55 protein-coding genes and 2 pseudogenes (1 of these 57 running past the window's edge) are annotated in these 56297 nt (G+C 69.0%); 43 read left to right on the forward strand and 14 right to left on the reverse strand.

What is annotated here, in order from left to right; translation table 11 throughout:
* Positions 1 to 279: 279 nt before the first annotated feature.
* From ABD209_RS03965 to ABD209_RS04055, 19 genes and pseudogenes are all read left to right on the forward strand, one after another.
* Positions 280 to 1200: an HNH endonuclease gene (locus ABD209_RS03965; protein ID WP_344062451.1), complete on the forward strand. Its 921-nt coding sequence runs from the start codon at positions 280 to 282 to the stop codon at positions 1198 to 1200.
* A 226-nt stretch (positions 1201 to 1426) separates the two neighbouring features.
* The gene (gene urtA, locus ABD209_RS03970) at positions 1427 to 2710 is read left to right on the forward strand and encodes an urea ABC transporter substrate-binding protein (RefSeq protein WP_344062456.1); all 1284 of its coding nucleotides are present in this window, start codon (positions 1427 to 1429) and stop codon (positions 2708 to 2710) included.
* A 179-nt stretch (positions 2711 to 2889) separates the two neighbouring features.
* Positions 2890 to 3774 carry an urea ABC transporter permease subunit UrtB gene (gene urtB / locus ABD209_RS03975; protein ID WP_344062459.1) on the forward strand — a complete coding sequence of 295 codons (885 nt, stop codon included), beginning with the start codon at positions 2890 to 2892 and terminating at the stop codon, positions 3772 to 3774.
* Positions 3771 to 4874, forward strand: a complete 1104-nt coding sequence (gene urtC / locus ABD209_RS03980; protein WP_344062462.1) for an urea ABC transporter permease subunit UrtC — start codon at positions 3771 to 3773, stop codon at positions 4872 to 4874. The genes urtB and urtC overlap by 4 nt, the downstream gene beginning before the upstream one ends.
* Positions 4871 to 5692: an urea ABC transporter ATP-binding protein UrtD gene (gene urtD / locus ABD209_RS03985; protein WP_344062465.1), complete on the forward strand. Its 822-nt coding sequence runs from the start codon at positions 4871 to 4873 to the stop codon at positions 5690 to 5692. Before urtC ends, urtD begins: the two co-directional genes overlap by 4 nt.
* Positions 5692 to 6381 carry an ATP-binding cassette domain-containing protein gene (locus ABD209_RS03990; protein ID WP_344062467.1) on the forward strand — a complete coding sequence of 230 codons (690 nt, stop codon included), beginning with the start codon at positions 5692 to 5694 and terminating at the stop codon, positions 6379 to 6381. Before urtD ends, ABD209_RS03990 begins: the two co-directional genes overlap by 1 nt.
* Positions 6382 to 6391: 10 nt before the next feature.
* A pseudogene (locus tag ABD209_RS03995) lies at positions 6392 to 6688 on the forward strand (urease subunit gamma); the annotation flags it as partial.
* Positions 6689 to 6730: 42 nt separating this feature from the next.
* The gene (gene ureB, locus ABD209_RS04000; protein WP_344062632.1) at positions 6731 to 7021 is read left to right on the forward strand and encodes an urease subunit beta; all 291 of its coding nucleotides are present in this window, start codon (positions 6731 to 6733) and stop codon (positions 7019 to 7021) included.
* Positions 7014 to 8717, forward strand: a complete 1704-nt coding sequence (locus ABD209_RS04005) for an urease subunit alpha (protein WP_344062469.1) — start codon at positions 7014 to 7016, stop codon at positions 8715 to 8717. The genes ureB and ABD209_RS04005 overlap by 8 nt, the downstream gene beginning before the upstream one ends.
* Positions 8718 to 8752: 35 nt before the next feature.
* Positions 8753 to 9430: an urease accessory protein UreF gene (locus ABD209_RS04010; protein ID WP_344062471.1), complete on the forward strand. Its 678-nt coding sequence runs from the start codon at positions 8753 to 8755 to the stop codon at positions 9428 to 9430.
* Positions 9423 to 10196, forward strand: coding sequence for an urease accessory protein UreG (gene ureG / locus ABD209_RS04015; RefSeq protein ID WP_344062473.1), 774 nt, complete (start codon positions 9423 to 9425; stop codon positions 10194 to 10196). The genes ABD209_RS04010 and ureG overlap by 8 nt, the downstream gene beginning before the upstream one ends.
* Positions 10180 to 10914 carry an urease accessory protein UreD gene (locus tag ABD209_RS04020; RefSeq protein WP_344062476.1) on the forward strand — a complete coding sequence of 245 codons (735 nt, stop codon included), beginning with the start codon at positions 10180 to 10182 and terminating at the stop codon, positions 10912 to 10914. Before ureG ends, ABD209_RS04020 begins: the two co-directional genes overlap by 17 nt.
* A 43-nt stretch (positions 10915 to 10957) precedes the next feature.
* Entirely contained in the window at positions 10958 to 11671 is a 714-nt protein-coding gene (locus ABD209_RS04025) for a helix-turn-helix transcriptional regulator (RefSeq protein WP_344062479.1), read from the forward strand.
* A 9-nt stretch (positions 11672 to 11680) separates the two neighbouring features.
* On the forward strand, positions 11681 to 11983 hold the full coding sequence (locus ABD209_RS04030; protein WP_344062482.1) for a DUF2249 domain-containing protein: 303 nt from the start codon (positions 11681 to 11683) through the stop codon (positions 11981 to 11983).
* 56 nt (positions 11984 to 12039) lie between these two features.
* Positions 12040 to 12642 carry a hypothetical protein gene (locus tag ABD209_RS04035; protein WP_344062485.1) on the forward strand — a complete coding sequence of 201 codons (603 nt, stop codon included), beginning with the start codon at positions 12040 to 12042 and terminating at the stop codon, positions 12640 to 12642.
* Positions 12643 to 12894: 252 nt separating this feature from the next.
* The gene (locus ABD209_RS04040) at positions 12895 to 13149 is read left to right on the forward strand and encodes a hypothetical protein (RefSeq protein ID WP_344062488.1); all 255 of its coding nucleotides are present in this window, start codon (positions 12895 to 12897) and stop codon (positions 13147 to 13149) included.
* 21 nt (positions 13150 to 13170) lie between these two features.
* Entirely contained in the window at positions 13171 to 14079 is a 909-nt protein-coding gene (locus ABD209_RS04045) for a hypothetical protein (protein ID WP_344062491.1), read from the forward strand.
* 82 nt (positions 14080 to 14161) lie between these two features.
* Positions 14162 to 14506 carry a hypothetical protein gene (locus ABD209_RS04050; protein ID WP_344062494.1) on the forward strand — a complete coding sequence of 115 codons (345 nt, stop codon included), beginning with the start codon at positions 14162 to 14164 and terminating at the stop codon, positions 14504 to 14506.
* Positions 14507 to 14520: 14 nt separating this feature from the next.
* A complete protein-coding gene (locus tag ABD209_RS04055) occupies positions 14521 to 15825 on the forward strand; it encodes a multicopper oxidase domain-containing protein (protein ID WP_344062497.1) in 1305 nt (434 codons plus the stop codon).
* Here the strand turns inward: ABD209_RS04055 and ABD209_RS04060 are convergent.
* A complete protein-coding gene (locus ABD209_RS04060) occupies positions 15815 to 16009 on the reverse strand; it encodes a hypothetical protein (RefSeq protein ID WP_344062500.1) in 195 nt (64 codons plus the stop codon). The genes ABD209_RS04055 and ABD209_RS04060 overlap by 11 nt on opposite strands.
* A gap of 26 nt (positions 16010 to 16035) precedes the next feature.
* On the opposite strand from ABD209_RS04060, the gene ABD209_RS04065 reads away from it, so the two are divergent.
* Positions 16036 to 17262: a glycosyltransferase family 2 protein gene (locus tag ABD209_RS04065; RefSeq protein WP_344062503.1), complete on the forward strand. Its 1227-nt coding sequence runs from the start codon at positions 16036 to 16038 to the stop codon at positions 17260 to 17262.
* Between the two features lie 97 nt (positions 17263 to 17359).
* On the opposite strand, the gene ABD209_RS04070 is transcribed toward ABD209_RS04065, so the two are convergent.
* Positions 17360 to 20782 carry a PPi-type phosphoenolpyruvate carboxykinase family protein gene (locus ABD209_RS04070; protein ID WP_344062506.1) on the reverse strand — a complete coding sequence of 1141 codons (3423 nt, stop codon included), beginning with the start codon at positions 20780 to 20782 and terminating at the stop codon, positions 17360 to 17362.
* Positions 20783 to 20910: 128 nt separating this feature from the next.
* On the opposite strand from ABD209_RS04070, the gene ABD209_RS04075 reads away from it, so the two are divergent.
* The 6 genes from ABD209_RS04075 to ABD209_RS04100 all read left to right on the forward strand — a co-directional run bounded on the left by ABD209_RS04075 (position 20911) and on the right by ABD209_RS04100 (position 28819).
* The gene (locus ABD209_RS04075) at positions 20911 to 22206 is read left to right on the forward strand and encodes a lipase family alpha/beta hydrolase (RefSeq protein WP_344062509.1); all 1296 of its coding nucleotides are present in this window, start codon (positions 20911 to 20913) and stop codon (positions 22204 to 22206) included.
* On the forward strand, positions 22176 to 24038 hold the full coding sequence (locus ABD209_RS04080) for an NHL repeat-containing protein (RefSeq protein ID WP_344062511.1): 1863 nt from the start codon (positions 22176 to 22178) through the stop codon (positions 24036 to 24038). Before ABD209_RS04075 ends, ABD209_RS04080 begins: the two co-directional genes overlap by 31 nt.
* A 75-nt stretch (positions 24039 to 24113) precedes the next feature.
* Positions 24114 to 24977 (forward strand): SMP-30/gluconolactonase/LRE family protein, encoded by an 864-nt coding sequence (locus tag ABD209_RS04085; RefSeq protein ID WP_344062514.1) that lies wholly within the window; start codon positions 24114 to 24116, stop codon positions 24975 to 24977.
* Between the two features lie 8 nt (positions 24978 to 24985).
* On the forward strand, positions 24986 to 25438 hold the full coding sequence (locus ABD209_RS04090; RefSeq protein WP_344062517.1) for a rhodanese-like domain-containing protein: 453 nt from the start codon (positions 24986 to 24988) through the stop codon (positions 25436 to 25438).
* Between the two features lie 45 nt (positions 25439 to 25483).
* Positions 25484 to 27799 (forward strand): cell wall-binding repeat-containing protein, encoded by a 2316-nt coding sequence (locus ABD209_RS04095; RefSeq protein ID WP_344062520.1) that lies wholly within the window; start codon positions 25484 to 25486, stop codon positions 27797 to 27799.
* Between the two features lie 177 nt (positions 27800 to 27976).
* Entirely contained in the window at positions 27977 to 28819 is an 843-nt protein-coding gene (locus tag ABD209_RS04100) for a hypothetical protein (protein ID WP_344062523.1), read from the forward strand.
* Between the two features lie 23 nt (positions 28820 to 28842).
* Here the strand turns inward: ABD209_RS04100 and ABD209_RS04105 are convergent, their stop codons facing one another.
* Complete coding sequence (locus tag ABD209_RS04105) at positions 28843 to 29730, reverse strand: ERCC4 domain-containing protein (RefSeq protein WP_344062526.1); 888 nt, start codon at positions 29728 to 29730, stop codon at positions 28843 to 28845.
* A gap of 5 nt (positions 29731 to 29735) precedes the next feature.
* Complete coding sequence (locus tag ABD209_RS04110; RefSeq protein ID WP_344062528.1) at positions 29736 to 30629, reverse strand: hypothetical protein; 894 nt, start codon at positions 30627 to 30629, stop codon at positions 29736 to 29738.
* A 137-nt stretch (positions 30630 to 30766) separates the two neighbouring features.
* On the opposite strand from ABD209_RS04110, the gene ABD209_RS04115 reads away from it, so the two are divergent.
* The 5 genes from ABD209_RS04115 to ABD209_RS04135 all read left to right on the forward strand — a co-directional run bounded on the left by ABD209_RS04115 (position 30767) and on the right by ABD209_RS04135 (position 36696).
* On the forward strand, positions 30767 to 31972 hold the full coding sequence (locus ABD209_RS04115) for a M48 family metalloprotease (RefSeq protein ID WP_344062530.1): 1206 nt from the start codon (positions 30767 to 30769) through the stop codon (positions 31970 to 31972).
* 90 nt (positions 31973 to 32062) lie between these two features.
* Entirely contained in the window at positions 32063 to 33304 is a 1242-nt protein-coding gene (locus tag ABD209_RS04120; RefSeq protein ID WP_344062532.1) for an NYN domain-containing protein, read from the forward strand.
* Positions 33305 to 33352: 48 nt separating this feature from the next.
* Positions 33353 to 34714 carry a serine hydrolase domain-containing protein gene (locus ABD209_RS04125; RefSeq protein WP_344062534.1) on the forward strand — a complete coding sequence of 454 codons (1362 nt, stop codon included), beginning with the start codon at positions 33353 to 33355 and terminating at the stop codon, positions 34712 to 34714.
* Between the two features lie 87 nt (positions 34715 to 34801).
* The gene (locus ABD209_RS04130; protein WP_344062536.1) at positions 34802 to 35395 is read left to right on the forward strand and encodes a CBS domain-containing protein; all 594 of its coding nucleotides are present in this window, start codon (positions 34802 to 34804) and stop codon (positions 35393 to 35395) included.
* Entirely contained in the window at positions 35395 to 36696 is a 1302-nt protein-coding gene (locus ABD209_RS04135; RefSeq protein WP_344062539.1) for an ArsB/NhaD family transporter, read from the forward strand. The genes ABD209_RS04130 and ABD209_RS04135 overlap by 1 nt, the downstream gene beginning before the upstream one ends.
* A gap of 18 nt (positions 36697 to 36714) precedes the next feature.
* Here ABD209_RS04135 and ABD209_RS04140 read toward each other — a convergent pair whose 3' ends face one another.
* On the reverse strand, positions 36715 to 37887 hold the full coding sequence (locus ABD209_RS04140) for a hypothetical protein (protein WP_324387812.1): 1173 nt from the start codon (positions 37885 to 37887) through the stop codon (positions 36715 to 36717).
* 105 nt (positions 37888 to 37992) lie between these two features.
* On the opposite strand from ABD209_RS04140, the gene ABD209_RS04145 reads away from it, so the two are divergent.
* Positions 37993 to 38340 carry a UBP-type zinc finger domain-containing protein gene (locus tag ABD209_RS04145; RefSeq protein ID WP_324387811.1) on the forward strand — a complete coding sequence of 116 codons (348 nt, stop codon included), beginning with the start codon at positions 37993 to 37995 and terminating at the stop codon, positions 38338 to 38340.
* 85 nt (positions 38341 to 38425) lie between these two features.
* Here the strand turns inward: ABD209_RS04145 and ABD209_RS04150 are convergent, their stop codons facing one another.
* The 3 genes from ABD209_RS04150 to ABD209_RS04160 all read right to left on the reverse strand — a co-directional run bounded on the left by ABD209_RS04150 (position 38426) and on the right by ABD209_RS04160 (position 40101).
* Positions 38426 to 38590 carry a hypothetical protein gene (locus ABD209_RS04150; RefSeq protein WP_324387810.1) on the reverse strand — a complete coding sequence of 55 codons (165 nt, stop codon included), beginning with the start codon at positions 38588 to 38590 and terminating at the stop codon, positions 38426 to 38428.
* 246 nt (positions 38591 to 38836) lie between these two features.
* Entirely contained in the window at positions 38837 to 39721 is an 885-nt protein-coding gene (gene ppk2 / locus ABD209_RS04155; RefSeq protein ID WP_344062635.1) for a polyphosphate kinase 2, read from the reverse strand.
* Between the two features lie 80 nt (positions 39722 to 39801).
* The gene (locus tag ABD209_RS04160; protein WP_344062546.1) at positions 39802 to 40101 is read right to left on the reverse strand and encodes a hypothetical protein; all 300 of its coding nucleotides are present in this window, start codon (positions 40099 to 40101) and stop codon (positions 39802 to 39804) included.
* Between the two features lie 178 nt (positions 40102 to 40279).
* On the opposite strand from ABD209_RS04160, the gene ABD209_RS04165 reads away from it, so the two are divergent.
* A complete protein-coding gene (locus ABD209_RS04165) occupies positions 40280 to 40972 on the forward strand; it encodes an alpha/beta-hydrolase N-terminal domain-containing protein (protein ID WP_344062549.1) in 693 nt (230 codons plus the stop codon).
* 154 nt (positions 40973 to 41126) lie between these two features.
* Positions 41127 to 41974: pseudogene (locus ABD209_RS04170) on the forward strand (alpha/beta-hydrolase family protein).
* A gap of 155 nt (positions 41975 to 42129) precedes the next feature.
* On the opposite strand, the gene ABD209_RS04175 reads toward ABD209_RS04170, so the two are convergent.
* The gene (locus tag ABD209_RS04175) at positions 42130 to 43962 is read right to left on the reverse strand and encodes an alpha-amylase family glycosyl hydrolase (RefSeq protein ID WP_344062552.1); all 1833 of its coding nucleotides are present in this window, start codon (positions 43960 to 43962) and stop codon (positions 42130 to 42132) included.
* 230 nt (positions 43963 to 44192) lie between these two features.
* Between ABD209_RS04175 and ABD209_RS04180 the strand changes: the two genes are divergently transcribed.
* On the forward strand, positions 44193 to 44555 hold the full coding sequence (locus ABD209_RS04180; RefSeq protein ID WP_344062555.1) for a nucleotide pyrophosphohydrolase: 363 nt from the start codon (positions 44193 to 44195) through the stop codon (positions 44553 to 44555).
* Positions 44552 to 45481, forward strand: coding sequence for an alpha/beta hydrolase (locus ABD209_RS04185; RefSeq protein ID WP_344062558.1), 930 nt, complete (start codon positions 44552 to 44554; stop codon positions 45479 to 45481). The genes ABD209_RS04180 and ABD209_RS04185 overlap by 4 nt, the downstream gene beginning before the upstream one ends.
* Before the next feature lie 85 nt (positions 45482 to 45566).
* On the opposite strand, the gene ABD209_RS04190 is transcribed toward ABD209_RS04185, so the two are convergent.
* Together ABD209_RS04190 and ABD209_RS04195 are read right to left on the reverse strand one after the other, a co-directional pair.
* On the reverse strand, positions 45567 to 45962 hold the full coding sequence (locus ABD209_RS04190; protein WP_425564563.1) for a DUF1304 domain-containing protein: 396 nt from the start codon (positions 45960 to 45962) through the stop codon (positions 45567 to 45569).
* A 138-nt stretch (positions 45963 to 46100) separates the two neighbouring features.
* Positions 46101 to 47834, reverse strand: coding sequence for a cell wall-binding repeat-containing protein (locus ABD209_RS04195; RefSeq protein ID WP_344062564.1), 1734 nt, complete (start codon positions 47832 to 47834; stop codon positions 46101 to 46103).
* A 438-nt stretch (positions 47835 to 48272) separates the two neighbouring features.
* On the opposite strand from ABD209_RS04195, the gene ABD209_RS04200 reads away from it, so the two are divergent.
* Genes ABD209_RS04200 through ABD209_RS04220 form a run of 5 tightly spaced genes read left to right on the forward strand, consistent with a single transcriptional unit; the run spans position 48273 to position 52584 of the window.
* Complete coding sequence (locus ABD209_RS04200) at positions 48273 to 49373, forward strand: ferredoxin reductase (RefSeq protein WP_344062567.1); 1101 nt, start codon at positions 48273 to 48275, stop codon at positions 49371 to 49373.
* 25 nt (positions 49374 to 49398) lie between these two features.
* A complete protein-coding gene (locus ABD209_RS04205) occupies positions 49399 to 50757 on the forward strand; it encodes a fatty acid desaturase family protein (protein WP_344062570.1) in 1359 nt (452 codons plus the stop codon).
* Between the two features lie 19 nt (positions 50758 to 50776).
* Positions 50777 to 51064, forward strand: coding sequence for a hypothetical protein (locus ABD209_RS04210; protein WP_344062573.1), 288 nt, complete (start codon positions 50777 to 50779; stop codon positions 51062 to 51064).
* The gene (locus ABD209_RS04215) at positions 50974 to 51423 is read left to right on the forward strand and encodes an LON peptidase substrate-binding domain-containing protein (RefSeq protein ID WP_344062576.1); all 450 of its coding nucleotides are present in this window, start codon (positions 50974 to 50976) and stop codon (positions 51421 to 51423) included. The genes ABD209_RS04210 and ABD209_RS04215 overlap by 91 nt, the downstream gene beginning before the upstream one ends.
* 45 nt (positions 51424 to 51468) lie before the next feature.
* Positions 51469 to 52584, forward strand: coding sequence for a flavin-containing monooxygenase (locus ABD209_RS04220; protein WP_344062580.1), 1116 nt, complete (start codon positions 51469 to 51471; stop codon positions 52582 to 52584).
* 168 nt (positions 52585 to 52752) lie between these two features.
* Here the strand turns inward: ABD209_RS04220 and ABD209_RS04225 are convergent, their stop codons facing one another.
* Positions 52753 to 53331, reverse strand: coding sequence for a MarR family winged helix-turn-helix transcriptional regulator (locus tag ABD209_RS04225; RefSeq protein ID WP_344062583.1), 579 nt, complete (start codon positions 53329 to 53331; stop codon positions 52753 to 52755).
* A gap of 63 nt (positions 53332 to 53394) precedes the next feature.
* On the opposite strand from ABD209_RS04225, the gene ABD209_RS04230 reads away from it, so the two are divergent.
* Together ABD209_RS04230 and ABD209_RS04235 are read left to right on the forward strand one after the other, a co-directional pair.
* Complete coding sequence (locus ABD209_RS04230; RefSeq protein ID WP_344062586.1) at positions 53395 to 53901, forward strand: hypothetical protein; 507 nt, start codon at positions 53395 to 53397, stop codon at positions 53899 to 53901.
* Positions 53902 to 54115: 214 nt separating this feature from the next.
* A complete protein-coding gene (locus tag ABD209_RS04235) occupies positions 54116 to 54952 on the forward strand; it encodes an NHL repeat-containing protein (RefSeq protein ID WP_344062589.1) in 837 nt (278 codons plus the stop codon).
* Between the two features lie 186 nt (positions 54953 to 55138).
* Here the strand turns inward: ABD209_RS04235 and ABD209_RS04240 are convergent, their stop codons facing one another.
* Positions 55139 to 56095: an SIS domain-containing protein gene (locus ABD209_RS04240; RefSeq protein ID WP_344062592.1), complete on the reverse strand. Its 957-nt coding sequence runs from the start codon at positions 56093 to 56095 to the stop codon at positions 55139 to 55141.
* Positions 56092 to 56297 carry the 3' portion of a PfkB family carbohydrate kinase gene (locus tag ABD209_RS04245; RefSeq protein ID WP_344062638.1) on the reverse strand. The gene runs 112 nt beyond the window's last position, so the window shows 206 of its 318 coding nt (coding positions 113-318); the start codon falls outside the window, past its right edge — the gene reads right to left on this strand; its stop codon occupies positions 56092 to 56094. The genes ABD209_RS04240 and ABD209_RS04245 overlap by 4 nt, the downstream gene beginning before the upstream one ends.

Below are 56297 nucleotides of genomic sequence, written 5' to 3' on the forward strand. Positions count from 1 at the left end.
ATCTGGAACCTCACCCCCGGCAGCTACGACACCCACCTCACCCAATGGCGACGAACATCCGCCTGACGGGGAAATCCCGTGTGCCCCGCGCTGCAAGGGCCTGCCGCATACCGTCTGCGCAACGAGTTCGACCTCCCCGCGGGACGAGCCGGACTCGCCCTGACTTCTCGGATGGCCGGTCGTGGCTACTTCGCGGGCGGCAGCCGTGCCGAGCCAGATCCTTCTGCGTTGCGCGGAGCGTATCGGACCACCGACCCCGAGGTCTGCCAAGCTGGCCAGGTGCTATCTGTCGATGAGGAGTGGGAGTTGCGGCGTGCCGCCGGCGCCTGGCTTGCGCTCCGCACCAATGACGGCACCGACGCGATCAGCCGAGAGATACTGACGGAGTTCACCTTCCATGGCGAGCGCCTTCCTCTGGTCGATCGGGGCCGCGGCATCCGCAAACCCGCGATTTGCCAGGCGGCACTCTCCCTCATGACCGTGCACACGCCCGATGGCCACAGCCGACCCTATGAGGACGTTCAAGGCCGCGACGGGCTGCCACGCTACAAGCTGCGAGCAGACGCACCCGGGACGGCCGAGAACCTGGCTGTCGCACGGGCGCAGGAGTTGAAGCTCCCGGTGATCTGGCTGATCGGAGTCGCCCCTGGCTGGTTCCAGGCGATCTTCCCGGTCTACGTCATTGGCTCAGAGCCGACACTCGACCAGTTCGTCCTTGCCTACGACCGCGCGCAAGCGATGCCCTTGCCTCAATCGGCTGCACCCTCGCCCCTTGAAGAGACGCTGCGCCGGTATGCCGTCCGCGAGACTCGGCAGCGCTTCCACCAACCGGTTTTCCGGTCAATGGTGATGCGCGCCTACGAGACCACGTGTGCTGTCTGTTCGCTGCGGCATACCCAACTTCTCGACGCCGCGCACATTGTCGATGACGCCGAGGAGGCGGGGGTCGCATCGGTACGAAATGGACTGGCGCTGTGCAAAATTCACCATGCCCCCTATGACGTCGGCATCCTCGGCATCTCTGCGGACTACCGCGTCGGGATCCGCGACGACATCCTGCGCGAAGTGGACGGGCCGCTCTTCGAGCACGGGATCAAGGGACTGCACGTGACGCGCCTGATGAAGTTGCCCGCTCGACGTTCGGATCGTCCAGACCCCGACTTGCTGGCCTGGCGCTTCGATCGCTTCGAGTCCGCCTGACCGCTCAGAAAGCGGTCGGCGGGCGGGTTAGCCCCCGAGCCGGCGCCCGACTCACGACGGTCGCCGGTCGTTGTGAGTTCCTCGACATACCCCCGAAATGTGACGGCGACGGACGCGTTACGCGCGGCTCCTAGGGTCCCCGGTCAGGCCATCGAATGGCCTCGGCAGCGTCGCCGGTCTCCCTAACTGCCAGCGGCGCTACTGCCGAGAAGGGTGGCACCCCAACGTGTCCAAGTCCTCCGTTTCCCGCCCCGCCGTCCGCCCGGCGGCGGCCGCTGCGGGCCTCGCCATTGTCGCGCTGACTCTCGCCGGCTGCGGCGCCAAAACAAGCACCACCACCTCGTCCGTCAATGGCTCCGCCGCGGCCGCCAGCGCCACGTCGTGCGTCAACACCTCGGGCAGCAGCATCAAGATCGGCTTCCTCAACTCCCTCTCCGGCACCATGGCGATCTCCGAGAAGACCGTCAACGACGCGCTCAACATGGCGGCCAAAGAGATCAACGCCGCCGGCGGCGTCCTCGGAAAGCAGCTCGATGTCGTGACCGAGGACGGCGCATCCGAGCCGACGACCTTCGCCGAGAAGGCCAAGAAGCTCATCTCATCCGACTGTGTCGCAGCGGTTTTCGGCGGGTGGACATCGGCCAGCCGCAAGGCGATGCTGCCGGTCTTCGAGGGCCAGAACAGCCTCCTCTACTACCCCGTCCAATACGAGGGTCTCGAGGCGAGCAAGAACATCTTCTACACCGGGGCCACCACCAACCAGCAGATCATCCCCGCCTTGGACTACCTGAAGGAGAAGGGCAAGACCAAGCTCTTCCTCGTCGGCTCCGACTACGTCTTCCCGCGCACCGCCAACAAGATCATCAACGCCTACGCCAAAGCCAATGGCATGACAGTCGTCGGTGAGGAATACACCCCACTCGGCAGCACCGACTTCGCCACCATCGTCGGCAAGGTCAAGAGCTCCGGTGCGGACGCGGTCTTCAACACCCTGAACGGCGATAGCAATGTCGCCTTCTTCAAGGAGTACACCAACGTCGGCCTCAAGGCCGCGACCCTACCCGTCCTCTCGGTGTCCATCGCCGAGGAGGAGGTCCAGGGGATCGGCGCCGCCAATATCGTCGGCCAGCTCACCGCATGGAACTACTACGCGACCATCGACACCCCAGTCAACACGAAGTTCGTCGCCGACTTCAAGGCGATGTATGGCGACAAGCGCGTCACCAGTGACCCCATGGAAGCGGCCTACACCTCGCTCTACCTGTGGAAGAACACCGTCGAGAAGGCGAAGTCCTTCGCCGTCGCCGACGTGCAAAAGGCCGCCGGCGGCGTGAGTGTCGACGCCCCGGAAGGCAAGGTCACGATCAACGGCGAGAACCACCACATCGCCAAGACCGCGCTCATCGGCGAGATCCACGACGACGGCCTGATCTACACCGTGTGGAGCAGCGGCAAGCCGATCGAGCCCGACCCCTTCCTCAAGGGCTACGCCTGGGCCAAGGGACTCTAGTAACCCCCACGAAGTTCTCCGCTCGCAAGCTCACTCCGATACTTCGCGGGGCCCCCGATACGCCACCCCCACGAAGTTCTCCGCTCGCCACACAACCACGACGGATGCCGCGGCCTCGCCAGCGGTGAGGCCGCGGGCATACGTCGACATCACCTCTCCCACAACCGGAACGGACCACGATGGACGTCTTTGCGAGCCAGGTGTTCGCCGGGCTCTCGCTCGGCTCCGTGCTTCTCCTCGCCGCGCTCGGACTCGCTCTGACCTTCGGTCAGCTCGGAGTCATCAATATGGCGCACGGCGAGTTCCTCATGATCGGTGCCTACACGGCATACGTCGTCCAACGCGTCGTGACGGATGCGGGCATCTCGTTCCTGATCGCCCTGCCACTGGCGGCGGTCATCGCCGGCATCCTCGGCGTCGCTCTCGAGTGGGCCGTCATCTCGCGCATGCGCGGCCGCCCACTCGACACTCTCCTGGTCACATACGGCGTGGCGCTCCTCCTCCAGCAACTCGCCCGCGACATCTTCGGCGCCCCGAATATCGATGTGCGAGCGCCCGATTGGCTCTCGGGTCCGATCGTCATCGGTGGGCTGTCGATGCCCAAGACGCGCCTGATGATTCTTGCGCTGAGCATCGGCTGTGTCGCTGCCGTAGCGCTCCTGCTCACCCGCACCCCGATGGGTCGCCGCATCCGAGCGGTGGTGGGCAACCGCGATCTCGCGGAATGCAGCGGCATCGCGACCGCACGCGTCGATCGGCTGACCTTCTTCCTCGGCTCCGCGCTCGCCGGCATCGCGGGCGTCGCGCTGACCCTGCTCGGATCGGTCGGACCGACCGTCGGCCAGAACTACATCGTCGACGCCTTCCTCGTAGTGGTCGTCGGCGGCATCGGCCGCGTGTGGGGAGCCGTGCTCGCGGCGATGGCGCTAGGTCTGCTTCAGTCCTTTCTCCAACTGTGGAGCGACGCCTCGCTGGCCAAAGTGCTCGTCCTGCTCGCCGTCGTCGCCTTCCTCCAGATCCGGCCGCAAGGCTTGTTCACCGTCCGCACGAGGAGTCTGGCATGATCGCTCTCACCCAAAGCTCCCGAGCCCGTCTGGTCGCGGGACTCGTCGCCTCCATCGCCCTGCTCGCGGCGGCACCCGCCGTCCTCTCCGACTTCCGGCTGCTCCTGCTCGCCAAATTCCTCTGCCTGGCCATGGTCGCCGTCGGCATCGGCCTCGCCTGGGGCCGCGGCGGCATGCTCACGATGGGCCAGGGTGTCTTCTTCGGCCTCGGCGGCTACCTGATGGCCATGCACCTCAAGCTTGCCGACGCCGGCCCAGGGGGCGTGCCCGACTTCATGCAGCTCTACGGCACCGGCGTCGTGCCCGCGTGGTGGGAGCCGCTGCGCTCCGGACTTGTCACGCTCCTGCTCATCGTGGTGCTACCAGCGGCCCTGGCGTGGTTGCTCGGTACCGGCGTCTTCCGGCGACGCGTGCGGGGTGCCTACTTCGCCATCCTGAGTCAAGCGCTTGTGGCGGCCTTCGCGATCCTGCTCATCGGGCAGCAGCAGAGCACCGGAGGGACCAACGGGCTCAACGGATTTCGCTCTTTCCTCGGCTATGACCTGACCGATCCGGTCAACCATCAGACCCTGTATGCCCTGTGCGCGGCCGTCCTGATCGTCATGGTGCTCATCGTCCGGCAGCTCTACCGCTCCCGCTGGGGGGAACTGCTCCTTGCCGTCCGCGACCAGGAGAATCGCGTCCGTTTCCTCGGCTACGACCCGGCCTCGGTCAAGATCACTGCCTTCGTCATTGCCGCCGTCTTCGCCTCGATCGGCGGAGCGCTCTTCGTCCCGGTTGTCGGCATCATCTCGCCGGCCGATGTCGGCGTCACCGCCTCCATCGGTTTCATCGTCGGCGTAGCGATCGGGGGCCGTGCCTCGGTGCTCGGACCGCCGCTCGGCGCGATCGCCGTCGCGTGGGCGCAGACCAGCTTGTCGGAAAACTTCCCATCGGCGTGGACGTATGCCGAAGCCGCCCTCTTCATCGTCGTCATCGCCGTGCTCCCGGCGGGCTTGGCCAGCCTGCCAGCACTCGCACGGCGGGTGACGCACCGGCGTGCGGGTGAGGCCACGGCATACGCGCACGGCACCCCAGCCCCTGTGGAAGGATCGCTATGACCAGCCCCGGCCGACACGGCGGCGTCGACGCCGAGCGACTCGGCAAGCTCATCACGCCGGACCCCGAAACCATCCACGACTACCTCGAAATCCGCGGTTTGCGTGTGGCTTTCGACGGCTTCGTCGCCGTGAAGGATATCGACCTGACGGTGACCCGTGGTGACCTGCGCTTCCTCATCGGTCCCAACGGCGCCGGCAAAACCACGGTCATCGACGCCATCACCGGGCTCGTCCCAGCGACCGGAAGCGCCGCCTTCGGCCGCAAGGAATTGCTCGGGAAGCCGGTTCACCGCATCGCCCGGCTCGGCGTCGGCCGGACATTCCAGACCGCCAGCGTCATCGAAGAACTCGACGTGCTGAGCAACCTCGACCTGGCGGCCGGTGCGAGCAGACCAGCGGTCAGCCGGCTACGTGCGCGACGCGGCGTGCCCGCCAGCGTCGAGGAGGCGCTGGAGGCCATCGGGCTGGCCGATGAACGCTTCCGGAGCGCCGGAGCGCTCGCCCACGGCCAGAAGCAGTGGCTCGAGATCGGCATGCTGCTCGTCCAGGGGGCGCGCCTGCTGCTGCTCGACGAGCCGGTCGCTGGAATGAGTCACTCCGAACGCGAGCAGACCGCGGACCTGCTCCGCGCCATCTCGCCGCACCGCGTTGTTGTGGTGGTCGAGCACGACATGGAATTCCTTCGCGCCGTGGCTGATTCGGTGACCGTGCTCGCAGCCGGTGAGGTCCTCGCGCAGGGCACCGTGGCCGAGATCCAGAACGATCCGCGCGTCCAGGAGATCTATTTGGGTACGCCCGTCCACGAAGGGGGACGCTGATGCTGACGCTGGAGAAGGTCCGGCTCGGATACGACCGGACGACAGTCGTCCACGACGTGTCGATCGAAGTCCCGGACAGCGGGATCGTCGCCGTCCTCGGCCACAACGGCGCCGGAAAGACCACCTTGCTGCGCGGCGCAATCGGGTTGCTGCGCCCAATGGCGGGCCGCGTCGTCTTCGACGGCGAGGACGTCGGCCGGCTGGGGCCGTCCGCGCGCGTGGCGCGCGGGCTGGCCTACGTCCCGCAGGGGCAGCAGGCCTTCGGTGATCTCTCGACGAGGGAGAACCTGCGGCTCGTCGCCGAGCAACACCGCGCTCCGGCGTCCCGAATGGACGAGGTGCTCGATCTCTTCCCCGCCCTCGCCGAGCTGATGGATCGGCGCGCGGGCCTACTCTCCGGGGGGCAGCGACAGCAACTGGCCATCGCCCGCGCACTGCTGACCGGGCCGCGACTGCTGATGCTCGACGAGCCGACCGAGGGCATCCAGCCCAATGTCGTCCAGCTCATCGAACGGACCATTGTCGAACTCGCCGCGGCCGGACTGGCGGTGCTGCTTGTGGAGCAGCACGTCGGCTTCGCCCTCCAGGCGGCCAGCACGTATGCCGTGCTCACCAGCGGCCGCATCACCGACCGTGGCGAGGGTGGCGCCACGTCGACGGACACCGTGCGCACGGCCATGCGGATCTGAGGCCACGGTCATGCATCTGATGCCTTCGGATTCGGAGAAGCTGCTGCTCGCCGTCGCCGGCATGCTGGCGCGGGACCGCCTGTCCCGTGGCCTACGCCTGAACTATCCCGAGACCGTCGCCCTGCTCTCGATGTGGGTCGTCGAGCGCGCCCGGGAGGGTGCCTCGGTGGCCGAGTTGATGGCCCAGGGGAGTTCGGTTCTCAGCCCGAGCCAGGTGCTCGCCGAGGTCCCGGGCATGCTGCACGACGTGCAGGTCGAGGCGACCTTCCCCGACGGTCGCAAGCTGGTTACGTTGCACCATCCGCTCGGGCACGGGCGGGCGGGGGTGGCACCGGGCGGCATACGGACGATGGACGGGACGATCACGATCAATGTGCGCCCGGATGGTGAGCGAATCGCCCTGCGCATCGAAAACACCGGCGACCGGCCGGTCCAGATCGGCTCGCATCTGCACCTGCCCGACGCCAATGCCGCGCTCGCCTTCGATCGCGCTGCGGCGCAGGGCTTCCGGCTCGACATTGCCGCTGGGACGTCGGTGCGTTTTGAACCAGGTGTTGCCCGGGACGTGACGGCGGTCAGCCTGGGGGGCGCGCGTCTTGTGCCCGGCCTGCAGATCCGGACGGCGGCGCACGATGGCTGAGCTGACGCGCGCTCAGTATGCCGCCCTGACCGGTCCGACGGTCGGTGATCAGATCCGGCTCGGCAACACCGACCTGTGGATCGAGGTCGAGCGTGACCTGACGGTCGGCGGCGACGAGGCGATCTTCGGCGGGGGCAAGTCGATCCGGGAGTCCATGCTGCAGGGGACAACGACCCGCGCCGAGGGCGCCTTGGACACGGTCATCACCAATGTCGTCCTCCTTGACCACTGGGGGATCGTGCGCGCCGATGTCGGCATCCGCGACGGCCGGGTCGTCGCGCTCGGCCATGCCGGCAACGCCGACATCGCCGACGGTATCGATTCGTTGTTGCCCATCGGCCCGGCCACGGATGTCATTGCCGGAGAGGGAAAGATCCTGACCGCGGGCGGCATCGACATGCACGTCCACTTCCTCTCCACGAGCCAGGTCCACGAAGCCCTCGCCGCCGGCCTGACCACCCTCGGTGGTGGCGGGACCGGGCCGTCGGAGGGGTCCAAGGCGACCACGGTGACACCCGGGTCGTGGCATCTCGCCTCGGTGCTGCGGGGACTGGACCATCTGCCCGTCAACCTGCTGCTGATGGGCAAGGGCAACACCGTCAGCGCAGAAGGGCTGGCCGAGCAGGCGCGCGGCGGGGCCGCGGCCTACAAGGTGCACGAGGACTGGGGATCGACGCCTGCCGCGATCGACGCAGCCCTGCGCGCCGCGGACGAGTGGGGGCTGCAAGTGGCGCTGCACAGCGACTCGCTCAACGAGGCCGGATTCGTCGAGTCGACGCTGCGGGCCATCGGCGGACGATCCATCCACGCCTTCCACACCGAAGGCGCGGGCGGCGGGCACGCTCCGGACATCATGACGATTGCCTCCCATCCCAATGTGCTGCCCGGGTCGACGAATCCGACGCTGCCGCACACGGTCAACACGGTCGCCGAGCACCTGGACATGCTCTTGGTGTGTCACCACCTCAACCCGCGGATTCCGGAGGACCTCGCCTTCGCCGAGTCGCGGATCCGGGCGACGACGATCGCGGCCGAGGACATCCTCCATGACGCCGGGGCGCTGTCGATCACCAGCTCGGATGCGCAGGCGATGGGCCGCATCGGCGAGGTCATCACGCGGACCTGGCAAGTCGCCCATGTGATGAAACATCGGCGCGGGCCGCTCTCGGCATCCGAACGCGCGGACAATGATCGGGCGCGGCGCTATATCGCGAAGTACACGATCAATCCCGCAGTGGCCCATGGCATTTCCCACCTCGTGGGCTCGGTCGAGGCAGGCAAGATGGCGGATCTGGTGTTGTGGGAGCCGGCCTTCTTCGGGGTTCGTCCGAGCGTGGTGATCAAAGCCGGCTCGATCGTCTGGGCAGCCCTGGGCGACCCGAATGCGTCGATCCCGACGCCGCAACCGGTGCTGATGCGGCCCGCCTTGGTTTCGCGGTCGGCAGCGGCGGAGTCGGTGGCCTTCGTCGCGCCGGTGGCGATCGAGGAGGATCTCGCGGGCTGGCTCGGGCTAGGTCGCACGCTGGTGCCGGTCCGCCCGACCCGCGGGGTGACCAAAAGCGACATGGTCAACAACGCGGCCCTGCCAGCCATCGCGATCGACCCTGAGACCTTCGCTATTCGCATCGACGGCGAACTGGTCATTCCAGAGCCGGCAACCGAACTCCCTCTGGCCCAACTGTATTCGTTGTTCTGACGGAGTCGGCAATGGATGGCGATGGAGTGTGGGCGATGATCGTGGACCCTGACATGGCGGGGCTGCTGATATTGGCCGACCCCCGATTGCCGGTCGGTGGGCACACCCAGTCGGGCGGGTTCGAGCCGGCGGTGCTCGGTGGCTGTGGGCTCGCGGACCTGCCGGACTATGTGGAGGTGCGATTGCGGACGGTCAGCGCCGTCGACCTCGGCACCGCCGTGGCCGCGTATGCCGCGCTCGGCGCGCCGTCGGATGGGCTGGCCGATGTGCATGCGCACTGGGCGGCACGGACACCAAGCCACGTGCAACGTCAGGCGTCGGAATCCGCCGGCTCAGGCATGCTGCGGCTGTTGCGCCGGCTCTTCCCGCACCACGTGGCCACCGCGCTCGTCAGCGAACTGCCCACGGCCCCACGACCGATCACGTATGCCGCTCTGGGCCGCGCGTTGGGTGCCTCGCCTCGCGAGGTGGGCGCAGCCTTGCTCCACGACGATGTGCAGGCCGTGACCTCAGCGGCCCTCAAACTGCTCCCGGCCGACCCCGTCGATGCGGTCGGCTGGGCATTGGCGACGCGGGGAACGCGGGCCGAGTTGCTGTCCGCCGCTCTTGCCTGCCCGGGGCGACCGGACGGCATACCGGCCCGCTCGGCACCGCAGCTAGAAATGTGGGCGCATAACCACGACCGAACGAACCGGAGGCTCTTCCGTGCCTGAATCCCCTTCTCCGACAACACAACGCGCTCTCCGCATCGGCGTTGCCGGCCCGGTGGGGACGGGCAAGACGTCGATCATCGGCGCCTTATGCCGAACGCTTGCAGAGCGCATTTCGCTCGCCGTGGTCACCAATGACATCTATACCGACGAGGATGCCCGCATGTTGCGCGCGGCGGGGGTCCTGGATCCGGACCGAATCCGTGCGGTCGAGACCGGAGCGTGCCCGCATACGGCGATCCGCGACGACGTCACGGCGGATCTGACGGCGATCGAGGAGTTGGACGCGACTTATGTCCTTGACGTCGTTCTTGTGGAGTCCGGTGGTGACAACCTGACGGCGACCTTCTCGCCGGCTCTCGTGGACGCGCAGCTCTTCGTTCTCGATGTCGCGGGGGGCGGTGACGTCGCGCGCAAAGGTGGGCCGGGGATCACCCGCGCCGACCTGCTGGTGATCAACAAGACCGACCTGGCACCGCACGTGGGGGTCGATGCAGACCTGATGGTCGCCGAGGCATCGGCTGCGCGGGACGGCAGGCCCGTGCTGGCCCTGTCGCAGCGGCAACCGGACAGCCTTGCGGCACTAGGCGATTGGCTGCTCGATGTGCTTTCGACTCATCGCGCTGGCGTGCTCGTGCCGAGTGACCCTGGGCCGATGGCGCCGCACACGCACGGCCCTGGTGAGCCTGCGCATACGCACGGCCCGGGGGAGCCGGCGCATACGCAGGGGCACGGTGGTGAACGGCACGCGCATGACCACGCGCGCTGAGCCGCGCACGACCCGTGTCGCCGTCCAGTGCCACGACGGTGACGCCCGGCTGACCTGTCACGCGGGGACCTTCTCGGCCCGGGCCACATCGGCGTCGGGAAGGCTGGTGTCGGCCGTGCTTGTGGCGACCGAAGCGTCGCTGCTGGGCGGCGATGACCTGGCGCTCGAGATCACTGTCGGGGCCGGGTGCACGGTGGCGCTGACCGATGTCGCGGCGATGGTCGCCTATGACGGGCGTGGTCTCGGCGCGTCCTGGCGGGTGTCGATCGACCTGGCCGCGGGTGCGTGCCTCGACTGGCGGTGCGAGCCGCTCGTCGTGACCGACGGCGCTCACGTGGTCCGTTCGCTCGAAGCTCGACTTGCGGGCGACGCTCGCCTCGTTGTCGACGAGACGGTGGTCCTTGGACGGACCGGCCAGGCCGGTGGGCAACTGGAGTGCTCGACCGAGGTATGGCGTGATGGCCGGCCGGTGCTGATCGAGCAGGTGACCTACGCCGGCCACGCCGAGGTGGCCGCGTCGCAGCGGTTCGTGCGCGGGCCCAGCCGCTGCGTCCGGACCCGTCTCGACACCGGAACGGGCGGGACCGCGGTGGTGGAGGCATCGCGGGCGGCCGCGGAGGCCGGGAGTGCCGGGAGCGGCCTAGATGCCGGCGATGCGGTCGTCCTCCGACTGGCCGCAGGTGGCACCGTGACCCGGTGGCTGACTCAGCCTGCCTGAGCCCGTCCTCCCGTCTCGCCGCATTTTTAGTACGATCAGAACCGTGGAAAATACACCGGCCACCGAGGGGGCGGACGCGCCGACCCTGGGGCCGCGCAGTATCGCGGTGGATCCCGTGGTCGCGACGCCGGCACAGGCCGAGGTGCTCGACCATCTCAGAACGATGCGCGCGCCCGTCACGGCCGCACAGCTCTCAGCCGAGCGCAATCTTCACCCCAACACGGTCAGAGAGCACCTCACGGCATTGGTCGACCTTGGTCTTGTCGAGCGCACCCGGCTTGCCCCCGCGGGCCGCGGCCGCCCGACCTACGGCTATCAGGTGGCCCGCGCCACCAGGGCGGACGCGACCACTGCGCTCGTCTCGGCTCTGGTCGCCCATCTGGCCGAGACCGAAGTGGAGCCCGCGCAGATTGCGGCGACCCTCGGGCGCTCGTATGCCGCCCACGCGCCTGCCGGCGATCACCTCACTGCCCGTGCTTCCCGGCTGCGCCGAACGCAGGTCGTCGTCGAGGCGATGCGAGAACTCGGCTTCGCCGCCGAGAGCGACCCGGCGGGGCGCATCGTGCGACTGCGCAATTGCCCACTGCTCGACGCGGCCCGCTCTGCCCCTGACATCGTCTGCGGCTTCCATCGCGGCCTCGCGCAAGGCCTCGCCGACGCGGCCGGCCTCGATCCCGCAGCCGTGCATCTGACGCCCTTCGCCGAAGCCGGCGCCTGCCGGCTCGATCTGACCCCGATAAAGCAGAAAGCCCCCTGAGGAGAACTCATGTCCGAGACCGCCCATCCCGACCTCGGTCTCACCGAGGCGACCCACGCCTGCGCCTGCGGCGAGCACGACGAGGACCTGCCCGAGCTCGACGCACGTGCAATCCCGCACGCCATCCGCCACGCCGCAATCTTCGGCGCCCTCGACGGCCTCGCCCCGGGCAAGGGCCTGGTCCTCATCGCGCCGCACGACCCGCTCCCACTGCTCGCCCAGATCAGCAAGCGCGACGGTGACGCGATCGATGTCACCTACCTCCAGCGTGGCCCGGACGCGTGGCGCCTGCGGATGCACCGCGTGCGCTGACCCCAGCGCGGCGCGCATGGTCGTGACCAGCACGCGCATTTAGTACGCCTAAAGCCGTGAATAAAGATCGGGCCCAGCCGGTGATCGCTCGCAGCGATCTCCGGATGGGCCTGATGCTTCCCGGCGGCATCTGCCTTCTCGCCGGCCTGTCTGCCGGCCTCCTCCTGATCGCCGACCCCGCTCCGGCGGACCCGGCGCGCCTGCCCGACGTGCACGGCGTCGTCATGGTGCTGGGTTTCCTCGGCACCCTGATCAGCCTCGAACGCGCCGTTGCGCTGCGCCAACCCCGGGCGTATGTCGAACCCGCCGCCCTCGGACTTGGCGGCATTGCGCTTGCCGCCCCACCCGTCCCCCTCGTCGTCGGCCGGAGCCTGCTGATGGTGGGCTGCGCCGTGGTGGTGGCAACCCTGGTCGCCCTCTCCGGCCGCCAGCACGACGACCCGACCGCGACCCAGATCCTCGGTGCCGCAATGGCATTCGGTGCCGCTGCCCTCTGGACCAAGCTCGATGTCGCCGACCTCCTGCCCTGGCTGGTCAGCTATATCGTCGTGACCATCGCGGCCGAACGCGTCGAGCTCGCCCGCCTCACCATGCCGCTGTGGTCGGGGCGCGTCCTCCTGCTCACGTCAGCGGCTCTCCTGCGACGACCGCCCTGCTGAAGCCAGACGCCGGCGCGCACGTGTTTGGTGCACTCCTGGTGGTGCTGGTCACCGGCCTGGCTCGCATCGAGGTAGCTCGGCAGACGATCCGGTCCACCGGGTTGCCGCGCTACTCCGCCGCGGCGCTCCTGCTCGGCTACGTCTGGCTCGCCGTCGCCGGCGTGACGTTGCTCGTCGGTGGATCACCTAGCTCGCCGGAGCGCTACGACACGGTCGTCCAGGCGACCGCTAGGCGTCGCGATCTCGATGGTCATGGCGCACGCACCCGTCATCTTTCCCGCCGTCCTGCGGCGGCCGTTGCCTTATCGCACGGCGATGTGGGCACCACTGGTTCTGCTCCAGGTCGGCCTCGCCTTTCGCATCCCGCTGGGCAACGGCTTTGGCCGGCAACGCCTTTGGGAGCTCGGCGGCATCCTGAACGTCGCCGCACTCCTGCTCTTCGTCGCGACGACCGTATGGAAGTCTGGTCACCGCCCGACGTACACGGTCCGCCGCGGCCGCACCTGACCGCGTGGCGTCGACGGCCCTATGACCGTTCTTGAGACCAAACCCGTCGAGCCCGCGACGCCGACGCGAAGCGTGTGGCCGTGGCGCGATCATCCCTCCTTCCTCTGGCTGCTCGTCGCCGGCATCGTGGTCGCTATCCGGCCACTAGTGCCGCACGCGGATTGGCTGCTCATCCACCTCGTGCTGCTCGGTGCCCTCACGCATGCGGCCATCGTCTGGAGCACCCACTTCACGCAAGCCCTCCTCAAGACCGGCCCCACGATTGATGTCCGGAGAACGCAAAGCCGCCGACTGGAACTGCTTTTCGCCGGAGTCGCCCTGGTGCTCACGGGCGTCGTCGCCGAGCGCTGGGTGCTCACCGTCACCGGCGCCATCCTGGTATCGGGCGCCGTCGTCTGGCACGCCGTCATGCTGTGGCGACGCCTGCGCGCCTCCATTGCCGTGCGCTTCCGCACGACCGTCCACTACTACCTGGCCGCAGCGACCTGCGTGCCCCTCGGCGCGACCTTCGGCGCCCTCCTGGCCCGCGGGCCCGATGACGACCTGCGCGGCCGCCTGCTCGTCGCCCACACCATGGTGATGGTCCTCGGCTGGCTCGGCCTCACCGTCACCGGCACCCTGGTGACGCTCTGGCCGACGATGCTTCGCACCCGCATGGATCCTCGGGACGAACGCCTTGCCCGACAAGGGCTGCCGATTCTCATCGGCGCCGTCATGGTCATCGTCGCCGGCGCGCTCACCGGTGTTCAACTCCTCGCAGCCGCCGGCCTACTCCTCTATCTCGCCGGCGGGGCCTGGTGGGGTCGCGCCCTCTGGCTGCCGCTGCGCCAAGCCACCGACCGAGTTCGCCCCGCTCTCCGTGGCGGCCGCCCTGATCTGGGCGCTCAGCGCGATTGGGTGGATCGCGGGAAACCTTGTCCTGCAGGATAACTGGGCCGATATCGGCGATGCTTATGGTCATCCCGCCGCCGTCCTCGCTGCTGGCTTCGCGCCGCAGGTCCTGCTCGGGGCGATGTCCTATCTCGTCCCCAGTGTCATCGGTGGCGGCCCGGCCGCGGTCCGCGCCGCCGGCCCGTGGGTCGACAAATGGGCCGTATGCCGTTTGGTCACCATCAACGGCGGCCTCGCCCTCACGCTGCTCCCGACACCACCCGCGGTCCGGGCGTTGCCTGCGGGAGTGGTGGTGGCGGCATACGGGCTGGCGCTGCCGTTGCTGGGACTCGGGATCCGCGCGAGCCTGCGGGCGCGGCGCGAGCGGCCCGACCGCCTCGCCGCCCACCGTTGCGGCACCAGGCGGATCGTCGGTCGATCTGGTCGTCTCGTCAGTTCGTCGCCGGCTGCTGCACGCTCGCCCTAGCAGTGTGCGGCGGTGTGCTCGTCGACCCTGGGGCGGCCGGCTTCCCGGTGACCAGCACCGCGCCAACTGGCCCGCAGATCGCGGCGAGCGGGCATACGACGACGGTGCGGGTGACGACCAAGGACATGCGCTTCCACCCAGACACGGTCGCTGTGCCCGCCGGCGATCGGCTCGTCATCGAGGTGGCCAATACCGACCCGGAGACCAGCCACGACCTCGTCCTCGCCAATGGCGCCAAGACACGCCGCCTGCGCCCGGGCACCTCCCAAACGCTCGACGCCGGCGTGCTGGCCGGGTCCCTCGACGGCTGGTGCTCGGTCGTCGGCCATCGCCAGATGGGCATGCGCTTCACGGTTCGCGTCATCGGCGGGTCGGCGAGCGCGCACCCGGCCAGCCCGTCTCCGACCGCCACCACCACACCGGTCGATCTCCACGGCACCCCGGGACCGGACGTCCGCGCCACCGACGCCCGCCTCGCTCCCGCCACCAAGACGACAACGCACCGGGTCACGCTGACCGTCACCGAGGCGGAACTCCAAGTCGCACCAGGCGTTTGGCAACGCCGCTGGCCCTACAACGGGACCGCTCCCGGTCCGACGCTGCGCGGCCATCTCGGCGACATTTTCGACATCACCATCGTCAACGACGCCTCGATGGGGCACTCGATCGACTTCCATGCCGGCTCGCTTGCACCGGATGAGCCGATGCGCACCATCCCGCCGGGCGCCACCCACCGCTACACCTTCACGGCCACGCACGCCGGGATCTGGATGTATCACTGCTCGACGAGGCCGATGTCGGCGCACATCGCGGCGGGCATGCACGGGGTGGTGATCATCGATCCGCCGGAACTTACGCCCGTGGACAGGGAGTACGTCCTCGTCCAGTCCGAGGTCTACCTCGGCCCCAACCATGCCCGTGGGTCGGCGTCGGAGGTGGACGCCGCCAAAGTCACCGCCGAGACGCCGGATGCAGTGGTGTTCAACGCCGTCACCGGCCAGTACGACCATCACCCCCTGACCGCCCGCATCGGCGAGCGAGTCCGCTTCTGGGTCCTCGACGCCGGCCCCAATCGGCCGACGTCCTTCCACATCGTCGGCGGGCAGTTCGACACCGTCTATGCCGAGGGGGCGTGGCTGCTGCGCGGCGCCCCGGGTCAGCCCGATGCCCCCGGAGGCGCCCAGGTCCTTGCCCTTGCCCCGGCTCAGGGCGGCTTCGTCGAACTGACCTTCCCCGAGGCCGGGCACTACCCGATCGTCAGCCACCTCATGGTCGATGCCGAGCGCGGTGCCCACGCGATCATGGCGCTCACGCCCTGACCAGGCGTGCCCGCCGCTCCAGGTCCGCGGCATAAAGCTCGGCAATCACTGCGGGCGCCGGGCGTCCTCGGAGCCGGCCGACCACCACGCGATGCGGGGCGGCGACTCCAAACCCGCGCAAGACGTCGGGCAGATCGGCGATGTCGACCAGAATGTCGACTTTCGCCTCGGCGAACTCATCCACCTGACGTCGCCGGTGCCGCCCAGGTGATGGCCGGCTACCGGGGGTTCGCGGAGTGGGTGGCCGACGACTTCGTCTTCTGGCGCGATCTCGGCTTGAGCATGGCCCGGGTCGACCCGCCCGTCGCGTGGCACGTCCCGCAGGTGCTGCCCAGCGACATCGGGCGTCCGCACACGGCACCGGTGATCATCAGCCTGACCCGCTCCTCGCATTTTCGTCGCCGCGGGCGATTCGGCAACCGGCGCCTGATCCGCCGGCGATTGTGGTTCGCCGGCGAGGCGTTTGCGGGTGCGCTTGCCCTTGTCGGTGCGCGTCCGGCGAGGCGCTCGAGCCCTGACCCGAGCCGGCGACAACCTCACCAACGGCGTCCGCGTGGGCGCCGGACTCCAGTCGATCATCGACCAGCAGCCCCGGTCGCCTCCGGCCGTCCGGTCGACCCCGCCACGGCAGCCACGGCAGCCGAGGCAGACGAGCTGCTTCGCTCGGTGTCAGCGGTGATCCCGGTCCGGGGGCCGGCTCGGTTGCTCACCGAGCAGCTCGCCGCGCTCGGAAATCACGTTGCGGAGATCGACGGCGAGATCGTGATCGCCGACAACGGGTCCCCCAGCCTGGCGACGGTGCTGCGCCCGGACCTCCCGTGCACCATTCGGGTGGTACCCGCCTTGGGTGGCCGTGGCGCGTCATACGCCCGCAATCTCGGCGCGGCTGCCGCCCGCGGCGATGTCGTGGTCTGCTGCGATGCCGACGACATCGCCGCCCCCCATTTCCTTCACGATATCGTCGGCGCCCTCCGCGCGGCGGACCTGGTCACTGGGCTCTCCGTGCGCCACCCGGGTCCGGAGCGGGCGCGGGTGAACGCGTGGCTCGGTCTCCACCACGACCACCGCGAGGACGATGCGCCCGGACTCTACGGTCGGGCCTTCGTCCACAGCTGGTCCTTGGCCGTGCGTGCCGCCACACTGCGCAAGCTCGGTGGCTTCGACGAGGCGCTCGCCCACGGCGAGGACATCGATCTCGCCCTGCTAGCCAGTGCCGAGGGATTGCGGATCGGTGTAGCGACGACGGCCCGCTTCCAGTACCGGCTGCGAACGACGCGCCGGGCGCTCCTCGTCCAGCAATATCGCTACTCCCGGTCGCTGCCCCGCGTGATCGCCAAGCACCGGCCCGCTGGCCTGACGGTGCCGCCAGGTAGCCAGCTGATGCAGGCGGTGCGCCTCGCGCGGTCCGTGTCGGCCAGCCGCATGGCGACGATCTGACCCATGCGGCGGTCCTTGCCGCCCGCCTCGCCGGCACCGCCGCCGGTGTGATCAGCGCCTACCGCCACGACCGGACATAGGGCCGGGGGCTGACCCGTCAGCGGAAGCGCGCCTGCCGTCCGAGCGTGCCGACCAACGCCTCGCGCGCAGTCGCCGATGCCGCCTCGTCCCGAGCGGCACGCACGGCGTCGAGTCGCGCGCGCACCTCAAGCCGATCAGCGGCGCCCGATGGGCCGTCGGCGGCCAGGAAGGCCGACAACTGCGCGATCCCCGCATCCGCGCGCGCGACTTCCTGAGCCTGAGCGGCGTCTAGGCGCGCGGCATACCACGGGCTGGCCAGCACTGAATCGCGCGTGAACAATGCGCGGAACTCGGGCGACTGCAGGGTCCATCCCTCCTGGGACGCTCCGCTCGCCATGATCTCCAGCAGGGCGCGCACCGGGGGGCACGCCGACGCGATCGTCCCGTCCGTGACGTAGGCCTGCGCCACCCGTTCGTGCGTGGCCGCCATCACCTCGACCGATTCGGCGAAGACGGCGAGGTCCTGGGTCTCGGGGCGCAGGATCGCTTCGGTGAAAATCGCGTCCGGATGCATGAAGATCCGGCCCAGGAAGGTGGTCGCGAACTTCGCGGTGATCCGCAGCCCCAGCCGGCTCGAGGGGACGGCGCGCCCGTCGATCTCGACATCCTCGACCGGCTCGAGATAGCCGTTCTCGGCCAGCCACGCCGCGGACCGCTCGTGCGGCTGCATCCGGGCGAAGATCTCGGGGATCAACAAGCTGACGTCGTGGTCGACGCGCGCGGTCGGACCGACGAACCCGGCGCCGGAGACCCACCCGTCATAGCCGGTCAGGGCATACGACAAGAAGGCAGAGTTGAGGTCGTAGGTCGTCGGCAGCGCGTTGAAGGGCGCCTTGGTCATTGCGCCCTCGCTGCCGGCCCCCGTCGTCGACGGGGACTTGCCGGTCATCGAGGAGATGAACTCCATGAGCAACTCGGGCAGCTCGAGATAGTGCAGGGGCGAGAAGGCGCACAGTGCCGGCACGCCCGGTTCGGGCGGGTTGTTGCGCCGCCCGGCGGCGACCACGTCCACGGCCATGGTGACTGGCGCGCTCTGCGAGAGCCCGCGGGCGAGCCGCACCGCGGTGAGTGCGGCCGCCGTCCCGCGCGGATCGGCGAGGTCGGGACGCACCTGCAGATAGCGGGGATTCTTCGACGGTTTCCCGTCGACCAGCCGCGGCCGCGCCGAGCACACAACGTATGCCGGCCGGTCACCTTCGGTGCCCGCCGCGAAGTCGGTGATCAATCGCCGCATGGGAGAAGTGAATTCGCTCAGCGAGATCGCGTCATCACGCATCGCCCGGGCGGCGTCCCGATCGAGCGGCTCGAAGTTGGACAAGAACGTTCCCGGCTGGGCGACATCCGTTTCGGCGATGCTGTCGTAGCCGGGGTGGATCGCGTCATCCGGGCGCTGAAAGAGCAAGCGTTCACAGTTCTCGACGACTTTGACCGATTCCGCGGCTGCATCGCTTGCGGCGACCACCACGGAGGCGGTGATGTCGTCCTCGGTCTGCAGCTTGAGCGCCGGCGCGAAATCCGGACGCAGGCTGAACAGGCGATAGGAGCCGTCGGTCTCAAAGCCCACACGCAACATGTCGACCAGCACCTGCTGGCCGTCCAGACGCAGCCGGTTGCCAGGCCGGCCGTTGACCCGGCTGACGGTGAAATGGCTGCGCCAATCGGCGCCCCACTCCGGCCGGTAGGCCTCTTTGATGACATAGACCAGCTCGAGCACGTGGGGCGGGATCGACTCCAGGAAGGCGTTGTGCTCCGCGCTGACCTCCGGCGACGGGGTGAGTAGCTTGATGACGCTGCCGATGCTGCGCTGCGGGCCGAGGATGGGACGGGTGTCCTTGCCATTCCAGGAGGGCGCGGCATACCGGTTCGAATAGTCGCGGCCGACGATCGCCGCGACGGCATCGAGATCGGCGTCGAAGTCGGCGACGAAAGCAGTGCCGATGGTGATGGCGTCGGCGATCGACTTCGAGATCTCTGACTTGCCACCGCCGGAGACGGTAGAAGGCTTGTGGCACACCGTGGTTCGCGCCGAGGTCCCGATGATCGTCCACTGCGCGGGGTCGGTGCGTACCTGCCGCATGACGACCCGGAAACCGCTGGGGTCGAGGTAGGTCACGTCCGCACGGAACGGAATCCGTTGCGCCACGCCCGCGAGGTCGGTCCACGTGATCGACCGGTCGGCGAGCCGGAAGCGCGCGCCGGCCTCCACCAACACCAGGTCCGGGTGGGTGAGCAGGTGCGCCGACCCGTCCGCCGCGGGCACCCACAGGTGCGGATCGCGGGCGACGATCTCGGCGACCGAGGGCGCGTCATGGGCGTGCGTGTTGACGAACTCCTGGCCCTCGTCCCAGCTCGGGAAGACCATTGCGCCACCCGAGTGCTCCTCCTCCGCGCCGCCGAAAAGGTTGGCGGAGTAAGAGATCTGCGTCTTGACTTCCTTCTTGCAGTAGCCGAAGTAGTTGTCGGCGATGATCGTGACGATCACGCCGCGCTCGTCGCGCGCGCACACCTTGAAGGCCTTGCCCCCGTTGTAGCGCTCGGCCGGATCGGTCCAACACATGCCGTCGCGGATCTGACGATCTGTCGCTTTGTCGCGGTGCGGCAGGCCGAGAGCGGCCTTGGTCGCGGACACCAGGTGGGGTGCGAGGATGACCAAGCCGGTATGCCCGGTCCAGTGCAGCGGGTCGAGCGCCGAATCGTTCTCCGGCACATAGGGATCGCCGGCATTGCCGAAGATGCCTTCGACGAAGTCGAGATTGGCGACCATGCTGCCGGGCACGATGAACCGGGTCTCCATCCGCCGCTCCCGCGTCCGGCCCGGCACGCCGACGACGACCAGCGGACGCAGCAACAGCGAGACAAAGCACGCCGCCCGCTCCGGCTGCGCGGACGTGATCGGCAACTCCAGCAAGGCTTTTGGGGGCGATAGCGCGGCGCGGAGAAGGAGCGCGAAGGTCTCCCGCGGCACCGCGAGCTTGTCGTCCGGTATGGGCAACCCGCCTTCGGCGAGGTGGAAGACCCCCGCAGTGGTGCGCCGGTCGTTGCGCGGGTTGTGGAGCACACCGTTGGCGAGCCGATAGCTCGTGATCAACTCCGATGCATAGTGATCGGTGTCGACCGGCAGGCTCAGTGTCCGCGCCAGCCCGGGCAGGTCGAGGGCCAAGGTGCGGCGAGGCAAGTGGGGGATGTCCGGCAGGCCGGCCAGGTAGTCATCGAGAAAGCTCTGCACCCGCTCGTCCACCGGGGGCAGCCGGTCGGCCAGACGCCGGCTCAGTTCGCGCTGGCGTTCCAGGAGCGGCCCGACCAGGGCCTCGTCGTCGCCGCCACCCTGCACCCGCGGTAGGCCGAGGAGAGCCAACCGGAGGTTGACCGCCGCCAGGGCCTGAGAGACCGTAAGCGCGGAGGTGCCAGCAGGGACGGGACCGGACTCGGTGGCAGTCATAGTGTCCATTGTCCCGTTGTGAAAACGCTTACACCAGCGAGGCGGACCTTCCTCGCGTGAACTTTGGGTGACATTGCTCTCACGCCGCGCGCGTTGGCGGCGAGGCATCGGGGTGCGACGATGAGGCGGTGAAGTCCGCCGAGGCGCGCGAGATGGCCTACGTCTCGGGTGTCGCGTTGGCTCACCTGACGCGGATGGTGCGGGGCGCTCACGCCGCCGTGAGTTCGGCCGCCAGCGATGCCGTGAGCGTTCTGGTGGGGCCGCTGGCGGGGCCGGGGTTCGTCCTGGCCGACGTCGTGGCCGGTGGCGTCTACGCCGCAGCCGGCCTGGGCCTGCGTGCCGGCGCGGCCCTCGCCGGCGCGGTGGCCGCGGAGCGGATGCGCGCGGGCGACGACCAGCGACGCAGCCTCCACGATGCCTCGAAAGCCCCCCATGTCCTGGCCGTCGGCCACGCCCTCTGGGGCGAGGGCTTCGGTGGAGCTCCCACCCTCACGCCGGCGATGCACGTGCGGCGCGGCGGGCGCGCGGTGCCGCTGACGACCGCTGGGGTGCGGGCGGCATACGGGCCGGTGACGGGGCAGGTGGCCGTTTTCGTGCACGGGTGGGGCGAGACCGATCGGTGCTGGCGGTATGCCGCGACCAAACGCGAGCCGTATGCCGATCGGCTGGCCGCCGACCTCGGCCTGACTCCCGTGCTCGTCCGCTACAACAGCGGGCTGCGGATCAGCGCGAATGGGCGCGCGCTCGATGCGGTGCTGGCCGAGCTGGTCGCGGGCTGGCCCGTCGCGGTGGATCGGATCGTGCTGATCGGGCACTCCATGGGTGGGTTGGTCATCCACTCGGCGCTGGCCCAGGCCGGCGGCGCCTGGGCGGATCTGGTCACCGACACCGTCACGCTGGGGACGCCGCACCACGGGGCGCCGCTGGCGCGCGGCGTCCAGCGCGCCGACGCGGCGCTCGCGACGACGACGCGGGGGCGATGGGCCGCGGATCTGTTGGGGACTCGCACGGGTGGCGTGCGCGATCTCGAACACGGCAATGTCGTCGCCGCGGACTGGTCGGGCCGGCCGCCCGACGGGGGCGACCATCGCACCCATCCAGCTGCCCGCGCGCAAGTCCGTCACCATGCGGTCGTGGCCGTGGCTCCAGGATTCTCGGGCGCGTTCGGTGCGCGCGTGGGCGATCTGGTGGTTCCCGTCGCATCTGCCGAACACGTCGAGATGCATTCCGTCGCAAGTCGATTCGCGGGAGAACAGGTGGAAATGGTGCGCGGTGTGACACACCTCGGCCTGGTCAACGACGAAAGGGTGTATGCCGCACTCACTCGGTGGTTGTCGGCGCCCTGTGCCATCCTTGACGGCGCACCACAACCGCCTGGGGAGGCACCACCGCCATGCACACACCACGACGACGCACGCTCCTGACCGCCTCAGCGGCGACCCTGCTCGCGGGTAACGCGGCATCGCTCGCGACGGCCGCGGAGGGTGCGGCACCCGCCCGGGCGGGTGGGCCGGCATACCAGGGACAGGTGATGGGCGGCGCGTTCGCGGACATGTATCCCGTGGATATCGCGAGCACCGGCTCCTACTACTACGTCATCGATCCGGGCAACTACCAGATCGAACGCGTCGTCCGGTCGAGCGGCACGATCGACAAGCGCACCCCGCGCGGCGGTGGCGCGGGCACCGACGAGCTCGCCGCCGCGCGAGCGCTCGCGGTCGACAGCGCCGGCAGCGTCTATGTCGCCGACACCCCGAACAACCGGGTCGTGACGTATGACGCGGGGCTGGCGCGCACCGGCGGCTGGGGGAAGAAGGGCAGTGGCGTCGGCGACTTCACCGCCATCTACGGCGTGGCGATCGGACCGGGGCTGACGACCACCGGTGCGTCCGCGGAGGTGGTCTACACCATCGACGGCGACCGGGTGCAGCGCTTCACCCGGGACGGCAAGGACCCCAAGGTCTTCGCGACCGGCTTCAACCAGCCCCGGCAGATCGAGGTCAACAAGGCCAGTGGCGATGTCTATGTCGTCAATGCACGGGACCGCAAGATCGTCGGCTTCGACAAATTCGGCGTCCAGAAGTTCGAGTTCGGCAATGGTGTCGGGTCCGGTCCGGGTCAGTTCCAGGGCGATCCGCGCGGGATCACGGCCACGGCGACCGGATCGCTGATCTTCGTCACCGACGACGGCAATCGGCGCGTGCAGGTCTGGGGGCGTGGCTCCGACGGCACGTACACCTATCGCTACGCGATCGGGTCGCCGACGACCACGGTCTTCACCGATCCGCGTGGTTTGGACATGACCCCCGACGGGAAGCTCGTCGTCACCGACGAGTGGGACTACTCCCTCAAGGAGTTCACGGTCACCTCGACGAGCGCGAAGCAGACGCGGCGGCTCTTCGGGCACGCGGCCGGCCTGCCCGGGGCCAACTGCCCGCGCGGCCTCGCGGCCGACAAGACCGGGCATCTGTTCACCAGTGACTGGTGGAATCAACGCATCGTGCGCACCAGCCTCACCGGCGCCAGCGCGATGTCCTGGGGCAAGCGGGGCACGCGCAATGATCCCGGATCGCTGAACTTCGCGTGGGGCGTGGCGGTCCAGCCGAGCACCGGGCGGGTCTTCGTCGCCAACCGGGAGTCGCACGAGATCACCGTCTTTGACAATGCAGCGGGCAACCACAAGTGGCTGACCAAGTGGGGCTCACGCGGCTCGGTGTCCGCGGGCACGCAGCTGACGTTCCCGCAGGGGCTGACCTTCGCTGCGGACGGGACCTTGTACGTCGTCGACACCGGCAACGGCCGGGTCAAGCAGTTCCGGGTCGATGCGGCCGGCAATGGTGCGTGGGTGCGGACGATCGGCAATGGCGTCGGCGCCGCGGTCGGGCAGTTCAGCATGCCGACCGGCATCTCGGTCGGTGCGGACGGCGCGATCTGGGTGGCCGACACCCGCAACAGCCGGGTTCAGGTCTTCCGGGGTGGGTCGTGGACGGCATACGGCACGCCAACCGGGTCGACGAAGGCCTTCAATGTGCCCTGGGGCGTGACCGTGGCGCCCGACGGCTATGTCTGGGTGGCCGACACCGGCCGCAAGCGTCTGGTGCGCATGAGCGCGACGGGTGCCTTCAGCTATGAGGTGACCGGGGCGTCCGCGGGGACCGCCGACTTCGGTGGGCCGTTCCAGGTGCTTTTCACCTCTGCGACGACGATGTATGTCTCCGACACCTGGGGCAACCGGGTGATCAAACTCGGCTGGTAGCCCGGTCGCCTGAGGGTTGTCGGTGGCGCCTACTACGGTGAGGAACGGCATACCGGAATGGCAAAGGAGTCATCGATGACCACGGCAGCGGTGTTGGCAACGGGCTTGGCGTTCGGCGAGGGGCCGAGATGGCGTGACGGTCGGCTGTGGTTCAGCGATTTCTACCGGCACGCGGTTTTCACCCTCGGCATGGACGGCGTGGAGACCAAGGTCGTCGATGTGCCGGGGCAGCCATCGGGGTTGGGGTGGCTGCCCGACGGGCGCCTGCTCGTCGTCAGCATGCTGGATAAGAAGGTCATGCGGCTGGAGCCCGACGGCGCGCTCGTCGAGCATGCCGACCTGACGGAGTTGGCCGACTTCCACGCCAACGACCTGATCACCGATAACTTAGGCCGGTCGTTCGTCGGCAACTTCGGTTATGACCTGCACCACGACATGGCCGAGCGCGATGTGCCGACGATCCTGGGTGACGAGTCTGCCGGGTCGACGACGCTCGCGCGGGTCGAGGTCGACGGCTCCGTACACGTGGCCGCCGAGCACGTCCGCTTCCCCAACGGCATGGCGCTGATCGACGACGGTCGCACGCTGATTCTCGCCGAGACCTTGCGCTTGCAGTTGACCGCCTTCGACGTCGCGTCGGATGGGACGTTGAGCAACCGGCGCGTATGGGCCTCGACCGCTCCGCAGATGGTCGCGCCGGATGGCATCTGCGCCGACCCTGAGGGCGGCATCTGGGTCGCCGCCGCGCTGGGCAACGCCGTCGTGCGCTATGCCGAGGGCGGCGAGGTCACCGGCCAGGTCGAGACCAGCCAGATCGCGTATGCCTGCGCCCTCGGCGGCCCTGACGGCCGGACCCTCTTCGCCATGACCGCGCCCTCGAGCGAGCCGTCCGTCGTGGACGGTCACCGGTTGGGATGCATCGAGATCGCCACCGTCTAGGAGGATAGATGAGCAGTCGCAAACCCGGCGAACCGCTCGCGCGCAATGCGGCGAGTCTGGTCGCCGAAGCCGATGCCAAAGTCGAGACGCTGGCCCTCGCGGATGCCGTGGGCCTGCTCGATGACCCGGGCGTCCTTTTCGTCGACATCCGCGATCCGCGCGAGCGGGAGCGACTCGGCACCATCCCGGGGGCGCTGTCGGCGCCCCGCGGGATGCTGGAGTTCTGGGTCGACCCCGAGTCGCCGTATTACAAGCCTGAGCTCGACGACGGGCGCCGACTGGTGCTCTATTGCGGTTCGGCCTGGCGCTCGGCGCTGGCGACCGCAACGCTGACCGAGATGGGTCGCGAGGACGTCACCCACCTCGCGGGCGGGTTCAGCGCCTGGCAGGCGGCCGGTCACCCGCTCGAGGCAGTCGGGCGCCGACAGGCAGCCAACCGGCCACCCGCGCCCGGCGTCTAGGGTTTCGAGAGCCCGCTGGGCCCGCCACACAAAGGAGCAGGGGAAATGCGCGCGCGAGTTCGTTCGGTCTGGCTGGCAATTGTCGGGGTCGCCGCCCTTCTGGTGGGGGGTGCCGCGCCGGGCTTCACGGCCGCCCCGCCCACGGCATCCGGGGCGTCGAATGCCCGGCAGGAGGTGCCTGCGCGGCTGGTCCGGTTGACCGGGGACCCGGCGCCCGGTGTCAAAGGCGAGGCTGCTCGCGGGCGGCCGGACACGGCATACGTGCTCGTGGGTGGGCAACGCATCCCGGTGGCATTGACGCTGATCCGCGGGGTGCCGACCGGGGCCGTCCTGGCGCGGTTGTCCGCGCCCGTCGGTGGTGACGATGCGGCGATCGGTGCGGCGCTTGCGCGCGGCACGGTCGCGGTGGCCTCGGTGCGCGTCGATCCCGGGGAGCGGCACGGCACCGATCTCGGCGAACACCACGTGCTCGTCGTTCCCGTCTACTGGGAGTCATCGACCACCGACGCGGGGGAGTTGGCCCGCAGCTTCGGGGCGATGGCGGACTACTACAAACGCAACACGAACGCCAAGATCACCCTGGCGACCGCGACGATCATGGCGCCGCAGAAGATCACACTGACGACGACGCAAAGGGACGAGTGCGACTACACCGCGATCGAGTCGAAGGTGCGCACTATCACCGGCACCACGCCGCACGATCGCTTCCACCACATCGTCGCGGTGATGGAGAATCTCCCGTCCTGCTGGTGGGGTGGGCTTGCGACCCTCGGCCCCTCCGCCACCGGCGACGGATTCATCTGGGTCAACGGCTATCCACTCGCCTCGTTGCTGGCCCACGAAATGGGTCACAACTTGGACCTGACGCACAGCGGCGCGCTGTGGTGCTTCGACTCGCGGGGCAAGCGGGTCCCGCTGTCCGACACCTGCCGGTCGACCACCTATGACGACGCCTGGGATGTCATGGGTAATCAGCCGTACGGTTTCGGTGCCATCGGCGCCTTCAACCTCGACCGGCTCGGCGTCTTGGGCGTGGGCGATCGTGTCGTGGTCCCGGGCAGCGCGACTGTGACCCTCAAGCCGCTCGAGGCCGGCGTAGGGCTGCGATCAGTGGCGTTCATCGACGGTAACGCCCGCTACGAGATCGAGTACCGGATCGCCGCCGGCGACGACCGGTATATCGACGCCGCCACGTATGTCGACGGCTCAGGTGTCCGTCGGACCCGACCGGGTGGCGGGGTGATCATCCGGCGCTACGGCCTGGGCTGGGATAACGACGATCAGGAGTTCGACGTGGTCGACTTCCATCCGCTCGCCACTGAGGAGACCTACGACCGACACCCAGGTCTCGAGGCCGGTGAGTCCTTCACGTGGCCGGGTTCGCGGCGCGCGATCCGCGTGGAGTCGACGTCGTCCGCTGGCGCAGTCATCACCATCTCGCGTCCACATGGCGATGTCGTGCGGTGGTATGGCGCGGACCGCTACAGCACCTCACTGACCATTGCGCAGAACGCCTTCGGCGGCAGCGGAAGCGACCTATTCCTCGCCAGCGGCAACGTCTTCACCGACGCGTTGAGCGGGGCCGGTGTGGCCGGCCGGGCGGGCAGCCCCCTCTTGCTCACTCCGCGCGACGACCTACCCATCGACATGCTCCAGGTCGTCTTCGACACGAAGCCGCCGCTGGCCACCATCCTCGGTGGGCCGGCGAGCGTCGGAACCTGGGCCGAATCGCTCCTGGAGAGTCAGGTGGCGAAGGTCCGCCGCCTCGCTGGAGCCGACCGCTACGAAGCGAGCGCGGCCATCTCGCAGGCAAGTTTCACCCCGGGCGTCGACGTCGCCTATGTCGCCTCCGGTCTCGTCTTTCCCGATGCTCTCTCGGGGGCTCCGGTCTCGGGTCTCCGGGGTGGTCCCATGTTGCTGACCCGTCCCGATGCGCTCCCGGATGCCATCGCGAGCGAGTTGCGCCGGGTGCAGCCGAAATCCGTTGTGGTGCTGGGCGGGCCCGCATCGATCAACGACGCGGTGCTGGGCCAGATCGCGGCAGCTGCGGGGGTGACTCCGTCACGGATCAGCGGCGCCGACCGCTACGAGGTCTCGGCCGCCGTCTCCGCGGCGAACTTCCCCGCAGGCACCGACACCGTTTTCATCGCCTCGGGCGCGATCTTCACCGACGCTCTCTCGGGTGCACCGGCCGCTGTCGTGCACAAGGGCCCGATGCTGCTGGTCACCAGCAGCCGGATCCCGGACGCCATCCGCGCCGAGCTGACGCGCCTGAAGCCACGCACCATCGTCATCCTGGGCGGACCCCATAGCGTCGGCTCCGGCGTGGCGACGGCCCTGCAGGCCTACCTGCGCTCGTGAGCGTTCGCACGGCGGCGTACCCCGGGTCTGTTCGCCGAGCGTGTCAGTCAGGTGAGGTAGGCGGCCCGGTTGTGAACCGCATCACATTCGGGGGCGATCGGGTAACGATTTCATCACGCACGGCGTCGATAGTGGGACCGCCGCTTCGACCTTCGAAACCGATCTCTGAACTCTTCTATGCCTGATGCCACCGACACCCTGATCCGACCTCAAGGCAATGACGCCGCTTCCGACTCCGACACTCCCGATAAGACTCCCGGCTATCTCGGCCTGTCCTTGACCCAGATCCTTGGTGGTGCGCTGGCCGCCGTCAGCGCTGCCGCCCTCGGTGCGCGGCTCGGCCTGGCCGGAACCCTGAGCGGCGCGGCGATCGGCAGCATGGTCTCCGCCGTCGCCGCGGCGGCCTACACCGAGTCGCTGCGGCGCACTCGCACGGTGATCCGCACGCGCACGCTCACCGCGGTCGCCGGTGCGCGAACCGGCGCTGTGGTCGCCGATGCCGAAACGGACGAGGACGGATCGCCGCTCCTGACGCGGGCGGGCGACCGAGAATGGCGCCCGACCCGCGCCGGCGACCGGGCGCTCGGACGACGGATCGCGCTCGGCGCGGCGGCCCTCTTCGCCGGCGTGTTAGTGCTGATCACCGGCATCGAGCTAGGGATGGGCCGCGCCCTGGACGGTCAGTCCGGGACCACGGTGCGCCAAGTGGTGGAGAAGGCCGGCACCGGCAAGGCCGGGAGCACGAAGCCCGTCGTGCCCTCCTCGTCCTCGACCTCGGACTCGCCGGCGAGCAGCCCTTCGGACTCGCCGACCAGCCAGACTCCGGGGACCTCGACGGACACCCCGACCACGTCCACCGATACGCCGACGACCTCGACGGACACGCCGACGACGTCCACCGAGGCGCCCAGCACGCCGACCGACCCGGGCACCCCGGATGCCACGAGCACCGACGCCGCCACACCCAATGTCGAGGGCGGCCTCGACCCCCTCTCGGACCCCTCGCCCGCGCTCCCGTAGCCCTCGGTCCTCGGCGGGCGGGTTTACTCGGACTCGCCGGGAGCCGCGCGCAGCTGGTCAGACGCCAAACCGTCGCCCAGGACCGACGGGTCCGCAGCCCAGCGCAGACTGGCCCCGCCGCTGTGGCGGGCATCGGCCAAGGCGGCACCCAGGAAGCGGTAGGTCCACTCCTGCGCCAACGCCCGGGTTTCGGCAAAGATGACCGGCACGCTCGGGAAGTGCACCTGGCACTCGGCGAGCATCTCGGCGACAAGCGCCGGCCGGACGTGGGTCAGCTTGAAGATCTGCGAATACCGGTCCTCGACCACCACCGCGGCGTGCGGCACGGTCACCAGCTCGCTCAGCACCGCCCGCAGCTGGCCACTGCTGAGGCTCCTGACCAGGTCGTCAACACCTTTACGCTCGACGACCGCGACCAGTTCGCTGTCCAGTTCCACGCCATAGTCGCCGACGCGCAAGGCCCGCTTGACGACGCTCGCCTGCTGATGGCTGAATTTCCACCCATACCGCTCGCGGCTATCGACGACGATCTCCAGATCGCCTAGGCCGGACGCCCGCGCGGTTGGCAGGTCCACCGCGGGCTTGGCCGTCTTAGTGGTCCGCGGCGATTGCCAGAACACCATTTCGCGCCCGCGCGCCCGCGCGATCACGAACTGTGAGCGGTTCTCCCGTGACCGCTCCAGCACCAGATCGATCGAGGCGCCCCGCCGCACGCAGGAGCGCACGGGGAGCGCCTCGATGATCTCGGCGTCCGGCGGCCAGTCATCCCCGCCGCGGAAACAGAACACCTTGCTCGTCCGGGGCCACGTTTCCCGGGCCCGCAGGACGATGCCGTCGCCCAGGGGGATCCGCAGCAGGTAGGGCAGCGAGGACTCGGTGTCCGGGTTGCGCGCGATGAGGAAGTCGGCCAACTCGCTCAGCCGGACGTGGGGGGCGTGCCCGTCCCGCTGCCCGACCCGGGCGGTGGTGGCGGCGTGCCGTACCCGGACGGCGGGGGTGGAGGCGCGGTGGGGTAGTTCGCCGGAGGCGGCGGGGTGCCGTAGGTGGGCGGACCGGCATACGGCTGGCTGGCATCACTCGACTGCCCGTATGACGGCTGCCCACCGTAGGTCTGCTGACCCCCGTACGTCTGCTGACCCCCGTAGGTCTGCTGACCCCCGTAGGTCTGCTGACCCCCGAAGGGCGGCTGGCCCCCGTACGGCGGCTGCCCGCCGTACGGCGGCTGCCCGCCGTAGACCGCCTCGCGGCGTTCGCGACCTGAGCGCACCATCTTCACGATGCCGACGATCGTCAGCACGACGCCGAGCAGACCGAAGAGCGTGGCGATGATGAAGGCGCCGACGATGACGCCGATGGTCTTGCCGCCGACCTTGGCGGCCGTGTCGCCGGTCAGCAACTTCGCCGGATTCGACCCGCACGTGACCGTGTAGGTGCCGGCTGTCGAGGAGGTGTAGGAGCCGCCGCTTTCGTACTGGCGGCCGTCGAAGGCGGCGCGGAAGGCCGGGCCGCTCGCCTCCATGCCGATCGTCGCGCCGTCACTCCCGAGGACCACACAGGCCTGGCTCGGCTGGCCGGTCTGACTCTCGAAGCTGGTGCCCGTCGCCGCGCCCACGTCGACCATAATCACCATGGTCGAGTTCGCTCCGAGTTCGACCGTGCCGCCGGGCGGCGTGGTCGGAACCTCCCGGACGGTGTTGAGCAGGCCCTTGCTGCCATAGGCGACGCCCCCGAAGAAGATCCCCGGCGCAAGCACGAACATGCAGATCAGGCCAAGAATGAGCGGCAGGACCCCGCGTCTCTTGGGTGGCATTGCTTTCCCCCTCGATTCCGGCGACGACGTGCCGCTCTGTCGCCATTCAACCGTACGGGTATCGTCCCCTGCGAGGGCGCAGGGCCCTCGACCGGACCCACACGTCCGGACCGCACATCCGCAGGGGAGTTTCACCGATGAAGTCCACCCGCACGCGCGCCATCGTCGTCACCGCGACGATGGCGCTGACGCTGTCCGCCGCCGCCGCGCCGACGTTTGCCGCGTCGTCGCCCGCCGCGTCGTCGCGCGCCGCGTCGTCGGCCGCCCAGAAGTACACCTACGACTTCCGCACCGGGGCGACGACCGACCCGCAGGCGGCGCCGATCGTCAAGAAACTCCTCGCCGCCCTGCCGAAGGACTGGCAAGCCCGCCGGGCGGCCTTCCTCGCCAAGACCGGCGCCGAGCCGGGCCCGGTCGGCCGGTCGATCGAGGCGCAACTGACTGGTGCCAAGTGCGAGCCCACGACGCTCAACGCCTATGTCGAGAAGATCACCGCCGGAATCCCGCTGCCGCGTCTCTTCGTTCTCGCGCTCGTCGGTGCCTTCGACTACCCGACCTATGACGCTCTGATCTATGGATCGCGCACCGACGCCGACTACTCCCTCACGCCCGGCACGACGGGCAAGGTCCGCTACACCACCAGCGTCGCCCGCGGCTTCTGGGACATCAAGTCCGGCGACATCGCGGTCATGGGGATGCACAGCAATATGGTCGTGGACCGGGCTCGCGTGATCCGGACCGTCCAGACCATCTTCGGCGTCTCGGCGGCCGACGCCGCGCAGTTCGCCGACCTGATCATCCCCCTGATCCTCGACACCAAGCAGCTGCGCGACGGCAACAACCCGATGTTCAGCCTCAACGCCTTTGCCTTCACGGCAGAAGGCCAGGCCGGCCTGGAGGGCATCGGTGACCGCATCGTCATGGGTGAGGGCATGATCAAGGCCTTGCGCGACACCGGCAACATCGAGGTCGGCCCGCAGATGGTGCTCTCGCACGAGTACGGCCACCACGTGCAGTTCGAGAACCACGCCTACCCGGCGCAGACTTCGCCGGAGAACACGCGAATGATGGAGCTGATGGCGGACGCCTATGGCGCCTACCTCGACTCGCACCGGGAAGGCCTGAACTTCAACGCCGAGCGGGTCAACGGCGCCATCGCCCTCGCTCACCTCGTCGGTGACTGTGCCGTCAACAACCCAGGGCACCACGGGACGCCGAGCCAGCGCGCGGCGGCGGCTTCCTGGGGCGCCTCGCTCGCGAAGTCGAACGGCACCACGGTCCTGCCGTCCAAGCAGGTCCAGGCGCTCTTCCTCAAGGCGCTGCCCGCAATCCTCAAGCACTGAGTTTCGCCCCCGCGCCGCCGCCCCGGAGACTCAACTCCGGGGCGGCAGCCGATGTCCGGCCCCAGCAGCGGAAATGGCAAGGTTGTCCTTATGCGGTCCTATTGCGCGATCTATGTCGACGCCGGCTACCTCCTGGCGTCGGCCGCCACGCGCGTCACCGGAACCTCGCTGCGGCGCGGTGTCCAGGTGGACCACACCGCCTTGATCCAGGGCCTGATCGCCCAGGCCGAAGCCGAGTCCGGTATGCCGCTGCTGCGCGTCAACTGGTACGACTCCGGCGGCCGCCCCGGCGGTATGCCCGATTTCCACCAGGACGACATCGGCCTCCTCCCGCGGGTCAAGCTCCGGCTCGGCCGGCTCTCGCACACCGGGGAGCAGAAGGGTGTCGACCTGCGGATGGGCCTGGACCTGGCCACCTATGCCCGCAACCGGGTCGTCGATGTCATCTATCTCGTCTCCGGCGACGACGACCTGACCGAGGCCGTCGAGGAAGCGCAATTCCACGGCCTGCAGGTCATCATCATGGCCGTGCCGGGGCCGGCCGGTCGTCCGCACGCGGTCGCCCGCAATCTCCAGCGCGAGGCCGATGGCGTCATCCTCATCGAACCCGAGGTCGTCGACGCTTCGGTGCGCCCCGCAACCATCCCGGCCGCGCTCATCCCCGGCTCGGCCGAGCCAGCGGCCGCCGACACCCCCGCCGCCGATGACGCGGTCGCGGCCCCCGATGGCACGACCACGACCGATACCCCGATCGGAGCCCCGGGGGCGGCACGCCCCGCTGACGCCGGGCCGGCCGAAGACCAGCTGACCCCAGCGGGGGGCAAGCCCGCCGCGGGGGGTGGCCCTGGCGGCATACCGCAGTCTCCGGCCGGTATGCCCGGTCCTCGCCCGCCTGCCGAACCCACCCGCGCGCCGGCCCCGCCCGCCGAGCTGCCGGTGCGCGCGCCCGCCGCGGCGAGTAATGCGCCCACCCCGGCGGTTCTTGCGGGTCGCAAGGCATCCGGGATTGTGGTGCCGCGCAACGGCGCACCCACCCCGACCTGGTCGACGACGACCGGGGAGCCCGCGCGATTCGACGACGAGGCCGGCGAGATCACCGAGGACCTCATCGACGCCGTGGTTCGGCAAGTCGTGACGTCGTGGTGTGCCACGGCGACACCCGAGGCCCTGATCAGCTTGCGGCGCGGCGAGCCCTTCATCCCCGGTGACCTGGACCGAACTCTGCTGCTCGACCTGTCCAGCCGCAGCGGCGTCTACGACATCGACGACGAATCGCGGCACGCTCTGCGTGAAACCTTCTGGGGGTGGATCAACCGGCTCAAGCTGAGCTGACCCGAAGGGTTCTCCGATCCGTCACCTCGATGCACTAGCGTCCCGCCCATGAGCAGGAGCGGATCCCGGCATCGCGTGCGCAAGATCCTGGCTGCCCTGCTCGGACTGGTCCTGATCGCCTTGGTCGCGGGCTACTGGTACGAACGTCCGCTGCTCCTGACCGGCACCGGGTATGCCGCACACAACGCCTGCGCCGTCACCAAGGTGGCTGGGCGCACCAACCCGGCGGTCGACCTGCCGCCCAACCCCCTGGTCCCCTATCTGCGCGAGTCCAGCAGCGGCGACGAATTGACCGGGAGCATTCTGGGCGCGCTGGCCAAGCAGCGGGCCTGGTTCACCCCCGACTTCGGCTGCACCCTGGCGCAGGACGCACCGGACTTCGGCAACGGCAGCCAGGTCAGTGATCTGGCCAATCCCTTTGTGCGCGCCTCGGTTCCGCCCCCCTCGGCCGCAATTGCGGCGGCCTTGGCTCAGGCCTTCGGCGATGAAATGCCCGCGGCCGACAAGGCGACGCTCGGCACCCGAGCCGTCGTCGTCGTGCAGAACGGCAAGCTCGTCGCGGAGCGCTACGCCGACGGTTTCACGGCGACGACGCCGCAGCTGGGCTGGTCGATGGCCAAGAGCGTCACCAACCTGCTCGTCGGGATGCTCGCGGCGGACGGCAATATCGCCGTCACGGACGACCACCTGCGCCCGGAGTGGAAGGGCAAGAAGGCCGACATCACCGTCGACCAACTGATGCGGATGACCAGCGGCCTGGAGTGGGACGAGACCTATGCCCTCGGCACGCCGGTCACGCAAATGCTCTATCGCGAACCCGATATGGCGAGCTATGCCGCCGGCCTGCCCCTGAAACACGACCCCGGCACCTATCTGCGGTATTCGAGCGGCAGCACCAACATCCTGTGCTCAGTGCTCGGCGACCGCACGAATGTCGGCGCGGACCTGCCGCGACGCGTGCTCTTCGCCAAGCTCGGCCTGGTCTCGGCCACCTGGGAGCCGGACGCGTCCGGCACCCCCGTATGCAGCTCCTATCTGTGGGCGACGCCGCGCGACTGGGCGACCATCGGGCAGTTCGCGCTGCAGGACGGGGCCTGGCACAGCGAACAACTGCTCCCCGTTGGCTGGATGGCGCAGTCGACGAAGGTGAAGAAGGTCGCCACCTCCGAAGAGCCCGGGTATGCCGCGGGCTGGTGGACCAACAAGGACCAGAACGGCGCGGCCGTCGAACCCACACTGCCCGCCGACACCTTTTGGATGCAAGGCCATGACGGTCAGCGGGTATTCGTCGTGCCATCGGCCAAGTTGGTCGTCGTCCGGCTCGGTTTCTCGCCCGAGGTCGAGGCCGCGGACCTGCGCACGGTCCCGCTCGTGGCAGCGCTGATCGCCGCGCTGCCCCCGGCCTCCTGACCACGCGCTGCGACCGACCGCTCTCGGCGTCGTGACTGGCGCCGTCCGAGCCCGCATGCCGTGCCCCCCGCCTGGCAGGCTGGGGGCATGCGCGCCGAGGAGTTGCTCGAACAGGTCCCGATCGTCCATCGCGAGACCACCGGCGCCGAGGCCGCGCGCGTCGTGGCCGAGTTCCGCCTGACCGGCCTCGTGGTGGCGGATGACCAGGATGCGCCGATCGCGGTCATCCCCGGAACCCAGCTGCTCTCCGTCGTGCTGCCGCAATACGTCCGCGACGACCCCAAGCTCGCTCACGCCTTCGACGAGCGAGCGGCGGACGACTTGTGCCGGAAGCTGAACACCGTCACTATCGGCGAGCTCCTGGACGCCAAGCGCCTCAAGGCGGCTCAGGTGCCGTCGGTCCTGCCCGAGGACACCCTCATCGAGATCGCCACCGTCATGGACCAGGGCCACTATCCCGTCGTGCTGGTCCGCGAGCGCGACCAAAGCTACCGGGGCGTGGTCACCATGTCGCGTGTCTTGGCAGCCATCGCGACCGCCGCCGGGCAGGACAGCGATCTCGTGCGCCGCCGCCTGCAGCGCGACATCATCGAGCGGGGGCGCTCTGGTGTCCTCACCCAGCCCGATCCGCCCGAACCGGCGGCGGCCGGCGCCTCGGATGCGCCCGTCGTGGGGGACTGATGCACCCGGCCGCGTGGCTGGCGCTGGTGGTCTTCGCGCTGGCATACGTTGTGATCGCGAGCGAGAAGCTGAACCGCGCCGCCGTCGCGCTCACCGGCGGGGCCGCGATGGTGGTGATCGGGGCGACTCGCGGTGACGCGATGTTCTTCTCGCCCGAGACCGGCATCGACTGGAATGTCATCTTCTTGCTCTTCGGCATGATGATCCTCGTCGGCATCCTCAAACAGACCGGCGTCTTCGAGTTCGTCGCGATCTGGTCGGCGCAGCGGGCGCGTGCCCGTCCCTTCCGGATGATGGTGATGCTGGTCTTGATCACCGCGCTCGCATCGGCTCTGCTCGACAATGTCACTACGGTCCTGCTAATCGCGCCCGTGACCCTGCTCCTGTGCGACCGGATGGGACTGGCACCGATTCCGTTCTTGCTGGCGGAGGCTATGGCCAGCAATATCGGCGGCACCGCAACCCTGATCGGTGACCCGCCGAATATCATCATCGCCAGCCGGGCCGGGTTGTCCTTCAACGACTTTCTGACCCACCTTGCCCCGATCGTCGTCGTCCTGGTCGCTGTCTTCGTTGGCTTGTGCTGGCTGCTGTGGGGCCGGCATTTCACCCACGATCCTGAGCGCGCAGCGGCCGTGCTGGCGCTGACGCCCCGCGAGACGATCACCAACCGGCGGCTGCTGTGGCAGATGCTCGCCATCCTCGCCCTCGTCCTGCTCGGCTTCCTGACGCATTCACTCACCCACCTTGAGCCCTCGGTGATCGCCCTGATCGGCGCCGGCCTGGCGATCGTCGTCTCGCGCCTCGACCCCGAGGACTATCTCCAGGACGTCGAGTGGGAGACGCTGCTGTTCTTTGCCGGCCTCTTCATCATGGTCGGCTCACTCGTCCACCAGGGCGTCATCACCCAACTCGCCGATGCCCTCACCACGGCCATCGGCACGAACTATCACGTTGCGGCCCAAGGGATTCTCGTCGGCTCCGCCGTGCTGTCCGGCATCATCGACAACATCCCGTATGTCGCGACCATGGCCCCGCTGGTCCACGACCTCGTCGGCCCCGCCCCCGGCCTGCCGCCCGGGCATCAGTCGCTGTGGTGGGTGCTCGCCCTCGGCGCCGACCTCGGCGGCAATGCCACCGCTATAGGCGCGAGCGCCAATGTGGTGATCTGCGGGATCGCCAAACGCAATGGCCACCCGATCTCGTTCTGGGAGTTCACCAAATACGGCCTGATCGTCACCGCCGTGACGATCCTGTGCACCATCCCGTATGTCAGCCTGCGCTACTTCATCCTGCCCTGACGCCGAGCGCGCAACGCGTCACACGATCGGGGTGTGCCGGTCCAGCCAGGTGATATTGCCGTAGCCGAAGCCCGCGCACGCGGCGGCCAGATCGGGAAAGACGCGAGACTCGTTGCGCAGCACCAAGCCATCGGGAGTGTCGTATGCCGAGGCGATCACCGTCAGCGGTCCGCGCGCGTCCCCGGACAGCGCGGTCCGCAGCTCGGCCTGGCTCCCGCTGTCGGTGCGGAAGAAGAGCACGGTGTCGGTGCGCTCACGGCCGGGGCGGGACTCGGCATACAGCAGGAATCGCCTGGGGGAGAGCAGTTTCAGCGGCATCGTGAGGTCGACCTGAGCGGCCTTGAAACCGGTCTGCCGACGGCCGGTCAGGCGCCGGCTGCCGCGGTGGGCGAAGAGCGTGGCCCCGGTCGTGGTCTCCTCGACCATGCCGAGGACGGTCGTGTGGCCCTTCGGCAGAGCCAGGCGCAAGGTGACCTCCCACGGCCCGGCGCCGTCGCGCTTGAAGAGCACCACGGGGTGGCGCTCGGGCTCGAGATAGGCGCGCGCGTCCGGGGTCACTGCCTTGTTGCGGCCACGCGCGGGCGAGTCGATGCTGCGGACATTCGGTGTCGCCGGCGCTCGCCCGGTCAGGTCGAGGTCGCCCGGGGTCAGGCTGGCGAAGCGCTCCTTGAGAAAGCGGTCCTGGATCTGCAGGTCGCGCTCGTTGTGCTCGGTCTCGGCCTGGTCGATGTTGAGCGCGACCGTATGCAGCAGCCGCAACTGAGTGAGCAGCAACTGTTCCGCGGAGTCGTTGATGCCGCGCCGGGTGGAGAGCTCGAAGGCCGAAAGGCTTTCCGGCAGATAGCGTTCCAGCACATCTTGCAGCGTTGGATTGATGTCCTCGCCCGCGCGCGGCGCCGTGTCGGCGATCGCCCGGCTCATCAGCACGGCATCGACGGGTAGCTCCCCACTCGCGGCGTTGACGCGGAGCACGACATCGCGGCCGACCCGCACCGGCGGGTCCGGCTCACCGCGACCGGTCAGGGCCGACAGTTCATCGACGGTCCAGCCGGCGACGTCGACGACCGGCCGATAACGCGCGGGCATCAGTCGACCGGCGCGCTCGATAACGGCCCGCCGCCTGGGATCGGCGATCACCTCGGCGACAGCAGGGTCGATCGCCTCGCGAAGACGGCGGGGAGGCTTGGGCACCCGGCCAGGCTAACCCAGCCGCCGAGACGTCCAGGCCTGGTGTGATTGCTCTCAAATGTCCCAAGGCTCTGGACACGCTGCCCCCGAGGGCCCCGACAATGGGGGATGAGCATCTATGGCATCAACCCCATGGTGCCGCCCTCGGGTACCGGTTGCGGCGAATGTCTGGCCTCCAAGGGGTGGTGGGTGCACCTGCGCAGATGCGCCCAGTGCGGGCACATCGGCTGCTGCGACACCTCGCCCAGCCAGCACGCCACCAACCACTTCAAAACCACTGGGCATCCCGTGGCCGCGACCTTCGAGCCGGGGGAGGAGTGGATGTGGAACTACGAGTCGCAGTCCTTCATCCAGAGCACCCCCCTGGCCCCGCCCCAGTCGCGACCCGAGGACCAACCGGTGCCGGCGCCCGCCGACAATGTCCCGGCCAACTGGCGCGACCTGATCCACCGCTGAGCCCCTGCGTCAGCGGTGGCCGGCCGGCCTCAGCCGTCGGGTGTGCCGGCGGGACGCCGTGCTGAGCACGTTCGCAATGACCCGCTCAGCCGCCCCACCAGTAGCCGTTGCCGGGACCGTCGGCGAGGTGCTGGGCGCCCACCTGAGGTGAGCCACCGAGGGCGATCGCGGCGAGGACGAGCAGCGCCGACGCGAGGAGCAACACGGCATACCGCTGGTGCGCGGGCATGGCAAGGACACGGGCATGCATGGCTTTCTCCCTCCGAGCGCGACCGGAATCGGTCGCTGCTCAAAGGGAGTGCGCTGCCGCGGAAATGATGCAGCCGCTGGCGAAAAGGATTGACGACCTTAGGGGCCGGGGTCCCCGCGTCGCATCGCAACGCCGACGGAGCGAAGTATCGCCGTGACGAAGGAGCGAAGGACTTCGTGGGGGGCTCAGTCGGGGTCCCCGCGAAGTATCGCCGTGACGAAGTAGCGAAGGACTTCGGGGGGTGGCTCAGTCCCCGACCGTCTTCTTGCCCCGGGCCACGATCAGCGGGTCGGGGTCGCTGACGACGTCGCTGTCCTTGCCGTCATAGTCCTGCAGGCTCAGGAACAAGCGCATCGCGTTGATCCGGGCCCGCTTCTTGTCATTGGACTTGATCGTGTACCAGCGGGAGGACTTGGTGTCGGTCCGGGCGAACATCGCCTCCTTGGCGGCGGTGTAGGACTCCCACTTGTCCAGGCTCTCCAAGTCCATCGGCGAGAGCTTCCACCGGCGGACGGGGTCGATCTGGCGGATGGCGAAGCGGGTGCGCTGCTCCTGCTGAGTCACCGAGAACCACAGTTTGGTCACCGTGGTCCCGGAGTCGATGAGCATCTCCTCGAAGCGCGGCGCCTGCTTCATGAAGGTCTCGTACTCATCGTCGGAGCAGAAGCCCATGACGCGCTCGACGCCGCCGCGGTTGTACCAGGAGCGGTCGAAGAGCACGATCTCGCCGGCCGTCGGCAGGTGTGAGACATAGCGTTGGAAATACCACTGGCCCAGCTCGGTGGTCGTCGGCTTGGTCAAGGCGACGACGCGCGCCGATCGCGGATTGAGGTGCTCCATGAAGCGCTTGATCGTCCCGCCCTTGCCGGCCGCGTCCCGGCCCTCGAAGACGATGACGTGCTTTTGCCCCATGTCCTGGGCCCAGTACTGGAACTTCAGCAGCTCGATCTGCAGCAGGTACTTCTCGACCTCGTAGTCATTGCGCGACATCAACTCGTCGTAGGGATAGTTCTCGCGCCAGGTCTCGACGGCCTTGCCATCGGGCGAGATCAGCATGGGGTCGTCCCCGTGATCGTCGCGGACCGTGTAGCCCTCGGTCTTGAGGCTGTCGATGTACTCGCGCAGGTTCATCTGGCTCACGATCGAAACCCTAGTGAACGGGGCCTCGATGGGATAGGCCCACCTGTGTGATCTTGCGCGAGCGCCGTGTGCTACTCGCTGGCCCCGAGATAGGTGCGCAGGATGCCGGGAAGGAGGAAGACGACCCAGGCCCAATACCACGCGCCCATGGTGAATCCGAGCACGAGGAAGACGACCGTCGCCAGGCCGCCGCTGGCCGCGAGCAGGCCGTTCATCCGCTTGCGTCGCGCCTCCCGGCGGGCGTCGATCTCGGTGCGGCCCGGTTGACCCACCGCGCCACCCGGGGCGGCCTCGGTCGGGATCGACCGGAACTGCCCGTCTTGCGGTCCGTTGGATCGTCCGTATGTCGCGTCGCTGTCCCCTGCGTTCATACCGTCAGTCTGCGCGCTCTCGGACTCCTTGTCACCTCGCGGCCGGAGCGCCGTCGCACAAGGCTGCCGACCGGGCAGAATCGTTCCACCACTGCAGCCTTCAGGAGCCCCGCGTGACACTGGTTGTGATTTCCCGCGCCGGGCACTCTGCTCGCCGGGCCGGCGAGGGCACCTGCTCATGGCTGCTGGGTCGCCGCGCGGCGCGCTGGTGCGACGCGCGCTGACGGGCCGGTCCGTGCCCGGCCTGTTGGTTGGCTGGGTCGCCATTCTCATCAGTCTCTCGCCGAGCCTGCTGCCGAGGCCCTGGCACCTGCAAGCCGCCGCGTCGGCGGGATCCGCAGTCGTGGCGTATGCCGCGGGCACGCTCCTTGCCGCCCTCTGCACCCCGGTCTTCGCCGCGCTCGGCGTGCGCGTGCTCGTCGACCCGCAGCGGCGCCGGCGGGCCGCGATCACGGCAATCGTCGGGATCGTCGTGGGTACCCTCACCGCCTGGGTCGCCGGCCATCGCGGACGGGTCCAGACGGCGCGGCTGGTGGGGATTACCCCGCCGAGCTGGTGGGATGATCTCCTGGCCTTCGTGGCGGCCTTCGTGCTCGCGGCAACCCTCTTACTGCTCGCGTGGCTCCTGTCCGCCGTGGTTCGGGCTTCCCGCTTCCTCCTGGCGCACGCGCTGCCTCGGCCGCTCGCTGCGGCCCTGGCCGTCATCCTGATTGTCGCGGGCACCGCATGGGTCAGCCAAAGTGTGCTTCTCGCCCGGACCGTGGAACGGATATCGGGGTCAGCCGCGCAGCTGGATCGCCAATCCCCGGCCGGCCTGAACGCCCCGACCTCACCGCTGATCTCCGGCGGGCCGGGCTCGACTCAGCGCTGAGCGGATCTGGGGCCGTCAGTGAGAGATTTTCACCGCGAAGACACCTCTGCCCCAAGACATCTCCGCCGCGACTGGTCGCGCGGCTACGCAGCCGATCCGCGTCTATGCCTCGCCCACGGATGCCTCGGTCGACGTCGAGGAGATTGCGGCAACCGTGGTGCGGGAGCTGGAGCGCACGGGCGCGTTCGAGCGGCCGGTGCTCGCCCTCCTAGGAACGACGGGCACCGGCTGGGTGGATGAGCTCAATGTGCGTTCGATTGAGTACCTGACCGACGGGAACTGCGCCACAGCAGCGATGCAGTACTCCTTCCTGCCCAGTCCCGTCGCCTTCGTCACCGACCGAGATCTGCCCGAGCGCGCGGGCCGCGCCCTGGTGAACGCGGTGGAGCGGGCCCTCGGCGCTCGTCCGGAGGCGACCCGGCCGAAGCTCTATCTCGGTGGTGAGTCGCTCGGCTCCTTCGGAATGCAAGCGGCCTTTGCCGACAGTGCGGACATGCTGGTCCGGGTCGACGGAGCGGTCTGGGTCGGGACCCCCGGAGCGACCACCGTGTGGGAGGAAGTCACCGCGGTCCGCCACGGCGGCAGTCCACAGATCGCCCCCGTCGTGGATAACGGCCGACACATCCGCTTCGCCACCACTGCGGCGGATCTGACGCGGGATCGCTACGGCCGAGACCTCGGCCCCTGGTCGGCCCCTCGGTGGTTTACCTGCTACATACCTCCGATCCGATCGTGTGGTGGCAGCCTTCGCTTGCTTTCCAGGAGCCGGACTGGATCGGCGAGCGTGCCGGGTCGGATGTCGACCCGTCTCTGCGGTGGTGGCCCCTGGTCACCTTCTGGATGATCGGTCTCGACCTGTCGGTCGCCAACAATCCAGCGCCGGGCCACGGTGACATCGACGAAGACGATCTGATCGATGCATGGGCGGCGGTCCTGGACGTCACGTTGAGCGCCCAGGACCGCGGCGATGTCGTCACCGCAATCCGCAACCGTCAGCCGTAGCGGTGCCTGGCCAGGACATCCGGGCATCGACTCGCATTGCGCAGGATCTCCGGACCGGTTCGGCCCCTCCGGTCACCGGCGGGCCAGCCCGATCGTGACTTGTTCCCACAGCCCCATTCCTTGGAGCGGCAAGGTGGGGCTCGACCTCGGCTGCCCTACTCTGCGCTGCCGGAGCTACCCACCAGTGCAAAGATCAACACGGTGTAGGGCGCGATCGTGATGCTCGCGTCGTCCCCCGCATCGACGTCGGATGACGCGTGGTTGCCGAAGGCGGCGCCGTAGAGACCCGCGTCGGAGTTGAAGCGCAACGCCCAGCGGCCTGGGTGCGGCATCTGGACGCGGTAGTCCTCGCGCGCCTCGTGCGCGAGGTTGGCGATCACCACCACGTCGTCGCCGGGGCCGCCGTCGGCCCACCGGTGGTAGGCCAGAACGTTGCTGGTCTCGTCGGCGTGCAGGACGCGCACGTGGTGCCCGGTCAGGCCGCGCGTGGTCCCGTCGGCATTGCGGCGCAAGCCGATCAGATCCCGGTAGAGGCGAATGATGCCCCGGAAGTCCGCGGCCCGGTCCCAGTCGAGGGGCACGTCGTCGCGGAACCACTCGCCTTCGAGGAATTCCTGGCCCTGGAAGATCATCGGGATACCGGGTGCGGTCAGGGCCAAGGCGGCGCCCAGCGTCGAGCGCTTCTGCGCGGCCCAGCCGGTCGCGTCGCCCTCGTCGATCTCGTGCGGCACGCGGGCCTGCCCGTTGGCGACTTCGTCGTGGGACTCGGTGTAGACCACTCGCTGGAAGGCGTCACCGTTGTAGGCAGTCGTCAGCGCCTCGGCGATGGCCGCCAGGGAGCGGTCCTCGTCGGCGACTGCGGTCAGCGCATCGCGGACCGGGTGGACGAAGGCGCCGTCCCACTGAGCGTGAAAGGCCGCTCCATTGTCGTCGGTGGCGGAGATCAGCGGGTCGCGCTGCATGTCTTCGGCGATGAGGATCGCGTGCGGGAACTCCCCGCGCACCGAGGTGTTGATCCACCGCATCAGCGACCAGCCATCCGGCAGGTCGTGGCCGCCGCCGTGGACGCTGCGGATAAAGGGCGTCATGTCGTAGCGCAGGCCGTCGACGTGATAGTCCCGCAGCCACGACAGCGCGTTGTCGCGCAGCAGGTCGCGCACCTGTGGCCGGCCATAGTCGGGACGGGTGTCGCCCCACGGGGTGGTGCTCCTGTCGTCGTTGTAGAAGTAGATCCCGCCCTTGCCGTTCTCGGACCACCCGTCGAACTGCCACAGGTCCAGATCGCTCGGACCAAGATGGTTGTAGACGACATCGAGCACGACGCCGATGCCGCGCCGGTGCGCCTCCTTGACGAAATCCTTGAATGCGCTCGGCCCACCGTAGGCGCTCTCGACAGCGAACAGGTGGGCGGGGTTGTAGCCCCACGAGTAGTCCCCCGCGAATTCGGCCACGGGCATGACCTGCACGACATTGACGCCGAGCTTGACCAGGTGGTCCAGGCGGGCGCGGGCGTCGTCGAGGGTGCCGATGGCGCCCTCGTCGGCCGGATTGAACGAGCCGACGTGCATCTCGTAGATGACCAGCTCGTGATGGCCGCCGAGATGGAACTCGTCGCCCTCCCAGTCGTATGCCGCGTGGTCGTGGACGACGCCATTCCCGACGGAGTTGGTGACCTCACGGGCATACGGATCGATGCGGTGGACGAGCTCGCCGTCCGCGGTGGTGATGGCGTATTTGTAGGCGGCGCCCGCCTCCACACCGGGGATCGCGACATACCAGTTGCCGTCGCTGCCGTCCTCCTCGGTCAGGGGATGAGCGGTCGGCGACCACTCGTTGAAGTCGCCGACGACGGCGACGGCGCGCGCGTTCGGCGCCCACACGCGGAAGGCGACGCCACCGTCATACGGCACGGCGCCCATGCCGGGCGTGACCGCAGCGGCGGAGTCGGTCGTGTTGAGCGACGTCGGGTCGGTGGTGGGCGTGGTCATGACGAGGTCCTTATCTGTTACCTGGGGTCGGCCCGCGAACAGTGGGGCCGTAAGGAGGAGGACGCGCGCCCTCGCCCGCGCCGCCCGCCGGTCGGAGCGGATGGAAGGTCCAGGGTGAAATGGGCGAGTTGTCGATCTGGGTCGCATCCTAGGGTCGCGGCCGAAGGACGCGTCCCGAAACGACCCCCTCAATCCAGGCACCGGTGCGTGACCTTGCCGACAATGCCCGTATGCCGCGTGACCCCGACAGCCTCGAAGCCTTCCAGGACGCTGTGCGCACCTTCAGCGCTGAGCGGGACTGGCGTCAGTTCCACGACCCGAAGTCCTTGTTGCTGGCGCTGGTGGGCGAGGTTGGCGAGTTGGCCGAACTCTTCCAGTGGGTGCCGGCCGACGAGGCACTCGCGCGCTTTGCCGGCGGCCCCGAGCGCACGCGAGCGGAGGAGGAGATCTCGGACGTCTTCATCTATCTGCTCGGGTTGGTCGACGTGCTCGGGATCGACCTGCTTGCGGCCGCCCGCGCCAAACTCGCGGCGGCGGCTGTGAGGTATCCCATCGGCAGTGGCCTCGATCCGGACCGTACTATCCGCACATGACGAGCTTCTCGAGGATCGCAGCCGCTGACGGGACCGAGCTGGCGACTTATGTCTGGACCCCGGCGGGCGAGCCGAAGGCCATCGTGCAGATCGCCCACGGGATGGCCGAGCATGCGGCGCGTTATGAGCGCTTCGCCGGCGCGCTGACGGCAGCCGGCTATGTCGTCTATGCCAATGACCACCGCGGGCACGGCGCGACCGGGCCGCTCGGGCCGGATCACGGCTACTTCGCCGACGACCGCGGCTTCCACACCGTGGTGGACGATCTGCACACGATCACCGAGGCGGCGCGGGCGGCGCACCCGGGGCTGCCGGTCTTCCTGTTCGGGCACAGCATGGGCTCCTTCCTCGCCCGCGCGTATGCCGCGGAGCACGGCTCGCAGCTGTCCGGGCTGGTGCTGTGCGGGACGGCTGGGGACCAGGGCCTGCTCGGTCAGGTGGGGCTGAACCTGGCCCGGGTGCAGGCGAAGGTGCGGGGGCGCCGGCATACGTCCGGGTTGTTGGACATGCTGAGCTTCGGGCAGTACGGCAAGGACTTCAAGCCGGCCCGGACGAAGTTCGACTGGCTCTCGCGCGACACCGACGAGGTCGACAAATATGTCGCGGATCCGTTGTGCGGCAATGTCTTCACGGCCGGCTTCTATGTCGACCTGATCAACGGGCTGGGGCACATCCACTCCGACAAGACCACGGCGAAGGTGCCGAAGTCGCTGCCCGTGCACTTGATCGCCGGGACGATGGACCCGGTAGGCGCGAAGTCCAAGGGCGTGGAGCAGGTAGCCGGGCAGTACCGCAAGGCGGGGCTGGAGTCGGTGACGACGCACTACTACGACGGTGCCCGGCACGAGCTGCTCAACGAGACCAACCGCGACGAGGTCACGGCCGACGTGATTGCGTGGCTGGACGCCCACCTGCCCCGTACCTAACCGCCTGCTAGCAGACTTTAGGTGACGTGCAGCAGGGTCTACCCTGCTCGACGTCACCCAACCTGTGCTGAGTCGGCGCCAGGGGTCAGGACGAGGCCCAGGTGTAGGCGACGGCGAGCAGCGGGCACAGGCCCTGGATCAGCGCGGCCCGCGGCTTGCCGCCGGAGTTGAGCAGCACCAGGGACGCCAGGAACATCGAGCCGCAGCTGACATAGATCAGCGCCTGTGCCCAGATCATCTGATCGGTCCCGGCCTTGGCGACCGCGAGCAGCCCCGAGCCGATCACGGCCGTGATGGCCAGGAAGAGGTTGTAGTAGCCCTGGTTGTAGGCCCACGGCTTGACGACCTTGGCGGCCTCCGGGCCCGCCACGCCGAAGATCTTCCAGGTCTTCGGGTTGTCGAACATGAACGACTCGAGGCTGAAGATGTAGAAGTGGATCAGGCCGGCCAGGAAGGCGAAGACGATCGCGGCGATATGCACGCCGGGCATCATCGCATTGCGACCCAGCCCCCGGGCCGGGACACGTCTGGGGCGTCATTCTCGTGGTCGGGCCCAGCTTTCGTTGGCGGGCCGGGTTATAGCGCGGCCCGCCAACGAAAACCAGGCCCCACTCCGGCGCTAATTGGCGAGATAGTCCGCCAGCTGGGCCTGAACGGCATACGAGATGGTGTTCGGGCCGCCGAGGACGACGATCTTCGTCGGCTTGAGACGGGCGAGCTCGGCCGCGCTCGCAGCGGGAAGGGTCGTCGTGTCGGTGAGCACGACCGGGCCGGCGGTCATCCCCGCCACGGGCGCGCCGGAGAGGGCGTCGGTGTAGACGCGCCCGCTGGCCACGTATGCCGTGTTCACACCCGGGTCGTAGTTGGCGGCACTGATCGCGGCCGAGGCAGCGAACCGGTCGGCTCCGGCATACCGCTCGACGGTCGGGGCGTAGGCGGCGAGCGCGGCCTCGACCTCGGGGGTGATCGTGTTGACGCCGCCGAGGACGACGATGCGCTGGGGCTGCAGGCGGGTCAGTTCAGCCGCGATCGACGGCGGGATGGCTTTGGTGTCCACCAGCAGCATCGGGTTCTTGTCGCGGCCGGCGACCGGCGCGCCGGAGAGGGCGTCGGGGAAGACCCGCCCGCTGGCGACGTATGCCGTGTCGACCCCCGGCTCGTAGGACGTCGCCGAGATCGCGGCCGAGGTCTCGAAACGGTCCTTGCCCGACCAGCGGGCGACCTTGGTCAGGCTGGGGAAGGAGCCGGTGACCTGGGCCCTGGTCTGGTCGGCCGCGCCCACCGCAATCTTGAAGATGTCGAGGGGAGCGGTGAAGGACTCGCCGGTCTCGAGGCCGGGGTGACGCTGGGCCACGGTGTCGGACGTGGTCGTGTGGAAGTCGATGAGGTTGCTGTCGTAGATGTACTTGGCGTCCGGGAGCTCGGTCTGGGTCAGGATCACTCCGCCGCCGGGCGTCGTGCGCGTGACGCCCGCGCTGTCATAGGTCTGGTCGTCGGTCCAGGACTCCAGCCCGGTCGAGACGCGGTATTCGAGGTCGTAGCGATAACCATCCAGCGTGAACGTGACCATCTGCACATTGCCGGACGGACCTTGCAGCCGGTAGAGATCGAGAGTGCGGTCCGGCCCGCCCGCCGGGATGATTTCGTAGTTGCCGGCATCGAAGGCGAGGAAGTCCAGCATTTCCTTGGCATGCGGCATACCGGCATGGCCGTACCCGAAGGGCAGCCAGCCCGCGGGGCTCCAGGGATCGTTGTAGGCGACGCGCTCGCACGACTTCTCGGGCGTCAAGGAGAGGGGCACCCGTTTGCCGGCGCTGTCGGTGCAGAGGACTTGATCGGTGCCGACCACCCGGTCGTTGTGGAGGATCGCGCGGTTGATGACATCGTCCTTGGGGACGATCAAGCCGTTGGTGATCGACACCCCGTACCCCTTGGGCGACGTACCGACGTACTGAATGTCGCTCCAGTCGCAGGCCGGGTTGTAGGGCAGGTTGAAGAGGACGTGATCGTTGGGTCGTCCACCGGTGATGTTCTTGGAGGCCTCGCGCCAGATCGCGGCGATATCGCACGTGGCGATCTCGCTACTGGTCAGGTTGATGTGCCGCCAGTCCTCCGCCCAGCCGAGGAAGACCGATACCTGGCCGTCGGCAGCGTCATTCCAATATGCGCCGGAGCGAGCGACATAGGTCGAAGCGTTCGTCGTGGGGTCCTGGGCCGGTTGCAACGAGGTCCAAGACATCGGGGCGTAGTAGACGTAGTGGGCGCCGATCTCCTTGGATCCGGTGTGGCGGGGGAGGCGGACTGCGTGCGACGCGGCCGAGGAGCCGGGGCCGAGGTCAGTCGCTGGGCGCACCAGATGGCCGCGTGTGGCTCCCTGGGCCAGGTCGATTGGCGGTCCGTATCGGGGCCGCCTTCGTCCGGGCTACCGAAGGCGCTGCGCTCGGCGAAGCGGCCTTAACGCTCGCGGTTGGTGCGGCCGAGGCCGCGGTCGCGCCGGCGGTGGTTGCGGCGCGGGCGGCGGTGGCCAGCGCGACCGGGGCGCGTCGACGGGTGCGGGGCGAGGCAGTCATACGGCCAAAGTTAGTGGTGTGCCGGGTGGGTGTGGTGTGACGCGGCACAGGTGTGATGCGCATGGGACGGGCGGTGGTCGCACTCAGCGCAGGTTAAGTGACGTCGAGCACGGTAGACCCTGATGGACGTCACCTAAACCCTGCTAGCAGGGTCTAGGCAGCCCCCCGCAACGCAAAGCTACCGGCGCGTAACCTACGGAACCGTAGGTTATGCTGGTCGTATGACGTCCGCCCCGCCGCGCGCCGCGCGGCGCCTTCCGTCGGGACTCGCCGACGGCATGTGGAAGCTGGCCGGCGCGATCGCCACACCGGTCGTGCCGCAGGAGTACCTCGACATGTTCGCCCCGCTGCGCGCCGGCGCCGAATTGCGCGGCCGGCTGGTGTCGATCCAGCCCGAGACCGCCGACGCGGCAACCATCCGCATCCAGCCCGGGCGCTCCTGGCGCGGGCATACGCCGGGGCAGTACATCCGCATTGGGATCGACATCGACGGCGTGCGGCACTGGCGGGCCTACTCCCTGACCTCGCTGCGAGGCGAGCCGGACGGCACGATCACCATCACCCCCAAGGCGATCCCCGGCGGGCTGGTGAGCAATCACCTCGTCCGCGACGCCCTACCAGGCACGCTGGTCATGCTCGACCAGGCCGTCGGCGACTTCGTGCTCCCCCCCATCCCGCCGGAGAAGATCCTCTTCATCACCGGCGGCTCGGGAATCACGCCGGTCATGGGGATGCTGCGCAATCTGCCCGAGGGCACCGACCTCGACATCGTGCTGCTGCACTCCGCTCCACGACCCGAGGATGTCGTCTTCGGACCGGAGTTGCGCAGCCGCGGGGCGAGCGGGCAGCTGGATCTGCGGGTGCGGCATACGGACACCGACGGAATGCTGGACCTCGCCGACCTCGACGCGACCGTCCCCGACTGGCGCGAGCGCGAGGCGTGGGTCTGCGGGCCGACCGGCCTGCTCGACGCCGCGGAGTTGCACTGGGCCGCGAACGAGGTCACGGACAAACTGCACGTCGAGCGCTTCCGGCCGACGATCATCGAGGGCGGCGAGGGTGGCGAGATCACCCTGCTGAACTCTCGGCTCACGATCGACGCCGACGGGTCCACGCCCATCCTGGACGCCGCCGAGGACGCCGGCGCCTTGATGAGGAGCGGCTGCCGCATGGGAATTTGTTTCGGCTGCGTGGTGACCATGCGCCAGGGGGCGGTGCGAGACTTGCGTACCGGAGTGATCACCGTCGCCGAACCTGGGGACGAACTGCCCATCCAGACGTGTATCAATGCGGTCGCGGGTAGCTGCGACCTCGAGATCTAGCTCCCCCCAACCCGAGGACGTCCACATGACACTCGCTCCCGAACGTCACCATGTCGCCGACGCGACTGTCGACCGGATCGACATCGACCCACGCGCACTGCACGTCAGTGAGGCTACGCACGTGGCGGCGACCCACCACGAACTCAACTCGCGGCTCTCGGTCGCCGGGGGCGAGGAACGCACCCATCCGCCGAAGCACTCCGGCCGCCCTAACCCGATGGCCGGCTTGACCAACGAGGAGATCGAGGGCATCGGCCGCGAACTCGACGCGCTCCGCGCCGAGGTGATGGATTCGCGGGGGGCCCGGGATGCGGCATACATCCGGCGGGTCATCAAGATCCAGCGCGGGCTGGAGATCGGCAGCCGCGTCGTTTTGCTCTTCTCCCGCAACAAGTTTGCGTGGGTCGCCGGCACGGCCGGGTTGTCGCTGGCCAAGATCCTGGAGAATATGGAGATCGGGCACAACGTCCTGCACGGGCAGTGGGACTGGATGCGCGACCCCAAGATCCACTCCACGACGTGGGACTGGGACATGGCCTCGCCGGCCAAGCAATGGCAGGCCAGCCACAACGTCCTGCACCACACCTACACCAATGTGCTCGGGCGCGACAACGACCTCGGCTACGGCCTGCTGCGCGTCGATGAGGACCAGAAGTGGGAGCTCTTCCACCTCGGTCAGCCCCTCTGGCACCTGATCAATGCGATGTTTTTCGAGTACGGCATCGCCGCCTATGACCTGGAGCTGCGCGGCAATCTGCAGAACTGGGATGAGCTCTCCGATGCCGACAAGGCCACGTTCAAGGCCAATGTCCGCGAGATGCTCAGCAAGATCCGCAAGCAGTGCACCAAGGACTATCTCCTCCATCCGGCGCTCTCGGGACCGAGCTTCGTGCCGACCCTGCTCGCCAACTTCACCGCCAACACGATCCGCAATCTTTGGTCCAACACGGTCATCATCTGCGGGCACTTCCCCGACGGCATCGACACCTTCGAGACCGACTCGATCGAGGGCGAGACCCGCGGTGAGTGGTATCTGCGGCAGATGCTCGGCTCGGGCAATATTTCCGGCTCGGCGTTCACGCACGTGATGACCGGCAATCTCAGCCACCAGATCGAGCACCACCTCTTCCCGGACATGCCGTCCAACCGCTATGGCGAGATCGCCCCCCGTATCCGTGAGCTGATGGAGCGGCACGACCTGCACTATGTGACCGGGCCGATCGTCAAGCAGGCCTATCAGGTCTATCGCAAGGTCTGCCGCCTGGCCCTGCCCAATGAGGAGCCCGGCCGCACCCGGTGGTCGGTTGTGCGCGGCGAGTTGGCGAGAGTGGCCAAGCGCAAAGGGGCCGCGCGCACCAAGCGCCACCTGCCCTCCACCGCCTGACGCGCTCTCGCTCCCGGCCATGCCCGCGTTGCCGATCTTCCCGCTGGGGACGATCGCCGTCCCGGGATTCGTCATCGGGCTGCAGATCTTCGAGCCGCGCTATCTGCAGCTGCTCAGCGACCTCGGCGACCTGCCGGAGGCCGACCGGCTCTTCGGGGTGTCGCCATCCGCCGCGGGCACGAGGTGGGCGCCGGCCACGCCACCGAGACGTATGCCGTGGGCACCGCTGTCCGCGTCGGCCCGCTGGCGCTCGACGGCCGGGTCGTCCGGCTGCAGCCGGTGGGGGTGCGCCGCTTCCGCGTGGTGACGCACCTTGCCGACGCGCCGTATCCGCGCGCCGAGGTGGCCTGGCTCGACGACGTGCCGGGGACCGACGCGGAGGGCCTCGAGCGGATCGCGAGTGAGCTGCGGGTGGCCTACGCGGCCTACGCGAAGGCCACCGGGCTCGGCGAGTTGCCTGCCGGTTGGTCACCCGACACCCTTGCGTATGCCGTTCTCGGCGCCTTTCCGCTGGACCTGGCAGACCGCCAGGCCGCCCTGGAGGCGGGCACGACGGCGGAGCGCCTGACCCTGCTGCGGCGAGTCTTGGGCCGCGAGGCGGCGCTCGTGACCCGTTTCCGCGCGCTGCATCTCGCTCCGGATCCGGGCGCAGCCGGCCTCAACTGACTCAGTCGGCAGTAGAGTTACCCGTCAGTAGTGAACGGAGAACGGGTGGATCAGGACATCCTCGTCATCGGCGCCGGGCCGGCCGGGCTGGCCGTCGCCGGGGCGCTCGCGATGCGCGGGCGGCGGGCGGTGGTGTTGGAGCGATCGGCGGACGTGGGCTCCTCCTGGCGCGGGCACTACGACCGGTTGCGGCTGCATACGACCCGGCGATTGTCGGGCTTGCCGGGACTGCCGATCCCGCGGTCGTATGGTCGTTGGGTCGCCCGTGCTGACCTCGTTCGCTATCTCGAGAGCTACCGGGCGCACTTCGACATCGATGTGCGCACGGGGGTCGAGGTGACGGGGATCGCGCCCGTCGTAGGCGGCGGCTGGATGGTCCGGGACGCCTCGGGCGCAGAGTGGCAGGCCGCGAATGTCGTTGTGGCAGCGGGCTATAACCACACTCGCACGCTGCCGTCGTGGCCCGGGCAGGACGGGTTTACGGGGTCGATCGTGCATGCCGGTGACTACCGCAACCCCGGGCCGTATGCCGATCGCTCCGTCCTTGTCGTCGGCACCGGAAACACTGGCTGCGAGATCGCCCAGGACCTCGGCGCCAATGGTGCGGCGCCGGTCTGGCTCGCCTATCGGACGGTGCCCAATATCGTGCGCCGCGACAAGGCGGGGATCCCGGCGCAGTGGACCGGCATGGCGGTCCGGCACCTGCCGCCGCGGCTGGTGGACCGGGTGGGCGCGCTGATGGCGCGGTCCGAGATTCCCGACCTCACGGCATACGGGCTCCCGCGCGCGACGGCCGGGCTGTACTCGCGCGTGCTCGAGGGCGCGATCCCCGTGCAGGACGTCGGGATCATCGATGCGATCCGCGCTCGGCGCGTGCTGCCCGTGCCGACGCTCGAGCGCTTCGACGGTGCGGACGTGGTCCTGGTCGACGGCCGCCGACTGACGCCGGATGCCGTGCTGGTCGCGACCGGGTTCACCACCGGGCTGGCGTCTCTGGTCCGCGATCTGGTCGCGCTCGACGCTCGAGGCCGGCCGCGCGTGCTCGGCGGCAAGCCGGCCGCGCCCGGGATGTATTTCCTCGGCTACACCAACCCGATCAGCGGGATGTTGCGCGAAATCGCCATCGATGCGCGCAAGATCGCGAAGGCCATCGCCGGCTGACTGGCCCCCGCGCCGCCTCGTCGAGAGGCCGGTTTAGGGTCATCGAGAGGCCGGTTTAGGGTCATCGAGAGGCCGGTTCAGCCCCGTCGAGAGGCCGGTTCAGCCCCGTCGAATGGCCGGTTCAGCCGCGTCTGGGTCCCACGCCCTGGCAGGGCGCGCCCGGGCAGGTCACGTTCCGGCATCGGCCGCGGCGCGGCAGGCATCGGCGGACGGGCAGGCCAAACCGCCGGCGAGGCAGGCGCTGACGTCGCAAACCCGACAGATCCGGTAGACATCGGGCGCCTCGGTAGCTGCGACCGTAGCCAGGCGATCGAGGGCCGCGACGAAGTGCGACAAATCGTCCGGATCCGGGAATGCCGCCTCGAGCGCCCCCGCTATCACATCACCGGTTTCTCCCACGACGCGATCAGCCGAGCGCCTGCCCGCCCGTGTAAGGACGAGCTCGGTCTGCCGGGTCCCGGCCCGTCCCTGCCGACGCACCAGGCCGCCGGCTTCGAGACGGTCAACCAGGCGCACGCAGGCCGACTGAGAGAGACGGAGTGACCCGGACAGAGTGCCCATCGTCACCGGTTGAGCCCAGGCCAGGAGGGTGAGGGCTTCCCGAGCCGTCCGGCTCGCCAGCAGGCCGCTACCGGGATGGGCGCTGTCGCTACCGGGGTCGACCAAGTTCGCCGCTATCGCGCGCAACACATTGGCGCCGTGGCGCACACTCGACGCGCGTTCCTTGGCGGTTGCTCTTGACGCCATACCCACCATCATGCACTATGCATAGAGATGCAGAGTGCATAGTTTGCCCCGGAAGGAGACGCCATGCGCCTAAGAATCGCCCTGGTCGCCGCGGTGGCCGCCACCCTCGGCGGCGCCGGGATGGCGACCGCCGCACCACCCGCCACGACCTCTATCGACTACGTCAATGACACCCGCGTCGTGCCTGCTGGGGCGCCCTTCTGCGACTTCCCCATCGTGCGGGTGCGCGATGGTCGCCTGTGGACTCGCACCTACACCGCTGCGGACGGAACGGTCACTCGGGTGCAACGCTGGGTCAGCGCCTACACCTATTCGCTGAGCAACCCCGCCAATGGCAAGATCCTCCTCGCCCATCTTGGGGGGACCTATACCGAGTGGCACGACAGCGACGGCACGGTGCGGATAATCGTCAACGGCAATGACGTCCAGTTCACCATGCCCGGAGTCGGGCGAGTGACCGGGCAAACCGGACGCTATGTCGAGACCTGGACCCCGGACGGCGGCGTCGAGGTCACGGCCACCCACAACGCGGACTATCAGATGTCGGACGTCTGTGCTGCGTTGTCCTGAGCGGGGGCGGCCGGCTGCCCGTGCGCGGGCAGCCGGCGTTGCTCTTGCTCTGCTCACCGCGGGTGCCTGCTCGAGCCCCGGTAACAGCGGCCATGACACCGCGGCGAGCCTGGGGAACGCCCGGTCGAGGACCGCCGCGGCCAGCCCCTCCCGGTCGGCCACGCCGGCGCCACGGCCGCACGGCGTTGTGGGCGAACCATTGCCGGGGGTTCCGGTGGGGCTGGTCGCGGTCGAGGGCCACGCCTGGGTCGCCGTCGCGCAGGGCCCGTATGTACGCCTGGCCGACGGCCGTCGTCTCGACGTCGGTGCGGTGCCGCTGCGGATGGCGGTGGCGCCCGCCGGAGTCTGGGTCTCGGTTTTCGGCGACGGCGATCTTGCGCTCGTCGACACGGCGGGGAACCGGGTGATCCGCCGCGCCCATCTGGGCCAGGGGGCGCAGCCCGAAGGGCTGGTCGTCGCGGGGGAGTCGGTCTATGTCGTTGACCAGATGGGTGCGCGCGTCGTCCGGCTGGACGTGCGGAGCGGACGCGTCCGCGGGCAGGCTGCTGTGGGCAGCGGGCCCCGGTTGATCGCCGCCGGTGACTCAGCGCTCTGGGTCACCAACTTCGTTGACGACACCGTCACGCGCATCCAGCTCACGGCGGACGGCGGGTTGGGCCGGCGGGTGACGATTCCCGTATGCCGTGGCCCCCAGGGCGTCGTCGTCACCGCCGCCCGTGTCTTGGTTGCCTGCACCCATGACGACGCGGTCGCGGTGATCGATCCGCGCACCGATCGCGTCAACGACACAATCTCCGGCATCGACAGTGCGGATGCTGTGATCGCGGTCGGCCAGCGAGTGGTGGCGATCGGCGCACGCGGTCCCACGGCATACGTCATCGATCCGGCGAGCGCGAAAGTGACGGGACGGCTTGCTTTGGATGCGCAGGGCACGGCGGCCGACGGCAATGTCGATGCCGTCGTCGTCGGAGATCAGCTATGGGTGACACATCCGACGCCGGGATGGCTCTATCACCTCCCCGTCAGCGCACTCCCGGAAGCAGGTTCCTAGGACCGGGCAATTCTTCTACCGGGATTAAAGATTTGGGCTATCGAGTGGGGGCGGGTTTCAGACCCGTCGAGTGGCCGGTTCAGGGTCATCGAGTGGCCGCTTCAGAATCGCGGCGGCCTCTCGACGGGGCTGAACCGGCCTCTCGACGGGTCTGAACCGGCCTCTCGACGGGGGAGGGGGGAGGGGTCACTCGTCGGCGGGGAGGATGACCGAGCGAGAGCAGGTACGGATGGTCCGCGTCGCGGCCGGCGGCGGTGGCGAGAGCGACGGCATACCGGTGGATGCGCGCGAGTTCGGCAAGCGGCTCGCCGCAGCCGTGTTCCACCCGCCCGCCGGCCGACTCGACGACCTCGACGATGTCGTCGGGAATGCGATCCAGACCCCAGACGAGCGTGCCCGGACCACACGTCGCGACCGGGCCGTGACGGTATTCACCGACTGCATAGGACTCCACCCAGGCGCCCGACGACTCGCGCACCTTGAGCGCGGCCTCCTCGCCCACGTGCCGAGCCCACCCCGTGGCGAGGACGACGAGTTGCCGAATACCGTTGTCCGGCAACGGACTTGCCAGGGCCGCTCACACAGAGCGACAAGCTGGTTCAGCCCGTCCAGTGGACTGCGGTCGTATGCCGCACCTGCCGGCTCCTGCTCGGCCATCGCTGCGCGCAGGAGCGCGAGCTGGGTGGTCGGGAAGCGGGTCTGCACGAGGCTCTGCTCGTCGGCGAAGGAGAGGTCGACGATGTCCGTAGCCAGCGCGGCCAGCGGCGTACCCTGCTCGCCGAGCAAAGCGGTGACCGGGATGCCGGGCTGTTGCTCGGCGATCAGCCGCACGGCATCCAGCAGTTCCGAGGACGTGCCGGACCGGCTGATGGCGACGACCCGGTCATACGGGCGGAAGACCGGAGGCACCTCGCTGGCGATCAGGACATCGGTGACGCCGAACACGGCGCTCTCGCGGATCTCGGCATAGGCGAGCCCGACGTAGTAGGACGTGCCGCAACCGAGCACCAGGACCCGCTCGCCCGGGCCGGGCACACCGGGCGGGGCGGTCCGGCCGAGGTCGATCGCGGCCTGCCACATCCGCGGCTGGCTGGCGATCTCGGCGAGCGTCTGCGAGCTGGCTCCGCCTGGGGTCGTGGTCATCTCGGCTTCTCCTCGGATTGGGGGACATCAGCATGGTGGAGCGGCAAGCTGGCGGCGAGTTGAGCGACGACGGCGAGCGGCTGCTGGCCGGCCGTCCCGCCGGGTGACCGTGTGGACAGCGTCCCGGCCGCGACCCCGTGTTGCAGGGTGGCCGACCAGGCGGCTCCCGACGCCAACAGGGCCAGGCAGGTGCCCGCGAGCG

The sequence above is a fragment of the Nostocoides vanveenii genome (assembly GCF_039531165.1).
GTDB classification, from domain to species: Bacteria; Actinomycetota; Actinomycetes; order Actinomycetales; family Dermatophilaceae; genus Nostocoides_A; species Nostocoides_A vanveenii.

Bases quoted from the DNA above. Each gene is read 5' to 3' on its own strand.
- urtB (WP_344062459.1), top strand. From the start codon at position 2,890: ATGGACGTCTTTGCGAGCCAGGTGTTCGCCGGGCTCTCGCTCGGCTCC.
- urtC (WP_344062462.1), top strand. From the start codon at position 3,771: ATGATCGCTCTCACCCAAAGCTCCCGAGCCCGTCTGGTCGCGGGACTC.
- urtD (WP_344062465.1), top strand. From the start codon at position 4,871: ATGACCAGCCCCGGCCGACACGGCGGCGTCGACGCCGAGCGACTCGGC.
- ABD209_RS03990 (WP_344062467.1), top strand. From the start codon at position 5,692: ATGCTGACGCTGGAGAAGGTCCGGCTCGGATACGACCGGACGACAGTC.
- ureB (WP_344062632.1), top strand. From the start codon at position 6,731: ATGGACGGGACGATCACGATCAATGTGCGCCCGGATGGTGAGCGAATC.
- ABD209_RS04005 (WP_344062469.1), top strand. From the start codon at position 7,014: ATGGCTGAGCTGACGCGCGCTCAGTATGCCGCCCTGACCGGTCCGACG.
- ABD209_RS04010 (WP_344062471.1), top strand. From the start codon at position 8,753: ATGATCGTGGACCCTGACATGGCGGGGCTGCTGATATTGGCCGACCCC.
- ABD209_RS04020 (WP_344062476.1), top strand. From the start codon at position 10,180: ATGACCACGCGCGCTGAGCCGCGCACGACCCGTGTCGCCGTCCAGTGC.
- ABD209_RS04030 (WP_344062482.1), top strand. From the start codon at position 11,681: ATGTCCGAGACCGCCCATCCCGACCTCGGTCTCACCGAGGCGACCCAC.
- ABD209_RS04040 (WP_344062488.1), top strand. From the start codon at position 12,895: ATGGCGCACGCACCCGTCATCTTTCCCGCCGTCCTGCGGCGGCCGTTG.
- ABD209_RS04045 (WP_344062491.1), top strand. From the start codon at position 13,171: ATGACCGTTCTTGAGACCAAACCCGTCGAGCCCGCGACGCCGACGCGA.
- ABD209_RS04050 (WP_344062494.1), top strand. From the start codon at position 14,162: ATGTCCTATCTCGTCCCCAGTGTCATCGGTGGCGGCCCGGCCGCGGTC.
- ABD209_RS04065 (WP_344062503.1), top strand. From the start codon at position 16,036: ATGGCCGGCTACCGGGGGTTCGCGGAGTGGGTGGCCGACGACTTCGTC.
- ABD209_RS04070 (WP_344062506.1), bottom strand. From the start codon at position 20,782: ATGACTGCCACCGAGTCCGGTCCCGTCCCTGCTGGCACCTCCGCGCTT.
- ABD209_RS04080 (WP_344062511.1), top strand. From the start codon at position 22,176: ATGCACACACCACGACGACGCACGCTCCTGACCGCCTCAGCGGCGACC.
- ABD209_RS04085 (WP_344062514.1), top strand. From the start codon at position 24,114: ATGACCACGGCAGCGGTGTTGGCAACGGGCTTGGCGTTCGGCGAGGGG.
- ABD209_RS04090 (WP_344062517.1), top strand. From the start codon at position 24,986: ATGAGCAGTCGCAAACCCGGCGAACCGCTCGCGCGCAATGCGGCGAGT.
- ABD209_RS04095 (WP_344062520.1), top strand. From the start codon at position 25,484: ATGCGCGCGCGAGTTCGTTCGGTCTGGCTGGCAATTGTCGGGGTCGCC.
- ABD209_RS04100 (WP_344062523.1), top strand. From the start codon at position 27,977: ATGCCTGATGCCACCGACACCCTGATCCGACCTCAAGGCAATGACGCC.
- ABD209_RS04110 (WP_344062528.1), bottom strand. From the start codon at position 30,629: ATGCCACCCAAGAGACGCGGGGTCCTGCCGCTCATTCTTGGCCTGATC.
- ABD209_RS04115 (WP_344062530.1), top strand. From the start codon at position 30,767: ATGAAGTCCACCCGCACGCGCGCCATCGTCGTCACCGCGACGATGGCG.
- ABD209_RS04120 (WP_344062532.1), top strand. From the start codon at position 32,063: ATGCGGTCCTATTGCGCGATCTATGTCGACGCCGGCTACCTCCTGGCG.
- ABD209_RS04125 (WP_344062534.1), top strand. From the start codon at position 33,353: ATGAGCAGGAGCGGATCCCGGCATCGCGTGCGCAAGATCCTGGCTGCC.
- ABD209_RS04130 (WP_344062536.1), top strand. From the start codon at position 34,802: ATGCGCGCCGAGGAGTTGCTCGAACAGGTCCCGATCGTCCATCGCGAG.
- ABD209_RS04135 (WP_344062539.1), top strand. From the start codon at position 35,395: ATGCACCCGGCCGCGTGGCTGGCGCTGGTGGTCTTCGCGCTGGCATAC.
- ABD209_RS04145 (WP_324387811.1), top strand. From the start codon at position 37,993: ATGAGCATCTATGGCATCAACCCCATGGTGCCGCCCTCGGGTACCGGT.
- ABD209_RS04150 (WP_324387810.1), bottom strand. From the start codon at position 38,590: ATGCATGCCCGTGTCCTTGCCATGCCCGCGCACCAGCGGTATGCCGTG.
- ppk2 (WP_344062635.1), bottom strand. From the start codon at position 39,721: ATGAACCTGCGCGAGTACATCGACAGCCTCAAGACCGAGGGCTACACG.
- ABD209_RS04160 (WP_344062546.1), bottom strand. From the start codon at position 40,101: ATGAACGCAGGGGACAGCGACGCGACATACGGACGATCCAACGGACCG.
- ABD209_RS04165 (WP_344062549.1), top strand. From the start codon at position 40,280: ATGGCTGCTGGGTCGCCGCGCGGCGCGCTGGTGCGACGCGCGCTGACG.
- ABD209_RS04175 (WP_344062552.1), bottom strand. From the start codon at position 43,962: ATGACCACGCCCACCACCGACCCGACGTCGCTCAACACGACCGACTCC.
- ABD209_RS04180 (WP_344062555.1), top strand. From the start codon at position 44,193: ATGCCGCGTGACCCCGACAGCCTCGAAGCCTTCCAGGACGCTGTGCGC.
- ABD209_RS04185 (WP_344062558.1), top strand. From the start codon at position 44,552: ATGACGAGCTTCTCGAGGATCGCAGCCGCTGACGGGACCGAGCTGGCG.
- ABD209_RS04200 (WP_344062567.1), top strand. From the start codon at position 48,273: ATGACGTCCGCCCCGCCGCGCGCCGCGCGGCGCCTTCCGTCGGGACTC.
- ABD209_RS04205 (WP_344062570.1), top strand. From the start codon at position 49,399: ATGACACTCGCTCCCGAACGTCACCATGTCGCCGACGCGACTGTCGAC.
- ABD209_RS04210 (WP_344062573.1), top strand. From the start codon at position 50,777: ATGCCCGCGTTGCCGATCTTCCCGCTGGGGACGATCGCCGTCCCGGGA.
- ABD209_RS04225 (WP_344062583.1), bottom strand. From the start codon at position 53,331: ATGGCGTCAAGAGCAACCGCCAAGGAACGCGCGTCGAGTGTGCGCCAC.
- ABD209_RS04230 (WP_344062586.1), top strand. From the start codon at position 53,395: ATGCGCCTAAGAATCGCCCTGGTCGCCGCGGTGGCCGCCACCCTCGGC.
- ABD209_RS04240 (WP_344062592.1), bottom strand. From the start codon at position 56,095: ATGACCACGACCCCAGGCGGAGCCAGCTCGCAGACGCTCGCCGAGATC.